At 76.1% G+C, this 55,690-nt stretch carries 55 protein-coding genes and 1 pseudogene (1 of these 56 cut by a window edge); 22 read left to right on the top strand and 34 right to left on the bottom strand.

The window, feature by feature from the left end:
- A protein-coding gene (locus tag ACRYR8_RS03980; protein WP_432482778.1) for a uracil-DNA glycosylase crosses the window boundary here: on the bottom strand, positions 1 to 179 show its 5' portion. Its footprint begins 529 nt before the window's first position; the window shows 179 of its 708 coding nt (coding positions 1-179); it begins with the start codon at positions 177 to 179; its stop codon lies beyond the left edge, outside the window.
- Between the two features lie 115 nt (positions 180 to 294).
- Here ACRYR8_RS03980 and ACRYR8_RS03975 point away from each other — a divergent pair, with 115 nt between their 5' ends.
- Together ACRYR8_RS03975 and ACRYR8_RS03970 are read left to right on the top strand one after the other, a co-directional pair.
- A complete protein-coding gene (locus tag ACRYR8_RS03975) occupies positions 295 to 600 on the top strand; it encodes a nucleoid-associated protein NapA (RefSeq protein ID WP_432482825.1) in 306 nt (101 codons plus the stop codon).
- Between the two features lie 424 nt (positions 601 to 1,024).
- Positions 1,025 to 1,228, top strand: a complete 204-nt coding sequence (locus tag ACRYR8_RS03970; protein ID WP_432482777.1) for a cold-shock protein — start codon at positions 1,025 to 1,027, stop codon at positions 1,226 to 1,228.
- A 26-nt stretch (positions 1,229 to 1,254) separates the two neighbouring features.
- Here ACRYR8_RS03970 and ACRYR8_RS03965 read toward each other — a convergent pair whose 3' ends face one another.
- Positions 1,255 to 1,845, bottom strand: coding sequence for a YceI family protein (locus ACRYR8_RS03965; protein ID WP_432482776.1), 591 nt, complete (start codon positions 1,843 to 1,845; stop codon positions 1,255 to 1,257).
- A 367-nt stretch (positions 1,846 to 2,212) separates the two neighbouring features.
- Here ACRYR8_RS03965 and groL point away from each other — a divergent pair, with 367 nt between their 5' ends.
- Both groL and ACRYR8_RS03955 read left to right on the top strand, forming a co-directional pair.
- Positions 2,213 to 3,841 (top strand): chaperonin GroEL, encoded by a 1,629-nt coding sequence (groL, locus tag ACRYR8_RS03960; protein ID WP_432482775.1) that lies wholly within the window; start codon positions 2,213 to 2,215, stop codon positions 3,839 to 3,841.
- Positions 3,842 to 3,949: 108 nt separating this feature from the next.
- On the top strand, positions 3,950 to 5,239 hold the full coding sequence (locus ACRYR8_RS03955; protein ID WP_432482774.1) for a D-arabinono-1,4-lactone oxidase: 1,290 nt from the start codon (positions 3,950 to 3,952) through the stop codon (positions 5,237 to 5,239).
- 4 nt (positions 5,240 to 5,243) lie between these two features.
- On the opposite strand, the gene ACRYR8_RS03950 is transcribed toward ACRYR8_RS03955, so the two are convergent.
- From ACRYR8_RS03950 to cofC, 3 genes and pseudogenes are all read right to left on the bottom strand, one after another.
- Positions 5,244 to 5,855 carry a suppressor of fused domain protein gene (locus tag ACRYR8_RS03950; protein ID WP_432482773.1) on the bottom strand — a complete coding sequence of 204 codons (612 nt, stop codon included), beginning with the start codon at positions 5,853 to 5,855 and terminating at the stop codon, positions 5,244 to 5,246.
- Positions 5,856 to 5,866: 11 nt separating this feature from the next.
- Positions 5,867 to 7,147 (bottom strand): annotated as a pseudogene (cofG, locus tag ACRYR8_RS03945) (7,8-didemethyl-8-hydroxy-5-deazariboflavin synthase CofG); the annotation flags it as partial.
- Between the two features lie 38 nt (positions 7,148 to 7,185).
- Positions 7,186 to 7,821: a 2-phospho-L-lactate guanylyltransferase gene (cofC, locus tag ACRYR8_RS03940; protein ID WP_432482772.1), complete on the bottom strand. Its 636-nt coding sequence runs from the start codon at positions 7,819 to 7,821 to the stop codon at positions 7,186 to 7,188.
- A 62-nt stretch (positions 7,822 to 7,883) separates the two neighbouring features.
- Between cofC and ACRYR8_RS03935 the strand changes: the two genes are divergently transcribed.
- The 3 genes from ACRYR8_RS03935 to ACRYR8_RS03925 are packed head-to-tail and all read left to right on the top strand — an operon-like array spanning position 7,884 to position 10,956.
- Positions 7,884 to 8,345, top strand: a complete 462-nt coding sequence (locus ACRYR8_RS03935) for a molybdenum cofactor biosynthesis protein MoaE (RefSeq protein ID WP_432482771.1) — start codon at positions 7,884 to 7,886, stop codon at positions 8,343 to 8,345.
- Between the two features lie 44 nt (positions 8,346 to 8,389).
- Positions 8,390 to 9,472: an FO synthase gene (locus tag ACRYR8_RS03930; protein ID WP_432482770.1), complete on the top strand. Its 1,083-nt coding sequence runs from the start codon at positions 8,390 to 8,392 to the stop codon at positions 9,470 to 9,472.
- Positions 9,469 to 10,956 carry a flavin-containing monooxygenase gene (locus ACRYR8_RS03925; protein ID WP_432482769.1) on the top strand — a complete coding sequence of 496 codons (1,488 nt, stop codon included), beginning with the start codon at positions 9,469 to 9,471 and terminating at the stop codon, positions 10,954 to 10,956. Before ACRYR8_RS03930 ends, ACRYR8_RS03925 begins: the two co-directional genes overlap by 4 nt.
- A gap of 48 nt (positions 10,957 to 11,004) precedes the next feature.
- Here ACRYR8_RS03925 and ACRYR8_RS03920 read toward each other — a convergent pair whose 3' ends face one another.
- The gene (locus ACRYR8_RS03920; protein ID WP_432482768.1) at positions 11,005 to 11,274 is read right to left on the bottom strand and encodes a MoaD/ThiS family protein; all 270 of its coding nucleotides are present in this window, start codon (positions 11,272 to 11,274) and stop codon (positions 11,005 to 11,007) included.
- 3 nt (positions 11,275 to 11,277) lie between these two features.
- Complete coding sequence (gene moaA, locus ACRYR8_RS03915) at positions 11,278 to 12,381, bottom strand: GTP 3',8-cyclase MoaA (protein ID WP_432482767.1); 1,104 nt, start codon at positions 12,379 to 12,381, stop codon at positions 11,278 to 11,280.
- Between the two features lie 191 nt (positions 12,382 to 12,572).
- Between moaA and ACRYR8_RS03910 the strand changes: the two genes are divergently transcribed.
- A complete protein-coding gene (locus ACRYR8_RS03910; protein WP_432482766.1) occupies positions 12,573 to 12,728 on the top strand; it encodes a hypothetical protein in 156 nt (51 codons plus the stop codon).
- An 82-nt stretch (positions 12,729 to 12,810) separates the two neighbouring features.
- Here ACRYR8_RS03910 and ACRYR8_RS03905 read toward each other — a convergent pair whose 3' ends face one another.
- Complete coding sequence (locus tag ACRYR8_RS03905) at positions 12,811 to 13,101, bottom strand: WXG100 family type VII secretion target (RefSeq protein ID WP_432482765.1); 291 nt, start codon at positions 13,099 to 13,101, stop codon at positions 12,811 to 12,813.
- Positions 13,102 to 13,255: 154 nt separating this feature from the next.
- Between ACRYR8_RS03905 and ACRYR8_RS03900 the strand changes: the two genes are divergently transcribed.
- Complete coding sequence (locus tag ACRYR8_RS03900) at positions 13,256 to 13,903, top strand: DUF4031 domain-containing protein (RefSeq protein WP_432482764.1); 648 nt, start codon at positions 13,256 to 13,258, stop codon at positions 13,901 to 13,903.
- A gap of 65 nt (positions 13,904 to 13,968) precedes the next feature.
- Here ACRYR8_RS03900 and ACRYR8_RS03895 read toward each other — a convergent pair whose 3' ends face one another.
- The 3 genes from ACRYR8_RS03895 to ACRYR8_RS03885 form a co-directional block, all read right to left on the bottom strand.
- Positions 13,969 to 15,450, bottom strand: a complete 1,482-nt coding sequence (locus ACRYR8_RS03895; protein ID WP_432482763.1) for a S1C family serine protease — start codon at positions 15,448 to 15,450, stop codon at positions 13,969 to 13,971.
- A gap of 106 nt (positions 15,451 to 15,556) precedes the next feature.
- Positions 15,557 to 17,185 carry a sensor histidine kinase gene (locus tag ACRYR8_RS03890; protein ID WP_432482762.1) on the bottom strand — a complete coding sequence of 543 codons (1,629 nt, stop codon included), beginning with the start codon at positions 17,183 to 17,185 and terminating at the stop codon, positions 15,557 to 15,559.
- On the bottom strand, positions 17,182 to 17,901 hold the full coding sequence (locus ACRYR8_RS03885; RefSeq protein WP_432482761.1) for a response regulator transcription factor: 720 nt from the start codon (positions 17,899 to 17,901) through the stop codon (positions 17,182 to 17,184). The genes ACRYR8_RS03890 and ACRYR8_RS03885 overlap by 4 nt, the downstream gene beginning before the upstream one ends.
- 78 nt (positions 17,902 to 17,979) lie before the next feature.
- Between ACRYR8_RS03885 and ACRYR8_RS03880 the strand changes: the two genes are divergently transcribed.
- Positions 17,980 to 18,765, top strand: coding sequence for a HipA family kinase (locus tag ACRYR8_RS03880; protein WP_432482760.1), 786 nt, complete (start codon positions 17,980 to 17,982; stop codon positions 18,763 to 18,765).
- A complete protein-coding gene (locus ACRYR8_RS03875; RefSeq protein WP_432482759.1) occupies positions 18,758 to 19,150 on the top strand; it encodes a DUF3037 domain-containing protein in 393 nt (130 codons plus the stop codon). The genes ACRYR8_RS03880 and ACRYR8_RS03875 overlap by 8 nt, the downstream gene beginning before the upstream one ends.
- A gap of 81 nt (positions 19,151 to 19,231) precedes the next feature.
- On the opposite strand, the gene ACRYR8_RS03870 is transcribed toward ACRYR8_RS03875, so the two are convergent.
- A complete protein-coding gene (locus ACRYR8_RS03870; protein WP_432482824.1) occupies positions 19,232 to 21,187 on the bottom strand; it encodes a PhoX family protein in 1,956 nt (651 codons plus the stop codon).
- A 281-nt stretch (positions 21,188 to 21,468) separates the two neighbouring features.
- On the opposite strand from ACRYR8_RS03870, the gene ACRYR8_RS03865 reads away from it, so the two are divergent.
- Together ACRYR8_RS03865 and ACRYR8_RS03860 are read left to right on the top strand one after the other, a co-directional pair.
- Positions 21,469 to 23,538, top strand: a complete 2,070-nt coding sequence (locus ACRYR8_RS03865; protein WP_432482758.1) for a M3 family metallopeptidase — start codon at positions 21,469 to 21,471, stop codon at positions 23,536 to 23,538.
- Between the two features lie 101 nt (positions 23,539 to 23,639).
- A complete protein-coding gene (locus ACRYR8_RS03860; protein ID WP_432482757.1) occupies positions 23,640 to 24,590 on the top strand; it encodes a glycerophosphodiester phosphodiesterase in 951 nt (316 codons plus the stop codon).
- Between the two features lie 57 nt (positions 24,591 to 24,647).
- Here the strand turns inward: ACRYR8_RS03860 and ACRYR8_RS03855 are convergent, their stop codons facing one another.
- From ACRYR8_RS03855 to ACRYR8_RS03815, 9 genes are all read right to left on the bottom strand, one after another.
- Positions 24,648 to 26,120: an NADH-quinone oxidoreductase subunit N gene (locus ACRYR8_RS03855; RefSeq protein WP_432482756.1), complete on the bottom strand. Its 1,473-nt coding sequence runs from the start codon at positions 26,118 to 26,120 to the stop codon at positions 24,648 to 24,650.
- 9 nt (positions 26,121 to 26,129) lie between these two features.
- Entirely contained in the window at positions 26,130 to 27,620 is a 1,491-nt protein-coding gene (locus ACRYR8_RS03850; RefSeq protein ID WP_432482755.1) for a complex I subunit 4 family protein, read from the bottom strand.
- Positions 27,621 to 27,622: 2 nt separating this feature from the next.
- The gene (locus ACRYR8_RS03845; RefSeq protein WP_432482754.1) at positions 27,623 to 29,479 is read right to left on the bottom strand and encodes a proton-conducting transporter transmembrane domain-containing protein; all 1,857 of its coding nucleotides are present in this window, start codon (positions 29,477 to 29,479) and stop codon (positions 27,623 to 27,625) included.
- Entirely contained in the window at positions 29,476 to 29,778 is a 303-nt protein-coding gene (nuoK, locus tag ACRYR8_RS03840; RefSeq protein ID WP_432482753.1) for an NADH-quinone oxidoreductase subunit NuoK, read from the bottom strand. Before nuoK ends, ACRYR8_RS03845 begins: the two co-directional genes overlap by 4 nt.
- Positions 29,775 to 30,338, bottom strand: a complete 564-nt coding sequence (locus ACRYR8_RS03835; protein ID WP_432482823.1) for an NADH-quinone oxidoreductase subunit J — start codon at positions 30,336 to 30,338, stop codon at positions 29,775 to 29,777. The genes nuoK and ACRYR8_RS03835 overlap by 4 nt, the downstream gene beginning before the upstream one ends.
- A 14-nt stretch (positions 30,339 to 30,352) precedes the next feature.
- A complete protein-coding gene (locus ACRYR8_RS03830) occupies positions 30,353 to 31,285 on the bottom strand; it encodes an NADH-quinone oxidoreductase subunit H (protein WP_432482752.1) in 933 nt (310 codons plus the stop codon).
- Entirely contained in the window at positions 31,278 to 32,414 is a 1,137-nt protein-coding gene (locus ACRYR8_RS03825; RefSeq protein ID WP_432482751.1) for a hypothetical protein, read from the bottom strand. The genes ACRYR8_RS03830 and ACRYR8_RS03825 overlap by 8 nt, the downstream gene beginning before the upstream one ends.
- Positions 32,405 to 32,755 (bottom strand): NADH-quinone oxidoreductase subunit A, encoded by a 351-nt coding sequence (locus tag ACRYR8_RS03820; protein WP_432482750.1) that lies wholly within the window; start codon positions 32,753 to 32,755, stop codon positions 32,405 to 32,407. Before ACRYR8_RS03820 ends, ACRYR8_RS03825 begins: the two co-directional genes overlap by 10 nt.
- Before the next feature lie 79 nt (positions 32,756 to 32,834).
- Positions 32,835 to 33,242 (bottom strand): four-helix bundle copper-binding protein, encoded by a 408-nt coding sequence (locus ACRYR8_RS03815; protein ID WP_432482749.1) that lies wholly within the window; start codon positions 33,240 to 33,242, stop codon positions 32,835 to 32,837.
- Positions 33,243 to 33,346: 104 nt separating this feature from the next.
- Here ACRYR8_RS03815 and ACRYR8_RS03810 point away from each other — a divergent pair, with 104 nt between their 5' ends.
- Positions 33,347 to 33,751, top strand: a complete 405-nt coding sequence (locus tag ACRYR8_RS03810) for an ArsR/SmtB family transcription factor (protein ID WP_432482748.1) — start codon at positions 33,347 to 33,349, stop codon at positions 33,749 to 33,751.
- On the opposite strand, the gene ACRYR8_RS03805 is transcribed toward ACRYR8_RS03810, so the two are convergent.
- Positions 33,748 to 34,200, bottom strand: coding sequence for an arsenate-mycothiol transferase ArsC (locus ACRYR8_RS03805; protein ID WP_432482747.1), 453 nt, complete (start codon positions 34,198 to 34,200; stop codon positions 33,748 to 33,750). The genes ACRYR8_RS03810 and ACRYR8_RS03805 overlap by 4 nt on opposite strands.
- A gap of 191 nt (positions 34,201 to 34,391) precedes the next feature.
- Here ACRYR8_RS03805 and ACRYR8_RS03800 point away from each other — a divergent pair, with 191 nt between their 5' ends.
- Entirely contained in the window at positions 34,392 to 35,735 is a 1,344-nt protein-coding gene (locus tag ACRYR8_RS03800) for an FAD-dependent oxidoreductase (protein ID WP_432482746.1), read from the top strand.
- A gap of 56 nt (positions 35,736 to 35,791) precedes the next feature.
- Here the strand turns inward: ACRYR8_RS03800 and ACRYR8_RS03795 are convergent, their stop codons facing one another.
- The 4 genes from ACRYR8_RS03795 to ACRYR8_RS03780 form a co-directional block, all read right to left on the bottom strand.
- On the bottom strand, positions 35,792 to 37,468 hold the full coding sequence (locus ACRYR8_RS03795; RefSeq protein ID WP_432482745.1) for a DNA repair helicase XPB: 1,677 nt from the start codon (positions 37,466 to 37,468) through the stop codon (positions 35,792 to 35,794).
- Positions 37,469 to 37,535: 67 nt separating this feature from the next.
- Positions 37,536 to 38,282, bottom strand: coding sequence for a hypothetical protein (locus ACRYR8_RS03790; RefSeq protein ID WP_432482744.1), 747 nt, complete (start codon positions 38,280 to 38,282; stop codon positions 37,536 to 37,538).
- 89 nt (positions 38,283 to 38,371) lie between these two features.
- A complete protein-coding gene (locus ACRYR8_RS03785; protein ID WP_432482743.1) occupies positions 38,372 to 40,750 on the bottom strand; it encodes a helicase-associated domain-containing protein in 2,379 nt (792 codons plus the stop codon).
- Between the two features lie 35 nt (positions 40,751 to 40,785).
- The gene (locus ACRYR8_RS03780) at positions 40,786 to 41,859 is read right to left on the bottom strand and encodes a sigma-70 family RNA polymerase sigma factor (protein ID WP_432482742.1); all 1,074 of its coding nucleotides are present in this window, start codon (positions 41,857 to 41,859) and stop codon (positions 40,786 to 40,788) included.
- A 172-nt stretch (positions 41,860 to 42,031) separates the two neighbouring features.
- On the opposite strand from ACRYR8_RS03780, the gene ACRYR8_RS03775 reads away from it, so the two are divergent.
- Both ACRYR8_RS03775 and ACRYR8_RS03770 read left to right on the top strand, forming a co-directional pair.
- Positions 42,032 to 43,318, top strand: coding sequence for an MFS transporter (locus ACRYR8_RS03775; RefSeq protein WP_432482741.1), 1,287 nt, complete (start codon positions 42,032 to 42,034; stop codon positions 43,316 to 43,318).
- A 26-nt stretch (positions 43,319 to 43,344) separates the two neighbouring features.
- On the top strand, positions 43,345 to 43,950 hold the full coding sequence (locus ACRYR8_RS03770; protein ID WP_432482740.1) for a TetR/AcrR family transcriptional regulator: 606 nt from the start codon (positions 43,345 to 43,347) through the stop codon (positions 43,948 to 43,950).
- 19 nt (positions 43,951 to 43,969) lie between these two features.
- On the opposite strand, the gene ACRYR8_RS03765 is transcribed toward ACRYR8_RS03770, so the two are convergent.
- From ACRYR8_RS03765 to ACRYR8_RS03750, 4 genes are all read right to left on the bottom strand, one after another.
- Positions 43,970 to 46,273 (bottom strand): HelD family protein, encoded by a 2,304-nt coding sequence (locus ACRYR8_RS03765; protein WP_432482739.1) that lies wholly within the window; start codon positions 46,271 to 46,273, stop codon positions 43,970 to 43,972.
- A gap of 102 nt (positions 46,274 to 46,375) precedes the next feature.
- Complete coding sequence (locus tag ACRYR8_RS03760) at positions 46,376 to 46,882, bottom strand: mycothiol transferase (protein WP_432482738.1); 507 nt, start codon at positions 46,880 to 46,882, stop codon at positions 46,376 to 46,378.
- The gene (locus ACRYR8_RS03755; RefSeq protein WP_432482737.1) at positions 46,792 to 47,142 is read right to left on the bottom strand and encodes a hypothetical protein; all 351 of its coding nucleotides are present in this window, start codon (positions 47,140 to 47,142) and stop codon (positions 46,792 to 46,794) included. Before ACRYR8_RS03755 ends, ACRYR8_RS03760 begins: the two co-directional genes overlap by 91 nt.
- Positions 47,143 to 47,151: 9 nt before the next feature.
- Complete coding sequence (locus tag ACRYR8_RS03750; protein ID WP_432482736.1) at positions 47,152 to 47,556, bottom strand: CHAD domain-containing protein; 405 nt, start codon at positions 47,554 to 47,556, stop codon at positions 47,152 to 47,154.
- Between the two features lie 144 nt (positions 47,557 to 47,700).
- Here ACRYR8_RS03750 and ACRYR8_RS03745 point away from each other — a divergent pair, with 144 nt between their 5' ends.
- On the top strand, positions 47,701 to 47,949 hold the full coding sequence (locus ACRYR8_RS03745; protein WP_432482735.1) for a hypothetical protein: 249 nt from the start codon (positions 47,701 to 47,703) through the stop codon (positions 47,947 to 47,949).
- A 29-nt stretch (positions 47,950 to 47,978) separates the two neighbouring features.
- Here ACRYR8_RS03745 and ACRYR8_RS03740 read toward each other — a convergent pair whose 3' ends face one another.
- From ACRYR8_RS03740 to ACRYR8_RS03725, 4 genes are all read right to left on the bottom strand, one after another.
- Positions 47,979 to 48,971, bottom strand: a complete 993-nt coding sequence (locus ACRYR8_RS03740; protein WP_432482734.1) for a potassium channel family protein — start codon at positions 48,969 to 48,971, stop codon at positions 47,979 to 47,981.
- 58 nt (positions 48,972 to 49,029) lie between these two features.
- Positions 49,030 to 51,417, bottom strand: coding sequence for a putative bifunctional diguanylate cyclase/phosphodiesterase (locus tag ACRYR8_RS03735; protein WP_432482733.1), 2,388 nt, complete (start codon positions 51,415 to 51,417; stop codon positions 49,030 to 49,032).
- 141 nt (positions 51,418 to 51,558) lie between these two features.
- Entirely contained in the window at positions 51,559 to 52,233 is a 675-nt protein-coding gene (gene pdxH, locus ACRYR8_RS03730; protein WP_432482732.1) for a pyridoxamine 5'-phosphate oxidase, read from the bottom strand.
- A gap of 5 nt (positions 52,234 to 52,238) precedes the next feature.
- Complete coding sequence (locus ACRYR8_RS03725) at positions 52,239 to 52,802, bottom strand: hypothetical protein (RefSeq protein WP_432482731.1); 564 nt, start codon at positions 52,800 to 52,802, stop codon at positions 52,239 to 52,241.
- Between the two features lie 73 nt (positions 52,803 to 52,875).
- Between ACRYR8_RS03725 and ACRYR8_RS03720 the strand changes: the two genes are divergently transcribed.
- The 4 genes from ACRYR8_RS03720 (at position 52,876) to ACRYR8_RS03705 (ending at position 55,548) form a co-directional block, all read left to right on the top strand.
- The gene (locus ACRYR8_RS03720) at positions 52,876 to 53,463 is read left to right on the top strand and encodes a TetR/AcrR family transcriptional regulator (RefSeq protein ID WP_432482730.1); all 588 of its coding nucleotides are present in this window, start codon (positions 52,876 to 52,878) and stop codon (positions 53,461 to 53,463) included.
- Positions 53,464 to 53,559: 96 nt separating this feature from the next.
- The gene (locus tag ACRYR8_RS03715) at positions 53,560 to 54,174 is read left to right on the top strand and encodes a hypothetical protein (RefSeq protein ID WP_432482729.1); all 615 of its coding nucleotides are present in this window, start codon (positions 53,560 to 53,562) and stop codon (positions 54,172 to 54,174) included.
- A complete protein-coding gene (locus ACRYR8_RS03710) occupies positions 54,174 to 55,343 on the top strand; it encodes a zinc-dependent alcohol dehydrogenase (RefSeq protein WP_432482728.1) in 1,170 nt (389 codons plus the stop codon). Before ACRYR8_RS03715 ends, ACRYR8_RS03710 begins: the two co-directional genes overlap by 1 nt.
- Before the next feature lie 52 nt (positions 55,344 to 55,395).
- Positions 55,396 to 55,548: a hypothetical protein gene (locus ACRYR8_RS03705; protein ID WP_432482727.1), complete on the top strand. Its 153-nt coding sequence runs from the start codon at positions 55,396 to 55,398 to the stop codon at positions 55,546 to 55,548.
- Positions 55,549 to 55,690 lie beyond the last annotated feature (142 nt).

Below are 55,690 nucleotides of genomic sequence, written 5' to 3'. Positions count from 1 at the left end.
CGCAGCACGTGCCCGGGGCTCGGCAGCCAGGGGCCGGGCTCGTCGGCCAGGCGCTGCGAGAGCTCGGACAGGTGCGCGCGCACCGGCGCCAGAGCGCGGGCCCAGCCGGGGTCGAGGTCGTCGATCCCCAGGCCCGCCGGGTCGGGCAGGGGCTCGTCCTGCGCGGGGTCCCGGGGCACGCCGGGACGTTAGCGCGCCCCGCCGCGCCCCGCGCGCCGCGACCGGCGGGTGTCGGAGGCGCCTCCTACAGTGGGCGTCGTCTGGAGAGAGGGGCAGGTCGTGGACGGGTCGCAGGTGCAGGTCGGCGCGACGGCGCGCGAGGAGGGCGCCGGGCAGCCCGGGCGGGGGAGCGGGCTGAGCCGCCGGGACGCCGAGCTCCTGGCCTTCGAGCGGCAGTGGTGGAAGTACGCCGGCGCCAAGGAGCAGGCGGTGCGCGAGCTGTTCGACCTCTCGCCCACGCGCTACTACCAGGTGCTCAACGCCCTCATCGACACCCCCGAGGCGCTGGAGCACGACCCCATGCTCGTCAAGCGCCTGCGCCGGATGCGCTCCAGCCGCCAGCGCGCTCGCTCGGCGCGCCGTCTGGGCGTGCAGCCCTGAGCCGCGCGGCCCAGCGGCGCCCGCGCCAGCTGGCGGCCCGCCGGGGGGCGCACCGCACCCGCCGCGGACCGGCCGGGGTGCTCCTGCTGGTGCTGGCCTGGGCGGCGCTGACGCTGCTGGTGGTCGCGGGGGCGGTGCTCGCGGTGCGCCGCCTGGCCGACGGGCTGCTCGGCGGCGCGGCGGGGTTGCTGTGAGCCGCTCCGGTGCGAGCGCTCCGGCGCGGCGAACCGGCCCGGCCGAACCCTGCCCCGACGGCCCCTCCCCGCACTAGCCTGGGCAGTGGTCGATCAGTTCGATGAGCACGTCCTGCACGGGGCCGGCACGTCGGGCGTCGCCCACGGCCTCACCGCCGCGGGCAGCGTGAGACCCGCCCCCGGGCCGATGCCGGGGACGTCCCGCTCGCTGCACCACCCAGGAGAACGCAATGGCTCAGGGCACCGTGAAGTGGTTCAACGCCGAGAAGGGGTACGGCTTCATCACCGTCGACGACGGCGGCGCCGACGTCTTCGTGCACTACTCGTCGATCGTCGCCGACGGCTACCGCTCCCTCGAGGAGGGGCAGCGCGTCGAGTTCGAGATCGGCCAGGGCCAGAAGGGCCCGCAGGCCGAGAGCGTCCGCGGCGTCTGAGGCGTCCGCCGCCGGCGGCCGCGCCCTCAGCCCGCGGTCGCCGGCACGGCGGAGATCTCGAACTCCAGCACGACGGTCTCCGAGATCAGCACGCCGCCGGTCTCCAGCGGGGCGTTCCACTCCACGCCCCAGTCGCGGCGGTTGATCCTCGTGGAGCCCTCGAAGCCCAGGCGCGTGGTGCCGAAGGGGTCCCTGGCGGCGCCGGTGTACTCGAAGTCCACCGACACGGGCAGCGTCACCGCCTTGATCGTCAGGTCCCCGGTGACGCGGTGGTCCGCGCCGCCGAGCGGGTGGACGTGCGTGGAGCGGAACGCGAGGTGCGGGTGCGCCGGGGCGTCGAAGAAGTCGTTGGTGCGCAGGTGCTCGTCGCGGTGCGGGTCCCGGGTGTCGATGCTCGCCACCTCGATGACGACCTCCACGCCGGAGGCGGCCGGCCGGGCGAAGTCCAGGTGGGCGCGGCCCTCGAAGCGGGTGAACTGCCCCCGCACCCTGGTCACCATGGCGTGCCGGGTGACGAAGCCGATGCGGCTGTGGGTGGGGTCCAGCACGTAGTCGCCCGACAGGTCGTCGGTGCGGCGCGTCTTCAGCGCCTGGATCCGCAGCGGCAGCTCGGACACGTCTCTCCTCGGATCGGTCCCGCCGGGGGCGGGACGGTCCTTCGAGGGTCGCAGCGGTTCGCTCGGGCCACCAGGCGCTGTTCGGGTGAGCTGTCAACCACTCGGGGTGACCCCCTCCCCGGCGTGCTCCGCGCCGGGGCCCCCGCCGGTGGGGGTTTGCACTCGAGGGGGGAGAGTGCCAACATTGGCGTTGGCACTCTCGAGTCGAGAGTGACAGCACCAGCAGCACCTCGACCCGGGAGCGAAAGCTCCGGGCCGGACCCGGTGAGGCCGCCGGCGCGGGGGACGTGACCCCGCCGCCGCCGGTCGTCCGTCGCGGGCACCGCTCCGGCCACCCACCGCCCGTCTTCTGGGAGGAACACCAGGCATGAGCAAGATCATCGCCTTCGACGAAGAGGCCCGTCGCGGTCTCGAGCGCGGGATGAACCAGCTCGCCGACGCTGTCAAGGTGACGCTCGGCCCCAAGGGCCGCAACGTCGTCCTGGAGAAGAAGTGGGGCGCCCCCACGATCACCAACGACGGTGTGAGCATCGCCAAGGAGATCGAGCTCGAGGACCCGTACGAGAAGATCGGGGCCGAGCTCGTCAAGGAGGTCGCGAAGAAGACGGACGACGTCGCCGGTGACGGCACGACGACCGCGACCGTCCTGGCCCAGGCGCTCGTGCGCGAGGGCCTGCGCAACGTGGCCGCGGGTGCGAACCCGATGGGCCTCAAGCGCGGCATCGAGAAGGCCGTCGAGGCCGTGACCGAGCAGCTCGTGGCCGCCGCCAAGGAGGTCACCACCAAGGAGCAGATCGCCGCGACCGCCGGCATCTCCGCCGGTGACGCCTCCATCGGTGAGCTCATCGCCGAGGCCCTCGACAAGGTGGGCAAGGAAGGCGTCATCACCGTCGAGGAGAGCAACACCTTCGGCCTGGAGCTCGAGCTCACCGAGGGCATGCGCTTCGACAAGGGGTACATCTCCCCCTACTTCGTCACCGACGCGGAGCGTCAGGAGACGGAGCTCGAGGACCCCTACATCCTCATCCTCAACTCCAAGATCTCCACGGTGAAGGACCTCCTCCCGCTGCTGGAGAAGGTCATGCAGTCCGGCAAGCCGCTGGTGATCGTGGCCGAGGACGTCGAGGGCGAGGCCCTGGCGACCCTGGTCGTCAACAAGATCCGCGGCACCTTCAAGTCCGTCGCCGTCAAGGCCCCGGGCTTCGGCGACCGCCGCAAGGCCATGCTCGGCGACATCGCCATCCTCACCGGTGGCCAGGTCATCTCCGAGGAGGTCGGCCTCAAGCTCGACACCGCGGACCTCGACCTGCTGGGCCGCGCCCGCAAGGTCGTCGTCACCAAGGACGAGACCACGATCGTCGAGGGTGCCGGCGACGCCGACGCCATCGCCGGCCGCGTGAGCCAGATCCGCGCCGAGATCGAGCGCAGCGACTCCGACTACGACCGCGAGAAGCTGCAGGAGCGCCTCGCCAAGCTCGCCGGCGGCGTGGCCGTCATCAAGGCGGGCGCGGCCACCGAGGTCGAGCTCAAGGAGCGCAAGCACCGCATCGAGGACGCCGTGCGCAACGCGAAGGCGGCCGTCGAGGAGGGCATCGTCGCCGGCGGTGGCGTGGCCCTCATCCAGGCCGGCGCCGTGGCGTTCGACAAGCTCGAGCTGACCGGTGACGAGGCTACGGGCGCGAACATCGTCAAGGTCGCCGTCGAGGCCCCGCTGAAGCAGATCGCCATCAACGCCGGCCTCGAGGGCGGCGTCGTGGCGGAGAAGGTCCGCAACCTGCCCACCGGTCACGGCCTGAACGCCGCCACCGGCGAGTACGTGGACCTGCTCGAGGCGGGCATCAACGACCCGGTCAAGGTGACGCGCTCCGCGCTGCAGAACGCCGCGTCCATCGCGGGCCTGTTCCTCACCACCGAGGCCGTCATCGCCGACAAGCCGGAGAAGGCGGCCCCGGCCGCTGCCGGCGGCGACGGCGGCATGGGCGGCATGGACTTCTGAGTCCCGCCGCACCACCAGCACCACCCGCGAGGGCGGTCCTCCACCAGGGGGGGGCCGCCCTCGCGGCGTTCCCGCCCGCACCGCCGGGCCGTGGGTTAGCGTGCGCGCGTGGACAGCCCGACGACGACGTCGCCCACCGGCACCGCGGCACCCGGCACGAACTGGGCCCGCAACCACCGCTACGCCGCCGCCCGCCTGCACCGGCCCCGCAGCATCGCGGAGCTGCAGGAGCTCGTCGTGCGCACCGGGCGGCTGCGCGCCCTGGGCACCCGGCACTGCTTCAACGACGTCGCCGACTCCCCGGGCGAGCTCGTCACCCTGGAGTCCCTGCCCCCGCAGGCCGAGGTCGACACCGCCCGCGGGGTCGTGCGCGTGAGCGCCGGCACCAGCTACGGCACGCTCGCCGAACGGCTGCACACGGCGGGGGCGGCACTGCGGGCCATGGCCTCCCTGCCGCACATCAGCGTCGCCGGTGCCGTCGCCACCGCCACCCACGGCTCCGGCGACCGCGCGCAGAACCTCGCCGCCGACGTGCGGGCGCTCGAGCTCGTCGGTGCCGACGGCGAGCTGCGCCGCCTCGAGCGCGGTGACGAGGAGTTCGACGGCAGCGTCGTGGCGCTCGGCGCCCTGGGGGTCGTCACCTCCCTGGAGCTCGACGTCGTGCCCACCTACCAGGTGCGGCAGGACGTCTACTCCGGGTTGTCGTTCGCGGCCTTCACGCGGAACTTCGACGCGGTCACCTCCGCCGCCCACAGCGTCAGCGTCTACACCACCTGGGTCGGGGAGGACACCGCGCAGGTGTGGCTGAAGACCCGCCTGAACGACTCCGCGGACGCGCCCGCGGAACTGTTCGGCGCGCGCCCCGCCGCCGAGCCGCTGCACCCGCTGCCGGAGGTGGACGTGCGCAACGCCACCGAGCAGCTCGGTGTGCCCGGCCCGTGGCACGAACGGCTGCCGCACTTCCGGTTCAGCTTCCGGCCCAGCAACGGCGAGGAGCTGCAGGCCGAGTACCTGGTGGGCCGCGAGCACGCCCTCACCGCGATCACCGAGCTGCGCCGCCTGGGCCCCTCGATCGCGCCGCTGCTGCACATGTGCGAGGTGCGCACCGTCGCCGCCGACGGCCTGTGGCTGTCGTCGTCGTACGAGCGCGACGCGGTGGCGTTCCACTTCACCTTCAGGCAGCGCCAGCCGGAGGTGCTGGCAGCGCTGGCGCGGGTGGAGGACGCCCTGCTGCCGCTGGGTGCCCGCCCGCACTGGGGAAAGCTGTTCACCGCCGGTGCGGCGACCTTGGCCGGGCTGTACCCGCGCTTCGCCGACGCCCGCGCGCTGGTGGCCCGCCATGACCCCGGTGGGAGGTTCGCCAACGCCTTCACCGACCGGATCGGCCTGACGGGCTGACCCCTCAGCTCAGCTGAACGGGTGGGCGGGCCGGGTCGGCGACGGCGATCTCCGCGGCGGCGAACCGGTCCTCCAGCGCGTCCAGGCCGTGGCTGTCCAGGAACTCCCGCTCCACCTCGTGGATCGGCACCGCCTGAAGCCAGCGGACCTGCACCGCCTCGTCGAGCCGGTAGCGCGCCAGCCGCGGGAACAGGCCCGGAGCGGTCAGCAGCAGGTGCTGCGCACCGGCGCCGAACAGCTCCCCGGCGACCCCCGGGAACACCGCGCCGGCGCGCAGCGGCCACGCCTCGGCCACCGCCGTGAACGCACAGGCCACCAGCAGCGCAGCCGCGTCGGCCGGTTCCACCCCGGCCAGCACGGTGACCAGCTCCACGCGCTCGTCGTGCCGCTCGGCACCGGAACCGACGAGGTTCACCCACCGGTGCAGCGACAGCGTCGAGACCGAGGTGAACCCCGGGCGCGGTGCCTCGTGCACCGTCAGCACGTCCAGCCACCGCCGCCCGGAGCTGTCGGAGAACTCGGAGAACTCCGGCGTCGCGTCCCGGCCGAGCTGCCGCGCGGCGAAGCGCGCCATGCGGACCTCGGCGTCCGTCGGGGGAGCGGGTTCGGTGCTCACGGGGCCACCCGCTGCCCCACGGGGCGGGCCGACTCCACCGCCAGGCCCGTCGCCGGGTCCGCCAGCGAGGCCAGCGGAGCGTGCAGCCCGGCGTCGATCCACTCGTCGCTGCCGCCCAGGGCGTCCAGGACGAAGCGCGGGTGGGCGGTGAGGCGCTCGGCGAGGTGGAAGCCCGCGCCGCGCGTGGTGGCCGCCAGGTCGTCCAGCTGCGGCCAGGGCCGCTCGGGGTTCACGTGGTCCGGCGTCAGCGGCGAGACCCCGCCCCAGTCGTCGACGCCCGCGGCGAGCAACTGCTCGCGCTGGCCGGGGTCCGACAGGTTCGGCGGGGCCTGCAGCGAGACCGACGGGCCCAGCAGCAACCGCGCCACCGCGATCGCGGCCAGGTACTCCTCGTGGCCCAGGTCGTCCGCGCCGCGCATGGCCGTGTCGTCCTTGGCGCGGAAGTTCTGGACGATGACCTCCTGCACACCACCGTGCTCGGCGGCCACGTCGCGGATCGCGAGCAGCGAGTCCACCCGCTCCGCCGGCGTCTCGCCGATCCCGACGAGGACCCCCGTGGTGAACGGCACCCGCGCCCGGCCGGCGTCGTGCAGCACGCGCAGGCGCAGGGCGGGGTCCTTGTCGGGGGAGCCGTAGTGGACCTGGCCAGGCTCGCTCCACAGCCGTGTCGCGGTGGTCTCCAGCATCATCCCCATCGAGGGCGCCACCGCCCGCGAGGAACGCAGCGCCTCGAACGTCATGACGCCGGGGTTCAGGTGCGGCAGCAGGCCCGTCTCGTCGAGCACCAGCCGCGCCAGGTGCTGCACGTACTGCAGCGTGGTGGCGAAACCCCGCTCGTCCAGCCAGCGGCGCGCCGCACCCCAGCGGTCCTCCGGGGCGTCGCCCAGCGTGAACAGCGCCTCCTTGCACCCGGCGGCCGCGCCGGAGCGGGCGGTGGCCAGCACCTGCTCCGGTTCCAGGTACGCCGCCGGCACGCGGCCCGGCACGGTCGCGAAGGTGCAGTAGTGGCAGCGGTCGCGGCACAGCCGCGTCACCGGCACGAACACCTTCCTGGAGTACGTCACCACCCCGGCCCGCCCGGCGCGGGCCATCGCCTCGTCGCGCACGGGCCCGGCGAGCGCGCACAGGGCCGCCAGGTCCGCGCCGCGCGCGTGCAGCAGCACCTCCGCCGCCGCGGCGTCCAGCTCCCCGGCGCGGGCGGCTCCCAGCGCGGCACGCACCCGCGCCGGTTCCGGGGCGGGGGAGGGGACGGGCGCGCGGTGGCGCGGTGCGGGCAGCGACGTGCTGGTCATCGGGTCCTCCGCGGGGTCGAGGGGCCGGGGACGGGCGTTCACGGGGTGCACGGCGAGGTGAGCACCATCTCGCCCAGGGCCGCCGCCGTGCGCGGGCCCACGCCCAGGGCCGTGGCCTCGCGCAGGGCGTCCAGGGTGTCCACGTCGCGGCGCAGGGAGGGCAGGGCCCCGGTCAGCTCCCGCGCCCCGGCGGTGCGGTGCGCGGCGGCCGAGGCCCGGCCGAAGCGGTGCGGCGGCACCCCGTCGCGGTCGGCGACCAGCACGCTGCCGTCACCGTCGGCGTCGGGCACCAGGACCGGCCCGGGGCGCGCGGCAGCGGCGGCCAGGGCCGCGCCCAGGTCCTCCGGGCGCAGCGCGGGCAGGTCCGCCACGAGCACGGCGGTGGGGCCGGGCGGCAGGGCCGCCAGCCCGGCGTCCACCGCGCGCGCCAGGCCGGGACCGCCCGCGGGCACCGCCCGGGCACCCAGCCCGGCGGCGGCGGTGCGCACCCGCTCGTCGTCGCTGACGCACACGACCTGCTCGACCGCGCCGCAGCGCAGCACGGCCTCCAGGCAGTCCAGCGCCATCGCGGTGGCCAGGGCGAGGCGCGGCCCCGGGGGCAGCGCCAGCCGCGTCTTGGCGTCACCACCGCCCTTGACGGGGACGACGACCCGCCAGGTCCCGGACTCCACCACGCAGGGAGTCTCCCCCACGGCGCACCGCACCGCGCCCGGGCCCCCGCCCCTACGCTGGCCCCGTGGCGACCGCACCCGACACCTCCCGCCTCGACGCGCCCGCCCGGCGGGTGGCCCGCGCGGCGGTCACCGAGGACGTCCTGGACGTCGCCGAGCACGCGGCCCTGGTGACGGCCGCCGCCGCCGGGGCCGTGGTGACGTTCGCGGGGGTCGTGCGCGACCACGACGGCGGCCGCGGGGTGGGGGACCTGCGCTACGTGGGCCACCCCAGCGCCGGCGCCGTGCTCGCCCGGGTGGTCGCCGAGGTGGCGGCCGGCGCCGACGTGGACGCCGTGGCCGTCAGCCACCGCCTGGGGGACCTGGCCGTCGGCGAGGTCGCGCTCGCGGTCGCGGTCTCGGCCGCGCACCGCGCCGAGGCGTTCACCGCCTGCGCGCGCCTCGTGGACGAGGTGAAGGCGCAGCTGCCGGTCTGGAAGCACCAGCGCTTCACCGACGGCACCTCCGAGTGGGTCGACTGCCCCTGACGGCCCGCGGCGCCCGCGCGCGCCCGCCGGGTTAGCCTCGCCGCGTGCCCACCGCCGACCTGCGCGCCGCGCTGCGCACCGCCGCCTCCGATCCCGCGCGCCTGACCGACGCGCACGCCGAGGCGCTGCTGGGTGCCGACGGCGACGCCTTGCGGGAGCTGTGCTCGATCGCCGACGCCGTGCGGGCGCAGCGCGCCGGTGACGCGGTCACGTTCGTCGTCAACCGCAACCTCGACACCGGGCGGGTGGGGGCCGGCACCCCGCAGGCCCGCGCGCGGGTGCGGGAGCTGGCCGCCGAGGCGCAGCGCCTGGGCGCCACCGAGGTGTGCGTGCAGGGCCCGCTGCCGCCTGGTGCCCCCGCCGACGGCTACCTGGACCTGGTGCGAGACGTGGCCGCCGGGGCGCCGGGGATCCACCTGCACGCCTTCCGGCCCGCGGAGGTGGCCGACGCCGCCGAGCGTCGCGGCAGCTCGCCGCGCGAGTTCCTGCTCGCCGCCCGGGAGGCCGGGCTGGGGTCGGTGCCGGGCACGGCCGCGCGGATCCTGGACGACGGCGTGCGCGAGCGCCTGGCCGGGGGACCCGACCTCCCCGTGGCCCGGTGGGTGGAGCTGATCAGCACCGCCCACGAGGTGGGCCTGACGTCCACGGCGACGATGGTCCACGGGCACGTGGAGACCCCCGCGCAGCAGGTGGCGCACCTGCGGCTGCTGGCCTCGATCGCGGAGCGCACCGGCGGGTTCACCGAGTTCATCCCCATGCCGTTCGTGCCGCCGCCGGGTGCGGCGCTGCCGGCGGGCTGCCGGCCCGGGCCGGACGCGCGGGAGGTGCGCGCCGTGACGGCGGTGGCGCGGCTGCTGCTGGCCGGGCGGATCGACCACGTGCAGGCGCCCTGGCCGAAGCTGCCCGAGGCGCTGGTGCTGCAGCTGCTGGCCGGGGGCGCCGACGACCTGGGCGGGCTGCTGCTGGACGGCGACCTGGACCCGGCCGCCGGGCAGGAGCAGGGGCTGACGATGACCCGCGCGGACGTGGAGCGCCTCGCCGCGGTGCTGGGGCGCGGGGTGCGCCGGCGCACCACCCGCTACGGCGACCCGGCCGGCCCGCCGGAGCCGTCGACCGTCCCGGCGTGAGCGGCGGCGTGGAGGCCGGCGTGAGCGGTGCGCGGGTGGGCGGCGCGCAGGAGGTCGACGTCGTCGTGGTGGGCGCGGGGTTCGCCGGCATCGGCGCCGCCGTGCAGCTGGCGCGGCGCGGCCGGGAGTCGTTCGTGGTCCTGGAGCGCGCCGGCGACGTGGGCGGCACCTGGCGCGACAACACCTACCCCGGCGTGGCGTGCGACGTGCCCGCCCACCTGTACTCCTTCTCCTTCGCCCTCAACCCGTCCTGGTCGCGGGTGTTCGCCCCCGGTGCGGAGATCCACGCCTACCTCCGCTCCGTCGCCGCCGAGGTCGCCGACAGGGTGCGGCTGGACACGCCGGTGCGCTCGGCCCGCTGGGACGCCGCGGCGCAGCGCTGGGACGTGGGCACCGCGGGCGGGCGGTTCCGCGCCCGCGTGCTGGTCCTGGCCGCCGGGCGCCTCACCGAGCCGCGCCTGCCCGAGGTGGCGGGGCTGGGCTCCTTCGACGGGCCGGTGGTGCACTCCGCGCGCTGGCGCGAGGACGCCGGCTGGGACGGCGCGCGCGTGGGCGTGGTCGGTGCCGGCGCCAGCGCGGTCCAGGTGGTGCCCGAGCTGGCTCGCCGGGCGGCGCGGCTGACGGTGTTCGCGCGCAGCGCCCCGTGGGTGGTGCCGCGCGGGGACCGGGCGTACTCGCCCGCCGAGCGGGCCGCCTTCGCCGCCGACCCGGGTGCGGTGCGTCGCCTGCGCGAGGAGGTGTTCGCGCGGATGGAGACGGGCATCGCGGCCCGGCACCGCGAACCGGGGGAGCTGGCGCGGCTGCGCGGGCGGGCGCTGGAGCACCTGGCGGCCCAGGTGGCCGACCCCGCGCTGCGCGCGGCGCTGACGCCGGACTACGAGGTGGGCTGCAAGCGGGTGCTGCTGTCCGACGATTTCTACCCGGCGCTGCAGCGGCCCGGGGTGCGCTGGGTGCCCTCGGCGCTGCGGCGCCTGGAGGGACGCACGGCGGTGGCCGCCGACGGCACCCGCGCGGAGCTGGACGCCCTGGTGCTGGCGACGGGTTTCGCCACCGCGGCCCAGCCGTACGCCGAGCTCGTCACCGGCCGGTGCGGGACCCTGGCCGCCGCGTGGTCGGCGGGGATGGTCTCGCACGCCTCCACCGTGGTGCACGGCTTCCCCAACATGTTCGTGCTGGACGGCCCGAACGCCACGCTCGGGCACAACTCCGCCGTCCACGTCATCGAGAGCCAGCTGGGCTACCTGCTGGGGGCGCTGGACCACCTGGCCGGCGCGCCCGGGCCGCTGGAGGTCACCGCCGAGGCGCAGCGGCGCTACACGCGCCGGCTGGACGAGGCGGCGGCCGGCACGGTGTGGCTGCGCGGGGGCTGCTCCAACTGGTACGTGGACCCGCGCAGCGGCCGGCTCACGCTGCTGTGGCCGGACACCGCCACGGCCTTCCGCGAGCGCAACGGCACCTTCGACCCGGCACCGTTCGCGGCCTGAACCGCCCGCCGCGCCGCCTCGGGCGGGGTGGGTGGCCGCGGCCGCCGCTCAGCCGCCGGCGAAGGGCGGCAGGACGTCGACGACGGCGCCTGCCGGCAGCGGGTCGGTGCGCTCGGCGGTCACGCCGTCGAGCAGGAAGCTGCACGCGGTCAGCACGCGGGTCAGGTCGGCGCCGCGGGCGCCGCCCACGGCGGCGGCGAGGTCGGCGACGGTGGCACCGGGGGGCAGCTCGACGCTCTCCTCCTCCACACCGGCCGCTGCCGCGGCACCGGCGAAGTAGCGCACGCCGACGGTGGTGCTGGTCGTCCGCTGGGTCAACGCTCAGCCTCCGATCGAGCTCATGGGGCGGGTGGGGTGCAGGAACGCGGGGTCGTCGACGTCGTGGCCGGGGAGCTTGCCCCACATCGCCGCGCGCCAGGTCGCGGCCAGCTCGCCGTCGCTCGCCCCGGCGCGCATCGCGTCGCGCAGGTCGGTCTCGGTGGTGGAGAACAGGCAGGTGCGCACCTGGCCGTCGGCGGTGAGGCGGGTGCGGTCGCAGTCGCCGCAGAACGGGCGGGTCACCGAGGCGATGACCCCGACGTCGCCGGTGCGGCCGTCGGCGTCGGTGACGTCCCACGTCTCGGCGGGGGCGGACCCGCGGGCGGAGCCCGGGCGGGGGGTCAGCTCGAACCCGGCGCGCAGCGCGGTGAGGATCTCGTCGGCGGTGACCATGTCGCTGCGCTGCCAGGTGCCGTGCGGGTCCAGCGGCATCTGCTCGATGAACCGCAGCCGGTAGCCCTCGCGCAGCGCCCAGCGCAGGAGGGGCACGGCCTCGTCGTCGTTGGTGCCGCGCAGGAGCACCGCGTTGACCTTGACGGGAGCCAGGCCGGCGTCGGCGGCCGCCCGGGCGCCGGCGAGCACGTCGGCGTGGCGGTCGCGGCGGGTGATGGCGGCGAAGCGCTCCGGGCGCAGGGTGTCCAGGGAGACGTTGACGCGGTCCAGGCCGGCGGCGGCCAGCCCGGCCGCGCGGCGGGCCAGCCCGACGCCGTTCGTGGTCAGGGAGGTGCGCACGCGCTCGCCCGCGGGGGTGCGCAGCGCTGCGGTGGCGGCCACGACGTCCTCCAGGCCGCGGCGCAGCAGGGGCTCGCCGCCGGTGAAGCGGACCTCGTGCACGCCGAGCTCACGCACGGCCAGGGTGACCAGCCGGACGACCTCGGCGTCCTCGAGCACCGCGGGCCGCTCCAGCCACGGCAGGCCCTCGGGAGGCATGCAGTAGTGGCAGCGCAGGTTGCAGCGGTCGGTCAGCGAGACGCGCAGGTCGCGCGCGGTGCGCCCGTGCCGGTCGCGCAGGGGGCCGCTGCGGAAGCGCTCGTCCGCGGCGTCGACGGCTCCCCGCTCCCGCTCCGCGGGCCGCACGGCGGGGAGACCAAGGTCGACGCTCGTCACGGCCTCACCCTAAGCGCCGGGCCCGCACGGGCTCGGCACCTCCGGTTTCGCGCTGAGGGCCCGCGCGATGACTGCCGGTAACGAGAGCATCACGATTCGTTGATCGGCGCGATCCTGACTCGTTTCTGACTGGATTTTGGCCGATGGAGGGCGTAGGTTCAGGTGAACGCAAGATGAACGGGAGGTGCCACATGAACGACATCCAGGCCAAGAAGGTGGGAGCTTCCCGCGGCCCGCAGGCCCAGTGGGTGACCGTGCGCGACGCGAAGGGGCGTCCGCACCTGGAGATGCGGTGGATCACGTCGAGCGCGGCGTCGCGCCCGGCCCCGCTGCAGCGCGCCGCCTGATGATCACCCAGGAGGGGCCGGACCGCCAGCTGAGCGGCGACCGGCCCCTCCTGCCGTCTCCGGCGAGCGCACGGGCGGCCGCTCAGCCCGCGAACATCCGCGCGTTGGCCGCCTCCACGTCGGCGTACTGACGGCCCGCCTGGGCCAGCGCCCGCTGGATCTCCTCCAGCGAGGCGCGGACCCGGTCCTGGGTGCCTCGCCACTGGGCGCTCAGCGCCTGGAAGCCCGCGGCCGCCTGCCCCTTCCAGCACGACTCCAGGTCCAGCAGGTGCCGCATCATGCCGTCCACCTCGCCGGCCAGGTTCGCCGCCGAGGCGGAGACCGCCGCGCTCGCCTGCTCCACGCGCGCGCTGTCGACCTCGAACCTGCTCATGGGATCCTCCTCCGCGCGGGACGTCCCGCGCCGCGTGGGGGAGAGCCGTCCCTCCCCGCCGGACACCGACGCTAGGCGGCGCGAGGAGCCCGGTGCCCACGTCGTCCACACCCGGGTGCGCACCCCGGTGCCGCGGGCGCCGGTGGATCCCGCGGTGACCGTCCTCGTCGACGCCGCCCGCTACCCCGCCCACGGCCGGTGGTGGGCCCACCTGGCCAGCGACCGCTCCCTGGCGGAGTTGCACGCCTTCGCCGCCGGCCTCGGCGTACCGCGCGGCGCCTTCGAGGGCGACCACTACGACGTGCCGGCCGAGCTCGTCGAGCGCGCCGTCGCGCAGGGCGCCGAGCCCGTCGGCACCCGCGAGCTCCTGCGCCGCGTGCGCGCGGCCGGCCTGCGCACCCCCAAGCGGCGCGGGGAGAAGGTCCTGGCCACCACCGACGTCGCCGGCACGCGCGTCGACGTCGTGCGCGCCCCCCGGGTACCCGCCCCGCACGGCACCGGCCACCTGCTGTCGGTCACCGCCGCCGGGGTGCTGCTGACCGCCGCCGGCCGGCTGCCGCTCGCACCGCCCGGTGAGCCGGGTGGTGCGCCGCGCCCCGTCCTCGGCTTCCGCCGCACCTGGCGGCGCGGGGCCGACGGCACCGCGGTGCTGCACGACCCCGTGCTGCTGTCCGCCCCCGGTGAGGCACCCGGCGCCGGTCCCGGCGCGCGCACCGCGCCGCTGGGCGACCCCGCCGTCACCGGCGCCTGGTGGTGGCCGCTGGCCCGCGAGCACCTGGTGCACGAGTCCCCGGTGCGCTGACGGCCCCGCAGGCACCGGGGCCCGGCCGCGGGTGCGGCCGGGCCCCGGTGCGGGACGGCGGGTGCTCAGCTCTCCGGGCGCGCGGTGAGCGTCGCGGTCAGCGTCTCCTCGCGGCCGTCGCGCACGACCGTCAGCTCGACCTCGCTGCCGACCGCCTTCTCGCGGATCGCCGCCGTCAGGGCCTCGTAGCCGGCGGTGTACGAGCCGTCCACGGCGGTGATGACGTCGCCGACCTGCACCCCCGCCTCCGCGGCCGGGGTGCCCTCGCTCACCGCGGCGACCTGGGTGCCGGTGCGGGTCTGCCCGCCCGCGGTGACCGTCGGGTCCTCCTGCGTCAGGCTCACGCCCAGCCAGGCGTGCTCGGCGGTGCCGTCCTCCACGAGCTGGTCGGCGATCATCGCCACCTCGTTGGAGGGGATCGCGAAGCCCAGCCCGATGCTGCCGGACTGCGAGGACGCCGACGAGCTCAGCGACGCGATCGACGAGTTCACCCCGATGACGCGGCCGCTGGAGTCCAGCAGCGCGCCGCCGGAGTTGCCCGGGTTGATCGCCGCGTCGGTCTGGATGGCGTTCGTCGCGACCGTCTCGGAGGTCTGCTGGCCGTACGGGCTGCCGAAGGGGCTCTGCTGGCTCTCGGTCTCCGCGGTGGTCAGCACCGGCCGGTCCACGGCCGAGACGATGCCCGTGGTGGCGCTGCCGGCCAGGCCCAGCGGGTTGCCCAGCGCCATGACCGCCTGGCCCGGCACGACCTCGTCGGAGTCGGCGAACGTCGCCGGGCGCAGGTCCGCGGGCGGGTCCTGCAGCTGCAGGACGGCCAGGTCGGTCGCCGGGTCCGTGCCCACGACCGTCGCCTGGTACTGGCGCCCGTCGCTGAGGGTGACCACGATCTGCGCGTTCGACCCCGCGCCGCTGACGACGTGGTTGTTGGTCACGACGTGGCCCTGCGCGTCGTAGACGATGCCTGAGCCCACGCCCGAGGCCGTCGAGGAGGAGACGGACACGGCGACCACGCTCGGGGAGACCGAGTCCACCACGGCCTGCCAGTTGACGGTCGTCTCGCTGACGCCCTGGATCGTGGCGCCGGAGGCGGAGGCCGCCGAGGAGCCCGTGCTGCTCGCGTCCTGCCCGAAGGCGCCGAGCAGGCCGGCGGTCAGCGCGCTGGCGGCCACCGCGCCGGCGATCGCCACGCCCGCCACGCCCGCCCAGCCGGGCCGGCGCCGCGGACCGCGACCGCCGCCCCCGCCCCCGCCCCCGGAGCCGTCGCCGCCGGGCGGCGTGGGTCCACCGGGCGTCGCCCAGGGGTCGTGCTGCGGCGCGGCGTACCCGCCGTGCTGGTCGTGGCCGCCGTGCAGCGGCTGGGTCGGGTACCCGCCCTGGTACCCGCCCCGGTAGGCGGCCGGGTGGCTGTCCGGGTGGTCCCCGGTGGGCTGATCGCCCTGGCCGGCGCCGTGCCAGCGGGACGTGACCGCGGTGCCGGTGCCCGTGGGGCCGCCGGACGACGCGTAGCTGCCGTCGGTGGTGCTGAGCTGGTCGTCGGGGCGGTTCATCCTCGTTCACCTCTGGTGTGCGGGGGGCGGGGGCGGGGGCGCTGCGCCCCTCGTCCCCCCCATTGACGGCCCCGCACCTGCAGGACCTCCCGGAACCGGCTGGACGTCAGCTGTGAATCCGCGACGCCCGGGGCGGTCCGGCCGGCCCCCGGCCGCCCGTGCCGCCGTCCACGTCGTCGTCCACGTCGTCGCCCGGGTCGTCGACGGCGTCCCCCGGGGTGCCGGGCAGCGGTGCCGGGGCAGCCCGGAACCGCACCCGGAAGGTCGCACCGCCGCCCGGGGTGGGCGTCACCGCCACCGTGCCGTCGTGGCCCTGCACGATGCTCGCCACGATCGCCAGCCCCAGCCCCGAGCCGCCCCCGGTGCCGCGCCGGCGGGAGGCGTCGACCCGGTAGAACCGCTCGAACACCTTCTCGGCCTGCTCCGGTTCCAGGCCGGGGCCGTGGTCGCGCACCTCCAGCACCGACTCCGGTCCCGACGGGCCCGCCACCCGGCCGACCGCGACCTCCACGGGCGCGCCGGCGGGTGTGTGGTGCAGCGCGTTGGCCAGGAGGTTCGTCACCACCTGCCGCAGTCCCGCCTCGTCGGCCAGCACGACCGCCGACGACGGCCCGGCGTCCTCCCGCAGCCCCACCAGCCGCACCGGGCGCTGCGGGTCCAGCGCCCGCGCGTCGTGCACCGCGTCGGAGGCCACCACGACCAGGTCCACCGGCTCGCGCTGCTGCGCGCGCCGACGCTGCGCCTCGTCCAGGCGGGCCAGCGCCAGCAGGTCCTCCACCAGCCGCCCCAGGCGGGTCGACTCGCCCTCGATGCGGCCCATGACGTGCGCCACGTCCTGCGGTTCGCGCACGGCGCCCTGCCGGTACAGCTCGGCGAACCCGCGGATCGCCGCCAGCGGGGTGCGCAGCTCGTGGCTGGCGTCGGCGACGAACCGGCGCATCTGCTCCTCGGAGCGCTGCTGGGCGCGGAAGGACTCCTCGATCCGCGCGAGCATCGCGTTCAGCGCCGCGGCCAGCCGTCCGATCTCCGTGGTCGGCGGGGCGCTGCGCACGCGCCTGGACAGGTCGCCGGCCGCGATGGCCGAGGCGGTGCGCTCGATGCCGTCCAGCGGCCGGAAGGAGCGGCGGATCACCACCGCGGCCAGGCCGGTGCCCAGCAGCAGCACCGACGTGCCCGCCAGCAGGGCGACCGTGCGGTAGCGCGCGAGCGTCTCCTGCACGCCGGCCAGCGGCAGCGCCACGGCCGCGTTGACGGGCACGGTGTCGAAGGTGAGGAGCAGCACCCGCCACTGACCACCGCCGTCCTCGCCGCCGACGGTGAAGGCGGTGCCCGCCCGCTCGGCGACCACCTCGCTCGTCAGCTCCGGCAGGTCCGGGCGCGCCGTGCAGCCGCGCGAACCGTCCGCGGGCGGGCACAGCTCGGTCAGGGTGCCGCCGTCCACGTCGGTCAGGAGCACGTAGAAGGAGGAGAAGGGCACCGCGTCGCTGGGGTAGCCCTGGGCCAGGTGCGACAGGGACACCTCCACCGCGACGCGCCCCCGGTCGTTCAGCTCCTCGTCCACCTGCCGCAGCAGGTTCGAGCGCAGCAGCGTCAGCGACACGCCGCCGAAGACGGTCATCGCCACCAGCAGAAGCGCCACGGCGATGACCAGCAGGCGCGTCTGCAGCGGCACCCGCTCCTCGGCGCCGCGCACCCGCCCGCGCCAGCGGCCCGGCGCCGCCCAGGCCCGACTCACCCGGCGTCCGAGGGCACGCGCAGCACGTAGCCGACGCCGCGCTTGGTGTGGATCAGCGGCACCAGGCCCTCGGTGTCCAGCTTGCGGCGCAGGTAGGAGATGTAGGACTCCACGATGCCCGCCTCGCCGTTGAAGTCGTAGTCCCACACGTGGTCCAGGATCTGCGCCTTGGACAGGACCCGGTTCGGGTTCAGCATGAGGTAGCGCAGCAGCTTGAACTCGGTGGGCGACAGGTCCACGGGCCGGCCGGCGCGCCGCACCTCGTGGGAGTCCTCGTCCAGCTCCAGGTCGTGGAAGACCACCCGGCCGGAGTCGGTGCCGCTGGGACCGCCGGTGCGGCGCAGCACCGCGCGGATGCGCGCCACGACCTCCTCCAGGCTGAACGGCTTGGTCACGTAGTCGTCGCCGCCGACGGTGAGGCCGTTCACCTTGTCCGCGGTGTCGTCCCGGGCGGTCAGGAACAGCACCGGCACCGGACGGCCCCGCTCGCGCAGCTTGCGCGTCACGGTGAACCCGTCCAGGTCCGGCAGCATGACGTCCAGCACCACCAGGTCCGGGCGCACCTTCTCGGCCAGCTCCAGCGCCTGGGCGCCGTCGGCGGCCGAGGTCACCTCGAAGCCCGCGAAGCGCAGGCTGGTGGCGAGCAGCTCACGGATGCTGGGCTCGTCGTCGACGACCAGCAGCCGGGCCTCCGGCGGGGTGTTCGTGCTCCTCACACCCCGATCCTGCCCCCGCCACCTGGGAAGCACCTGGGGACGCGCTGGGGCGGGCGGCACCCTGGCAGACTCGCCCCCGTGCTGCGTCCCGTCACCGCCACCCGGTACGTGCTGCCGCTGCGCGAGGGCGGCAGCATGCCGGGGCTGTGCGAGGCCGACGACCTGGGCACGTACGTCGTGAAGTTCTCCGGCGCCGGGCAGGGCCGGCGGGTCCTGGTCGCCGAGGTGCTCGCCGCCCGCCTGGCCGCGGCCCTCGAGCTGGAGGTGCCGGAGCTGGTGACGGTCGAGGTGGACCCCGTCATCGGCCGCGGCGAGCCGGACGAGGAGGTGCAGGACCTGCTGCTGCGCTCGCCGGGGGTCAACCTGGGCATGGACTTCCTGCCCGGGGCGCTCTCCTTCGACCCGGCCGTGGACCCGGTGGAGCCGGCGTGGGCGTCGCGGGTGCTGTGGTTCGACGCCTTCGTGCTCAACGTGGACCGTTCCTGGCGCAACCCCAACGCGCTGTGGTGGGGCGAGCGCCCGTGGCTGATCGACCACGGTGCAGCGCTGTACTTCCACCACGACTGGGCGCGCGCCGCAGCGAGCGCGGCCCGGCCGCTGCGGCACGCCGAGGACCACCTGCTGCTGCGGGCCGCGGCCGACGTGGCGGACGTGGACGCCGCCTGCGCGGCGGCGCTGACGCCGGACGTGCTGCGCGCCGCCGTGGACGACGTGCCGGACGTGTGGCTGGAGGCCGAACCGGGGTTCGGTTCCGTGGACGAGGTGCGCGCGGCCTACCTGGAGTGGTTCGCCGCCCGGCTCGCCCCGCCGCGGCCCTGGGTGGGCGAGCTGGCCGCCGTGCAGCGGGAGGCGCGTCGTGGCTGAGGGCCTGGACGTCTACGAGTACGCCGTCGTGCGGGTCGTCCCGCGGGTGGAGCGCGCGGAGTTCCTCAACGCCGGCGTGGTGCTGTGGTGCCGCGCGCGCGAGCACCTGGCCGCCCGCACGGCGCTGGACGCCGCCCGCCTGCGGGCGCTGGCGCCGGACGTGGACGCCGCCGCGGTCGCCCGGCACCTGGGAGCGCTGGAACGGGTGTGCGCCGACGACCACGCCGCCGGGGCCGCTGCGGCCGAGCCGCGCGGGGCCCGCTTCCGCTGGCTGACGGCCCCGCGCAGCACCGTGGTCCAGACCTCGCCGGTGCACTGCGGGCTCACCGCCGACCCGGCCGCGGAGCTGGACCGGCTGCTGCGCGCCCTCGTCACCGGCACCTGACGCCCCGGGCCCCTGGAACGCCCGAGGGCGGCCGGGGGAGCCGAAGCCCCACCCGACCGCCCCCGGGCGGTCCCGCCTCGATCAGGCGCGGTAGATCTGGCAGACCGACGGGCGCGGCTGGCCGGTGCCGTCGTAGGGGAAGGTGGACGCCGGCGCGTCGATGGTCGCGGTATCGATCTCACCGGGGTGCTGCACCGCCAGGAACACGGTGCGGCCGTCCTCGGCGATGACCGGGCCGCAGGCCTCCGCGCCGACCGGCACGGACGCGAACTGCCGCACCTGGCCGCGGTTCGGGCCGTCGACGACGACCTCGAACAGGCCGTCGTTGGTGCCCAGCGTGCTGCCGTCCGTGGAGATCCACAGGTTGCCCGTGCTGTCGAACGCCACGTTGTCGGGGCAGGAGATCGGCGAGACCTGCGCGGGGTCGAAACCGCCGAAGTAGGTGCTCTGGTCCTCCGGGTCGCCGCAGACGAGCACGAGGTTCCAGAAGAACTCCGTCGCCGCGGCGTCGTCGCGGGCCTCGACGATCTCGATGACGTGCCCGTCCTTGTTGATGGGGCGGGGGTTCGCCTCGTCGACGGCGGGCTTGTACAGGGTGCCGCGCTGGGTGTTGTTCGTGCACGCCAGGTACACGCGGCCGTTGACGGGGTTGCGCTCGACGTCCTCGGGGCGGTCCATCTTCGTGGCGCCCACGGCGTCACCGGCGGCGCGCGCGTTGATCAGCACCTCGTCGACCGACATGCCCGGCACGAGGGAGCGGCCGTCGCGGGTCAGCTGCACCCAGCGGCCGCGGCCGTCGTAGCGCTCGTCCTCGATGCCGTCGCCCTCGAAGACGGCCACGTACAGGTCGCCGTCCTCCAGCAGGCGCATGTTGTGCTTGCGGTCGCCCTCGCGGTACTTGCGCTTGGAGATGAACTTGTACAGGTACTCGAAGCGCTCGTCGTCGCCCATGTAGGACACCGCGCGCCCGTCGGCGGCGATGGAGATGGTGGCGCCCTCGTGCTTCATGCGCCCCATCGCGGTGTGCTTGCGGGGCGTGGAGGTCGGGTCGTGCGGGTCCACCTCGACGACCCAGCCGAACCGGTTGGGCTCGTTGGGCTCGGCCACGGAGCCGAACCGCTCCTCGATGCGCTCCCAGCCGCGGCCGCTGCTGCCGACCACGCCGTAGCGGTCGCTCTCGCCGGGGCCCTCGCCGCCGGGCTCCTCGGCGGAGAAGAAGTAGCCGTTGAAGTTCTCCTCGCCGGACAGGACCGTGCCCCACGGCGTGGTGCCGCCGGCGCAGTTGCCGAAGGTGCCGATCGGCTTGCGGCCGGACGGGTCGGAGTTGGTGCGCAGCGCCTTCGCGCCGGCGGCCGGGCCGGTGAACTCGAACTGGGTCATCGGCGTGATACGGCGGTTGAACTCCGAGTCGCGCACGTACGCCCACGGGGAGTTCTCGTCGGCGCGACGCAGCTCCACGACCGACATGCCGTGCGCGGCCAGCGAGATGAGCAGCTGCTCGTCCGTGGCGTTCTCCGCGCCGGTCCAGTCGCGGAACATCAGTTCCTCGTTGGTGTACTCGTTGTTGCACACCAGCAGGGCCCGGTTCGGGTCCTGCATCGGGACGATGGTCGTGTAGTCGTTGTTGTAGCCGAACTGGCCCAGCTGGGCCTCGGCGGTCTGGTTCTCGAAGTCGAAGTCCGGTGCGCCGGGCAGGATCGGGTCGCCCCAGGAGATCAGCGGCGCCCAGGTCCAGCCGGCCGGCACGTCGAAGGAGTCCACGTCCGCCGGGACGGGTGCGATGACGTCGAAGTCCACGGCGTGGCCCGGGTCGAACGGGTCGGCCAGCAGGTTCACGTCGCCGGAGGTGCCGAAGGCGCTGGCGCTGGCCTGCGGGGCCTGCGCCACGGCGGCACCGGCGACGCCCAGGCCCACGAGCCCGGCGAGGACACCGCGCCGCGAGACGGCCGAGCGGACGACGTCGCCGAAGTAGGCGTTCTCGGTGCGGTTGGGGACGGGCTTCGCGCACGAGGTCGCGCAGCGGTAGTGGCAGGTCATCGAGCTGCGGCGACCGGCGGGGGCGTAGGGCAGCAGTTCCAGCGTCGGGCGGCAGGCGTCCGTCGTCACGGGGGGATCTCCTCGGGCGGGGCGTCCAGCCGGGGCGGCACCCGGCCGTCGACCGCTCGGATGGCGGTCGTGCGCGGTGGACGCTAGGGATGCTGGACGGCGGAAGAGGTCACCGGGAGGTGGCGGCCGGGTGAACCGTCGATGACCACTCGCGAGCATGGTTTGCCTCACCTTCCTCGATGCGCTACGGGCGGTTGCGGCAGGATCACGCCATGGATCCACGCGCCGGCCTGCCCGCGGACAACCCCTTCGCCGCACCCAGCGACCTGCCGTTCGGGCTGCCGCCCTTCGACCGGGTGCGCACCGGGCACTTCGCGCCCGCCTTCGACGCGGGGATGGCCGCCCACCGCGCCGAGCTGGACGAGCTGCTGGCCGCCGAGCTGCCCGCCGCGGCGTTCCTGGACGCGCTGGAGTCCAGCGGGCGGCTCCTGGCGCGCGCCGAGGCCGTCTTCTGGAACCTCACCGGCACCGACGCCGACGACGCCCTGCGCGCGGTGCAGGAGGAGTACGCCCCGGAGCTGGCCGCCCACCACGACGCCGTGCGACTGGACCCGCGCGTGGTGGCGCGGGTGCGTGCGCTGCACGAGGACCCGCCCGCCGACCTCGACGCCGAGGCCCGGCGGCTGCTGGAGCGGCTGCACTCCGACGCCGCCCGCTCCGGCGCCCTGCTCGACGAGGCCGGTGCCCGGCGGCTGCGGGAGCTGAACGCCGAGCTGTCCGCGCTGACGACCCGCTTCGACGTGGAGCTGCTGGCCGACACCAACGACCTCGCCGTGCACTTCGAGCGCGCCGAGGAGCTCGAGGGGCTCGCGCCGGCCGACCTGGCCCGCGCCGCCGAGGCCGCCCGGGCCCGCGGCCGGGACGGGTACGTCATCGCCCTGGTGCTCCCCACCGGCCAGCCCGTCCTGGAGGCGCTGCGCCGCCGCACCTCCCGCGAGCGCGTGCACCGCGCCTCGATCGCGCGCGGCGGCCGCGGCGGGGAGCACGACACGCGCGCCCTGCTGCAGCGCATCGCCGCGCTGCGCGCCGAGCGGGCGCGGCTGCTCGGCTTCGCCGACCACGCCTCCTGGGTCGTGGCCGACGAGACCGCCGGCGACGTGGAGGCCGTGGTGGGGATGCTGCGCCGGCTGGCGCCGGCCGCCGTCGCCAACGCCCGCTCCGAGGAGGCGGAGCTGACCGAGCTGCTCGTGACCGACGGCGAGGCGCCGCCGCTGCGCGCGTGGGACTGGTCGTACTGCGCGGGCCGGCTGCTGCGCGAGCGGTTCGCGGTGGACACCGAGGCGCTGCGCCCCTGGTTCGAGCTGGAGCGGGTCCTGGTGGACGGGGTGTTCGCCACCGCGTCGGCGCTGTACGGGCTGAGCTTCACCGAGCGCGCCGACCTGCCGGTGTACGCCGACGGGGTCCGCGTGTTCGAGGTCGCCGGCCCCGGCGGCCCGTTCGGGCTGTACCTGTTCGACCCGTACGCCCGCGAGTCCAAGCGGGGCGGTGCGTGGATGAGCTCCTTCAGCGACCGGTCGGGCCTGCTGGGCACGGCACCGGTGGTCGTGAACTGCCTCAACGTCGCCCGGCCGGCCCCGGGCGAGGCGACGCTGCTGACCGTGGACGAGGTGGAGACCCTCTTCCACGAGTTCGGCCACACCCTGCACGGGCTGCTGTCCGACGTGCACTACCCGCGCTTCTCCGGCACGAACGTGCCGCGCGACTTCGTGGAGTTCCCCTCCCAGGTCAACGAGTTCTGGGGCTTCGAGCCCGAGGTCCTGCAGCGCTACGCCCGCCACCACGTCACCGGTGAGCCGCTGCCCGACGGCGCCGCGCAGGGCCTGCGCGCCGCCCGCGCGCACGGGCAGGGCTTCGCCACCCTGGAGTACCTGGCCGCCGCGCTGCTGGACCTGGCCTGGCACCGGCTGCCCGCCGGTGCGCTGGACGGCGCCCGGCCCGAGGACGTGGAGCGGTTCGAGGCCGAGGCGCTGGCGGAGGCGGGGGTGGCGCTGGAGGCGGTGCCCCCGCGCTACCGAAGCACCTACTTCCACCACGTGTTCGGCGGCGGGTACGCCGCGGCCTACTACTCCTACGTGTGGAGCGAGGTGCTGGACGCCGACGCCGTGGAGTGGTTCGCCGAGAACGGCGGGCTGCGCCGCGAGAACGGCGAGCACTTCCGCCGGACCCTCCTCTCGCGCGGCGGCAGCGTCGACCCGCTGCAGGCGTACCGCGACTTCCGCGGCCGGGACGCGGCGATCGAGCCGCTGCTGCGCCGGCGGGGGCTGCAGGGCGCCGGCGCCTGACCCGCGGCGCACACCCGGCTCCAGGGGACGGCGCGCCGTGCCGAAGAACCCTGCGGTACGCGCCGGCGGCACCCGCCGGCGCCCGGGGCGGGGGAGACGCGGTGGGCAACGGCAAGGGACTCGTCACGCACTCTCCGCCCGGCGGCCACCTGCCGGACGCGGTGGACCGGCAGGGTGGGGGCGTGGTCAGCGCCCACCCGCTCGCCCCGCCCCTCGTCATCGCGCACCGCGGCTACTCCGCGGTCGCGCCCGAGAACACCCTCGCCGCGTTCGAGGCCGCGCTGCGCTGCGGCGCGGACCTCGTGGAGACCGACGCCCACCCCGCCGCCGACGGCTCGGCCGTCCTCATCCACGACGCCGACGTCGACGCCACCACCGGCGGTCGCGGGCGCGTGGCGGACCTCGGTGCCGCCGACCTCGCGCGCCTGGACGCCGGTTCGTGGTTCTCCCCCGCCTACCGCGGGCAGCGGGTGCCGCTGCTGGCGGACCTGCTGGACCTGCTCACCGACCACCCCGGCGCCCAGCTGCTGCTGGAGCTGAAGGGGGAGTGGAGCACCGAGCACGTCACCTCCGCCCTCGCCGACGTCCGCGGCGCCGGTGCCGTCGACCAGGTCGTCGTGCAGAGCTTCGAGACGGGCACCCTGGCGCGGGTGCAGGAGGTCGCCCCCGAGGTGCGCCGCGCCGTGCTGGTGGAGGAGCCCGCCGCCGACGCCCTCGCCCAGGGCCGCGCCCTGCGCCGCGACCTCGGTGTCGTCGCCTGCAACCCCGGCGTCGCCTCCCTCGTCGCCCGGCCCGGCGCCGTCGCCGAGCTGCACGCCGCCGGCCTGGCCGTGTGGCCGTGGACGGTCGACGAGCCCGTCCTGTGGCGGGCCCTGACCGACGCCGGCGTCGACGGCGTCATCACCAACCGCCCCGACGGGCTGCGCGGCTGGCTGGAGGCGCGCGCCGACGTGCGCCCGGACCCGGCCGAGCTGCTGGTGGCCGCCCTGGGGCAGCGCGGGCGGGCCGTGCCGGCCACCGAGGCGCAGCTGAGCCGGCGCGTGGTCGGCTGAGGACCGTCGGGCGTCGTTCCCGGGGGCGCCGGACCGCCGTGGCGGCCGGCGCGCCCCTCACCGGGCCAGGACCCCGTCGAACCAGCCGCCGAGGGGGCCGGCGCCCAGACCCGCCAGCAGGACCAGGACCGCGGCGCCGACGGCCGCAAGCGTGGCGCGGGGGCGCCGCGCGGACGGGTCCCCCGCCTGCCGGCCGGTTCCGCGCCCCTCGCCGTCCCGGCCGCCGGAGGCGGGGTCCTCGCGGAAGACGGGCGCGAGCCAGCGGAGGTAGTAGAAGAGGCTGGCGACGGTGTTGAGCGCGGCCACGACGACCAGCCACGCCGCCCCGCCGTCCCAGGCGGCGGTGAAGGTGGTCAGCTTGCCGACGAAGACGGCCGTGGGCGGGGTGCCGACCAGGCTGAGCAGGCAGACGAGCAGGGCCGCCGCCAGCGCGGGGCGCTCGCGGGCCAGGCCGCGGTAGGAGGCCAGGGTGCGCCGCTGCGGCAGCGCAGCGACCACGGCGAAGGCGCCGAGGTTGGTGACGGCGTACCCGGCGAGGTAGAGCAGCAGCGACGGCAGGGCCAGGTCGCTGCGGCCGGCGACCGCCACGGGCAGCAGCAGGTAACCGACCTGGCTCACGGTGGAGAAGCCCAGCAGTCGCCGCGGGTCGTCCTGCCGGTAGGCGGCGAGGTTGCCCAGCGTCATGCTCAGCACCGCCAGGACCGCCACGAGCAGGGGCCAGTCCACACCGCCGGACCCGGCGCCGGGCAGCGCGTCGAGGAAGCGGTGGGCGGCCACGAGGGCGCCGACCTTCGGCACGGTGGTCGAGAACGCCGCCGCGGTGGCCGAGGAGCCCTGCGCGGCGTCGGGCACCCAGAAGTGGGCCGGGACCCCGCCGGCCTTGAACAGCAGTCCGGCCAGCACGCCCGTCACCCCCAGGGCGAGGACCGCCGTCGGCGCCCCGGCCAGGCGCGTGGCCAGCTCGGCGTACGTCGTGGCCGCGCTCACCGCGTGCAGCAGCGCCACCCCCACCAGCAGGAGGACGTTCGTCAGCGCACCGATCAGGTAGGCCTTCACCACCGCCTCGGCCGCTGCGCCGGTGCGTGCCAGGCCGATCAAGCCGTACAGGGGCACCGAGGCCAGCAGGAACGCCACGGCCAGCACGAGCAGGTCGCTGGCCCCGGCCACGACGACGGCACCGAGAGCCGACAGCAGCAGCAGGGCGTACGTCTCGCTCTCGCGCTGGTGGCCGGCGAGCTCGTCCACCCCCAGGCAGACGACCAGCAGGGTCGCCGCCACCACGATCAGCCGTGCGGCCCCGCCGGCGGTGTCCACCGCGTACGTGTGCGCGTAGACCGTGTGCGCGGGACCGGTCAGGGCGACGACGCTCGCCGCGGCGCTGCCCAGCAGTGCGGTCACGGCGACGAGGCGGGCGATCCACTGCCGCTGCCGCGGCAGGAACGAACCGGAGAGCAGGACGGCCAGGGCGCCGACGAGCAGGCAGATCTCCGGCAGCAGGGCGAGGGGCTCCTTGTCCAGCGCGGTTCCCACGACGCAGCGTCACCTCCCCACGAGGTCGACGAGTTCGGCGGCGGCCGGCTCGACGACCTCCAGCAGCGGCGCCGGGAACACCCCGATCAGCAGGGAGAGCACCAGCAGCGGCCCCACCGACCACACCTCGGCGGTGCGCACGTCCCGGAAACCCCTGGAGCTCTCGCCCGCCTCGCCGGTGAGCAGTCGCTGGATCGCCCGCAGGAACAGGGCGGCGGTGACGAGGATGCCGAGCAGGGCGATCGCCGCGACGGGAGCGGTGGCGATGCTGCCGGTGAACACCTGGAACTCGGCGATGAACCCGCTGAAACCGGGCAGGCCCAGGGAGGCGAACGCCGCGACGGCGAACAGGGCCGCGTACCGGGGTGCCGGGCGGGCCAGCCCGCCGAAGGAGCCCATGTCGTAGGTGCCGGCACGGTCGTGCAGCACCCCGGCGAGCAGGAACAGCGCGGCGGTGATCAGGCCGTGGCTGACCATCTGCGTCACCGCGCCGACGACCGCCACCTGCCGCGCCTGTTCGGTGGAGTCGGCGAGGATCCCGGCGGCGCCGACGGCGAGGACGACGTACCCCATGTGGTTGACGGAGGTGTACGCGACCATGCGCTTGAGGTCGGTCTGCGCCAGCGCGACGAGCGCGCCGTGCAGGACCGAGACGATGCCCACCGCGAGGACCACCCACGCCCAGGCGCGCCAGGCGTCCGGCAGGACCGGCATCGCGATGCGCACGAAACCGTACGTGCCCATCTTCAGCAGCACGCCCGCCAGGACCGCCGAGCCGACCGAGGGTGCGTCGGTGTGCGCCGGCGGGAGCCAGGTGTGGAAGGGGAACGTCGGCGTCTTCACCGCCAGGCCCAGCAGGATCGCACCCAGGACGAGGTTCCCCGCCCACCCCTGCCCCTGCAGGGGAGCGGCGCGGGTCAGTTCGACGATGTCGAAGGTGTGCGGCTCGGCGGCCAGGTACAGGCCGATGAAACCCACCAGAAGGGCCAGCGACCCCAGGAAGGTGTAGAGGAAGAACTTCAGCGCCGAGCGTGCCGCGTCCCCGTGACCCCAGCCGGCGATGACGAAGTACATGCCGACGATGGACAGGTCGAAGAAGACGAAGAACAGGATGAGGTCCTGCGCGGCGAACAGGCCCAGGCACGTGGTCTGCAGGAAGCAGAACAGCGCGGCCTGCTGGCGGGGACGGCGCTGCTCACCCAGGGAGTGCACGGAGCAGGCGGCGAAGACCACCACCGTCAGGGCCAGCAGCGGCCAGGACAACCCGTCCAGGCCCACGTGGTAGCTGCTGCCCACCGTCGGGAGCCAGCGGACGCGCTCCTCGAACTGCAACCCGCCGGCAGCGGGCTCGGGACCGCGCAGCCACATGGCGGCGACGAGGACGATCTCCACGACGCTGAGCGCCAGCCACGTCCAGCGGGCGACGGCGTCGGGCAGACCGCGCGCCAGGGCCAGCACCACGGCCACGACCAGCGGCAGGAAGACCACGAGACTGAGCACGATCACCTCACCAGCACGAGCAGGAGGACACCGGCGGCGAGGACCGCGACGGTCTGGACGTAGTAGTGGTGCACCTGGCCGGTGTGCGGGCGCCGCGCCAGGCCCCCCAGCCGGCGGGCACCGGTGGCGACCCCCTCGACGGCGGCGTCGACGCCGGCGCGGTCGAGGTGCGCGGCGGAGCGGGCCACGCGCGACGTCGCCGCCGCGGTCCCCTCCACGACGCGGTCCAGGACCGCGTCGTCGAAGCGCGCCAGCAGGTGCGCGAGGCGTTCGGTGGGCCGCACCACGCCCACCGACGCCAGCCGCGCCAACCCCAGCCAGTCCCTGGCCCACCGCGGTTCGGGAACCCCCCAGCGCCGCACGGCCAGCACGGTCAGCAGGGCCAGCACGGCGGAGACGACCGGTTCCACCGGCCCCGGCGCGGCAGGGCCCTGCTCCCCGAGCAGTCGCAGCAGGGCCGAGCGCACCGGCGGCAGGGCCACCACGCTCAGGGTGGCGGCGGGCACGGCCAGGACGAGCAGCGGGGTCACCTCCAGCCACCCGACGTGCCGGTCGCCGGCCTCCTCGGTGTCGAACCCGTCCTCCACCCCTCGCGCCGGGCGCCGCCGGATGAGCACCAGCACCTTGCCGGCGTAGGCGGCCGACAGCACGGCGGCGAGCAGCCCCGCGGCGTACAGCCACCCGGAGGTGCGCAGCGCGGCGGCGAGGACCTCGTCCTTGGTCGCCCACAGCGACAGCGGCGCGATCCCGGCCAGGGACAGCGCACCGACGGTGGCGGCCACGCCCACCGCGGGCCGGCGGCGGGCCACCCCGCGCAGGGCGTGCAGCTGCTTGGTCCCCAGGGCCGACAGCCACGCCCCGGCGGCCAGGAACAGCAGCGCCTTCGTCGCGGCGTGCGCCACGAGGTGGGCGCCACCTCCTGCGACGGAACCGACGCCCGCGGCCAGCACGACGAGACCGAGCTGGGCGGCGGTGGAGGCGGCCAGCAGCTGCTTCAGGTCGCGCTGCGCCACCGCCACCACCCCCAGCAGCACGGCGGTGCCCGCCCCGGTCCAGGCCGTGGCCGTCGCCGCCCAGCCGGTGGCCGTCAGCAGCGGTTCGACGCGCAGCAGCAGGTAGGCACCCATGGCGACCATCGCGGCGGAGTGCAGCAGGGCGCTGACCGGGCTGGGGCCCTCCATCGCGCGCGAGAGCCAGAACGAGAACGGCAGCTGCGCCGCCTTGCCGAGAGCCGCCACGAGGACGCCCGCGGCGACCGCGTCGCGCCAGCCCGGGCTCGCCGCCGGCAGGTCGGACAGCGCCAGGCCGCCCCCGCCGGCCAGGGCGGCGGCCACCGCCAGGTACAGGCCCAGGTCGGCCAGCCGCGTGGTCAGGAAGGCGGTGTCCCCGGCTGCCACCCGGTCCCGCTGCCACCAGGAGGACCCGATGAGGGCGTACGAGGTGGCGCCCATGACCTCCCACGCGAACAGCAGCGCCGGCAGCGTGGTCGCCGTGGCGGTGACCACGACCGCGGCGACGAACAGCAGCACGAGCCCGAAGAAGCGCCCCCGGGCGGTGTCCACGTCGCCGGCGGCGAAGACGAGCACGAGCAGGGCGACCGCGGCGACGGTGGGGACCACCAGGGCGGCCAGGCCGTCCACGCCCACGCCGAAGTCCGCGAACGGCAGGAACGACGCCGACACCACCGGCCGCTGCACCGCCACGAGCACCGCCAGGGCGCACTCCACGGCCAGCACCGCGATCGCGGTGACCGGCGCCCACCGCTGACGGCCGCCCGTCAGGACCCCGGCCGCGGTCAGCACGGCGCCGGCCACGGCGGGCAGCGCGACCAGGACCCACAACGCCCACCCGGCGCTCACCGGTTCAGGTCCGAGGCCGCGTCGGTCGTGTCGGAGCCGCGGGAGCGGTGCAGCAGCGTGGCGACGGCGAAACCCATCGCCATCTCCACGGTCATCGCCGCGATGACCACCAGCAGCAGCACGTGCCCGTCGGGGGAGGGCGCCAGGAACCACCACAGGCCCGCCGCAGCCAGGATCACCGCGTTGACCATCAGTTCCAGGCCCATCATCACCATGACGACGACCTGCTGGGAGATCGCCCCGTACAAACCCACCGCGAACAGGGCGGCGGCGACGACCAGGACCGCTTCGAGGTTCACCGCCCCACCCCTCCCGGCTGCGGGTCGTCGGCGGGCCCGCGGCGCAGGTCGTCGCCGAAGCGGTCGTAGCGGCTGCGCGGGTGGGCCAGCACCAGCGCGGAGACGATGGTGGCGAACAGCACCGGGCTGACGACCAGCATCACCAGCATCTTCGAGCCCATGGTCGCCTCGCCCAGGGATGCGACCAGGTCCGCGGCGGGTGCGCCGCGACGTTCCGGCCACGGCACCAGCAGCGCGCCACCGGCCAGGACGACGAAGGTCCCGACCGCCACGCCGATCGAGGTCCTGTGCGAGTGCACCATGCTCATCGGCATCAGCGCCGGGTTCATGCCCATGAACATGACCATGTAGACGCCCATCACGGCCATCTCCATGACCATCATCAGGACGGTCACCACGCCGACGTAGTCCAGGTGCAGCAGGAGGACCTGCGCGCCGACGGCGACGAACGAGACCGCCAGGGCGTACGTGGCCCGCGCCATGGAGCCGGTGCGGAACACCGCGATGCCGGCGGCCACGGCCACCGCTGCCAGGACCCAGAACAGGACGGCCTCGAACACGGTTCCCACTTCGATCACCTCACGACCACGACGACGGAGACCACGAGCAGCTGCAGCAGGGTCAGCGGCAGCAGGACGACCCAGCCCAGTTCCACCAGCCGGTCCGGGCGCAGCACCGGCAGCCGGCCGCGCACGGCGACCAGGACCGAGAGCAGCAGCAGGGTCTTCAGCGGCATCCAGAACCACTCCGGCAGCCAGGGCCCCGCACCGCCACCCAGGAACGCCGCCACGGCGAACGCCGAACCCGCCACCAGCAGCGCGTACCGCCCGGCCAGCAGCAGCAGGCGGTCCACCCCGGAGACCTCCGCGAGCACCCCGCCGGCGATGTCGCCACCGGCCGCGGCGGACAGCGGTCCCCACGCGGAGAACGCCACCACGCCGGCGCAGAAGACGACGAACGCCACCGGCATCCACACCGCGAACCACAGGTCCTGCTGCGCGGTGACGAGGTCTCCGACGCGCAGGCTGCCGGCGGCCACTGCGGGCGCGGTCAGCGCGAACATCAGCGGGAGCTCGTACGCCAGCGCCTGGGCGAGGAACCGGTACCCGCCCACCAGGGCGTGCGCGCTGTTCGGTCCCCACCCGGCCATCCACACCAGCGCCCACACCAGCACGTCCATCGCGTTGAACCACACGACGCCCACGCTCAGGTCCGCCAGTGTCCAGCGGCCCAGCGGCACGACCGCGACCATCAGGAGCGCCGCCACCAGCAGCCCGCCACCGCCCAGGCGCCACAGCAGCCGATCCGCCGCCACCAGGGTCCGGCGCCGTTGACGCAGCAGCCGCGCCACCTCGGCCACGGGGGCGGACCAGCCCCGAGCGGCAGCGCTGCCCGCCGACCGGGCTCGGAGCGCACCCTCCAGGCACCCCGCCCACAGCGCGGCCAGGACCACCAGCAGCGCGGCCACGGGCGCCCAGCCGGCGGAGACCTCCACCACCTCAAGCACCGGCCACCTCCGGGGCGCGAACCACGGCCACGTCCGCGCCGGCCACCACCAGGCGCACCGCCGCCAGGTCCAGCCCGGTCACCAGGTCCGGCAGCGCCTCGGGCGGGACCGGGCCGGCGTCCCGCCCGGTGCCCGTGCCCGCGTCCTCCGGTGCCCGGCCGGCGGCGCGGGCCTGCTCCAGCCAGCCGCGCAGCCGGTCCAGCAGCTCGACGCCCTCGTGGTCGTCCGGGCCCGTCGCGGTGCGCGAGCCCCGCAACGACCAGCGCAGGGAACGGGAGCGCGCGACCCGGCGCGCCAGGTGTTCCAGCGGTGCAGCGCACTCCGCCAGGGGCGCGCCGTCCAGGCAGCGGTCGCGCACGCGCCTGGCCTCGCCTGCGGCGGAGTCCCACCCCGCGACCGCCAGCAGGCGGGCCGCCGAGTCGCACCGGCTCACCAGGACGTCGCGGCGCGGGTCGCCGGTGCCCGGCCCGCCGGGGTCCTCGGCGGGGTCGAGCACCTCGGCGGTCGCCTCCACGACGACGTCGCCCTGCAGGGTGCAGGTCAGCACCAGGCCCGCCGGCCAGTGCGGCAGGACCGGCCCCAGCGGCACGTGCAGGACGTCCATCTCCAGCCCGTCCCGGTCCTCCCGGCCGCTCGCGGTGCCGATGCCCCCCGGCATCGGCATGTCCGTGTCGCCGTGGTCCGTGTCGCCGTGGTCCGTGTCGCCGTGGTCCGTGTCGCCGTGGTCCATGTCGCCGTGGTCCATGTCGCCGTGGTCCGTGTCGCCGTGGTCCTGGACGCCGGCGTCGGTGCGGGAGCGGGCGTCCTCGCGGTGGGGCGCGTCCTCCAGCAGGGCGGTGGCCGCGGCGTCCAGGGCGGCTTCCGCCCCTTCGGGCACCACCACGTCGACACGGGTGCGCGGCCCGGGCAGGTGGTCCCACAGCCGGGCGACGACCTCCTGCATCCCCGGGCCGGGACGGCCGCACACCGTCAGGACGTCGGCCTCGGCGGGGGACTGCGCCAGGACCCAGGAGCGCGCCGCCACCGCCCGCTCCACGGCGATCCGCTGGCCGGTGGCGCCGGGCACCTCGACCACCAGGACGTGGCAGCGCCGGACGGCCCACCGCGCGAGCGCCCGGCTCAGACCCACCGCAGGGCTCCTTCCCGCCAGGCCCAGGCGACACCGGCGAGCAGGACGCCGAGGAAGACGAACATCTCGACGACCGCACCGGCGCCCGACTGCGCGACCACGACGGCCCACGGGTACATGAAGAGCATCTCCACGTCGAAGGCCAGGAAGATCAGCGTCACCGGGTACCAGCGCACGTGGAAGCGCGACAGGGCGTGCTCGGTCGGGTCGTGCCCGGACAGGAACGGCAGGCTCTGCACGGGGTCGGGCGCCACCGCGGTCAGGCGGGCCAGCAGGTGCAGCGCGCCGATGCCCAGCAGCGCGGATCCCAGCACCGACAGCGCTCCGAGGTAGGACGACACGCTGCTCCCTCCTCCTGCTCCCGACGTCGTGGTGGTGGCGCCCGACCCCGGGCCCCGACTCCGCTCAGGCGGTGCCGGCTCAGCCCAGGGTGGCGAGAAGCTCCTCGCAGGCGCTTTCGCAGGCCCGGCACGCCTCGGCGCACACCCGGCAGTGCTCGTGCATGTCCGCGTGCTGCCCGCACTCGTCGCCGCAGGCCTTGCACGCGGCGGCGCAGGCCTGCAGCACCGCACGGGTGACGTTGGCGTCGTAGCCGGTGTGGCGCGAGAGCACCCGGCCGGTGGTGTCGCAGACGTCCGCGCAGTCGGCGTTGGTGCGGATGCACTTGGTGAGCTCGGCGACCGAGTCCTCGCTCAGGCAGGCGTCCGCGCACGCGGTGCACGCCTGCGCGCAGCGGAAGCACGCCTCGATGCAGGCGATGAGCTTGTCGCGGTCCACGCCGCCGAGGTCCTTCGGGTAGGTGCTGACCATGTCGCTGACGGTGCTCATGCGTACTCCTTCCCCGTCCCGGCGCGGGCCGGCCTCTCGCCGGCCGCGGCAACACCGGGGCACAGGAGCGCATACCCAGACGTCCGTACGGGTAACGCGACGACGTGGACGGGTTCACGGACCGAGCGGGGGCGGAGCAGGCGCACGAGCACCCGGTCGACCCCGGGCGGGTGGCCCGGGCGCGCTCCCGGTTGCCGTCGGCGGAGGCCACCGCCCAGCTGACCGCCGCGCTCAGCCTCATCGCCGACCCCACCCGCGCCCGGGTGCTGTACGCGCTGGACCTGGTGGAGGAGCTGTGCGTGGGGGACACGGCCCTGGCCCTGGGGGTCAGCGAGGACGTCGCCGGGTACGCGCTGCGGGTGCTGCGCACCGCCGGGATGGTCACCCGTCGCAAGGAGGGCCGCATCGCCTACTACCGGCTGGCCGACGGCTTCCCCGAGCCGCTGCTGGAGCACTGCCTGCGGCAGCTGGTCTCCCTCGGCGCCGCGCCCGGCGCGGAGCCCGGCTAGCCGGCGGACGCGGCGTCCCGGGGGCCGGGTGCTCCTTGGCCGGTGGCGCCCAGTCGCCGTGCGAGCTGCTCGACGCGGGCGGCGATGTCGTCGCGCACCAGGCGCATCCGCTCGGCGCCCTCGATGCCGCGCGTGGACGGCTCGTCGGTCTCCCACACCTCCACCGGCGTGTCGCCGACCGGCTCGACGTGCGCCTCGGAACCCAGGACGACCACGAGGTCGGCCTCGCGGACCGCCTCGTCGGTCAGCTGCCGGGGCTGCGCCCCGGAGATGTCGACGCCGACCTCGCGCAGGCTCTCGACCGACCGGGCGTTCAGGGCGCTGCCGGCGCGGGTGCCGGCGGAGTCGACCTGGACGGCGGCGCCCGCGGCCCGGCGCATCAGGCCTGCCGCCATCTGCGACTTGCCGCCGTTCTTGACGCAGACGAACAGCACGCGGGGGGTGGTCATGCGGGGGGCTCCTCGGGCGTGCGGGGGTGGCCGGGGGTGGTGGCCGCGTCGCCAGTGTGGCACCAGGCATTCACCGCTGTCGATATTGACAGTCGTGGATCCCGAGTGCAAGGGTCGGCGCCGAAGGACATCGACGGATGTCGATGGACGGGCCGGCGTCACCGTGCCCACCCGCTGAGGAGGAACCCGTCGTGACCACCCCCACCGACCGCCTGCCCGTCGCCGTCGTCGGCGCCGGGCCGATCGGCCTGGCCGCCGCCGCCCACCTGCTCGAGCGCGGTCTGGAACCCCTCGTGCTCGAAGCCGGCGACGAGGTCGGCGCCGCCGTCCGCGCCTGGCGGCACGTCCGGCTGTTCTCGCCCTGGCGCCACGACGTCGACGCCGCCGCCGCCCGCCTGCTGGCGCGCACCGGGTGGCGGCACCCGGAGCCCACCGGGCTGCCCACCGGCGACGACCTCGTCGAGCAGTACCTGGCGCCGCTGGCCGCCACCGAGCAGCTCGCGCCGAGGATCCGCACCGGTGCCCGCGTCGTCGCCGTCAGCCGGGTCGGCCTGGACAAGACCCGCAGCCCCCGCCGTGACGAGCAGCCCTTCCTGGTGCGCGTGCGGACCACGGACGAGCACGGCCGCCACGTCGTCGCCGACCACCACGCCCGCGCCGTGATCGACGCCTCCGGCACCTGGGAGCACCGCAACCCCCTCGGCGCCTCCGGCCTGCCGGCCCCGGGCGAGGCCGAGGCCGCCGCCTTCCTGGCCGGCCCCCTGCCCGACGTCCTGGGCGCGGAGCGCGAGCGCTTCGCCGGCCGCCGCGTCCTCGTCGTCGGCGCCGGGCACTCCGCGGCCAACACGCTGCTGCACCTGGTGGCCCTGGCCGAGGAGGACCCCGCCGACGGCCCCGCCACCCGCATCGTCTGGGCGGTGCGCGGCGCCTCGGTGCGGCGCGTCCTCGGCGGCGGCGACCTGGACGGCCTGCCGGCCCGCGGTGCCCTAGGCGCACGGCTGCGCCGAGCGGTGGAGTCCGGGCACGTCGAGCTGCACACCGAGGTCACCACCAGCGCCCTCGAGCCCTCCGCCGACGGCACGGAGGTCGTCGTGGTGGCCGAGACCCCGGCCGGGCAGCGGCGCCTGGCGGTGGACGTCATCGTCGCCGCGACCGGTTTCCGGCCCGACCTGGGGGTGCTGCGCGAGCTGCGCCTGGACCTGGACCCCGCCGTCGAGGCGCCCCGCCGGCTCGCTCCGATGATCGACCCGGAGCTCCACTCCTGCGGCACCGTGCCCCCGCACGGCGCCGACGTCCTCGCACACCCCGAGGCCGGTTTCTTCACCGCTGGGGCGAAGAGCTACGGCCGCGCCCCGACGTTCCTGCTGGCCACCGGCTACGAGCAGGTGCGCTCCATCGCCGCCCACCTGGCCGGTGACGACGGGGCCGCGGCCGACGTGCGGCTGACCCTTCCCGGGACGGGCGTGTGCTCGTCCTCCCCGCCCGCCGCGACCACCGGCGGCACGGACCCCGTGCAGCCCTCGGGCGGGTGCTGAGGCGCGGCCGGTCGTCGCCGACGGCGGCCGGCGCGTCCCCACGGCCCGGACCGGGCTCAGGTGCCCGGCAGCACCCCGTCGGCGTCCGGGACCCCGCCGTCGATGTCGTCGGCGTCCACGATCCGGTACGCGTACCCCTGCTCGGCGAGGAACCGCTGCCGGTGCGCGGCGAAGTCCTGGTCCTTGGTGTCGCGGGAGACCACCGTGTAGAAGCGGGCCGTGCCGTGGTCGCCCTTGGGGCGCAGCACCCGCCCCAGCCGCTGCGCCTCCTCCTGGCGGGAGCCGAACGACCCGGACACCTGGATGGCGACCTTCGCCTCCGGCAGGTCGATGGAGAAGTTCGCCACCTTGGACACCACCAGCGTGGTGACCTCGCCGTGGCGGAACGCCTCGAACAACCGCTGGCGCTCCTTCACGGACGTGTCGCCCTTGATGACGGGGGCGTCCAGGCGGGCGGCGAGGTCGTCGAGCTGGTCGATGTACTGGCCGATGACGAGCGTGGGCTCCCCGGCGTGCTGGGCCACCAGCTTCTCCACCACCCGCGACTTCGCCGGCGACGTCGAGCACAGCCGGTACCGCTCCTCGTCCTCGGCCGTCGCGTACGCCAGGCGCTCGCTCTCGGGCAGCGTGACGCGGACCTCCACGCAGTCGGCCGGGGCGATGTAGCCCTGCGCCTCGATGTCCTTCCACGGCGCGTCGTAGCGCTTGGGGCCGATGAGGGAGAACACGTCGCCCTCGCGGCCGTCCTCGCGCACCAGCGTCGCCGTCAGGCCGATGCGCCGGCGCGCCTGCAGGTCCGCGGTCATCCGGAAGATCGGCGCGGGCAGCAGGTGCACCTCGTCGTAGACGATCAGGCCCCAGTCGCGCGCGTCGAACAGCTCCAGGTGCGGGTAGACGCCCTTCCGCTTCGTCGTCACCACCTGGTAGGTGGCGATCGTCACCGGGCGGATCTCCTTGCGCGCGCCGGAGTACTCGCCGATCTCGTCCTCGGTGAGGGTGGTGCGCTTGAGCAGCTCGTCGCGCCACTGCCGCGCCGAGACGGTGTTCGTCACCAGGATCAGCGTGGTGGCCTTCGCCCGCGCCATCGCGCCGGCGCCCACCATCGTCTTGCCCGCCCCGCACGGCAGCACCACGACACCCGAACCGCCGTGCCAGAAGCCCTCCACGGCCTCGGACTGGTACGGCCGCAGCGACCAGCCGTCCTCGGTGAGGGCGATGGGGTGCGCCTCGCCGTCGACGTAGCCGGCGAGGTCCTCCGCCGGCCAGCCCAGCTTCAGCAGCACCTGCTTGAGGTTGCCCCGCTCGCTGGGGTGCACCACCACCGTGTCCGGTGCCAGGCGCTCGCCGAACAGGGGAGCGGCCTTCTTGGAGCGCAGCACCTCCTCCAGCACCGCCGCGTCCAGGGCGCGCAGCACCAGCCCGTGCGCGGGGTCGTTGACCAGCTGCAGCCGCCCGTACCGGGACATCGTCTCCGCGACGTCCACCAGCAGCGCGTGCGGGACGGGGTAGCGGGAGAACTCCAGCAGGGTGTCGACGACCTGCTCGGCGTCGTGCCCGGCAGCTCGGGCGTTCCACAGCCCGAGCGGGGTCAGGCGGTAGGTGTGCACGTGCTCGGGGGCGCGCTCGAGCTCCGCGAACGGGGCGATCGCCGCGCGGGCGGCACCCGAGCGCGGGTGGTCGACCTCCAGGAGCAGCGTCTTGTCGCTCTGGACGATGAGGGGGCCGTCGGTCACAGCGGGTCCAACCCCGGCGCGCGCCGCGTGCTTCCGCGACGCGCCGCGGAGGCGCCGGTGAACGGGCTCACAGCCGCACGGGCGTGCTGATGGAGTCGGTGTAGTCGTAGCCGTCGTAGTAGGCGGGACCCTGGCCGTTCAGCCAGGCGATGAACGCCACGAGACCGACGACGAACAGCAGCGACAGGGCGAGGGTCACCCAGGCGACGATCTTCCCGGCGAGCACGTGCCCCAGGCCGCGCCTGGCGCCCTGCGAGGCCAGGACGTCCCGCCGGGCCCCGGGTGCCAGCGCCAGCGCGACGATCGCCGCGATCCAGCCCAGTCCGCTGAACAGCAGCACCGCGCCGCCCACGGCCGTCCACAGGACGGCGTGCGCCGACCCCGCCACCGGCGGCTGGCCGTGGGGGTCCGCGGGCTGGCCGTGGACCTGGTTGTAGGGCTGCCCGTAGCTCTGCGCGTACGGCTGGCCGTAGCCCTGCGCGTGCGGCTGCTCCTGCGGCCGGCCGTCCACCGGGGGCTGCTGCCCGCCCGGGGTCGCCAGCGGCGGGTAGTCCGGCCAGGAGCCCGGCGCCGACCACGGCGACCCCGCGGTCGCGTCCCCCGCCGCGCCGGGACCGGCGTGCGGAACCGCGCGCGTGGCGTCCTGGTCGTGCCCGCGGTAGGGGGTGCCCCCGCGGTGCGGGTCGTCCCCGTGCCGCTGGTCCTGCGCGCGGTAGGGGTCGTGGGCGTCCGGCGCCGCCGCGTGCGAGCCGGGCCGGTCCGGACCCCCCTCCCACCAGGAGCGCCGCTCCTCGCCCCGCTCCGGCTCGCCCATCGCCCGTGCTCCCCTCGACCTCGTCCAGCCGCGCCACCCCGGCCGGGGCGGCGCTGTCCGGGCCACGACGCTAGCCGACGCCCGGGGGCTCACTCCTCCCGTGCGGCCACACCGGTGACGCGGTGCACCGAGAAGGTCCGCACCGACTGCTCGGCGCGTTCGAACGCGGTGATGCGACCGCCCTCGACGCCGATCGGTTCCACGAGGTGCCGTCGCGGCGTGCCGTCGGCGTCCACGTAGCCGATCCACACCGCCCGCCGCTCACCGGCGGCCTCGCGCAGGAGCACCAGCGACGTGGCCGGGTCCAGGTGGCTGAGCGCCGGGGCGTCGGCGTGCTCCGCGCGGCGGCGCTCCCCGGCCGCGGCGTCCTCGTCGCCGGCCCGCAGCGAGCGCACCGCCGCCGACAGCAGCGCCGGCGACGGCGGGGGCGGCTCGCCCGTGACCGGTCGCGGAAGCCCCCGCGCACCGCTGCGCAGCGCCACCGGGCGGCGCACCACCAGCTCCCCGTCGGGGCCCTCCGCCGCCGGTGCCAGGCCGGCCGCCCGCAGCGCCGCCAGCACCTCGTCGGGCTCGGCGGCCGCCGCCAGCACCGTGGGTGCCAGCGCGCGCAGACCCAGCTGCGCGCACCGGCGGTCCGAGAGCAGCTCCGCGAGCACGGCGGCGTCCTCGGCGCGCACGTAGCTGCCGGCCCGGCCCACCCGCACCCGCCCGTGCCGGCGCGCCACGTCCCGCACCAGGTACTCCAGCGGCTGCGGCACCCCGGTGGCGGACACGTCCGCGAGGAAGCGCAGCGCGTCGTCGGCGGTCAGGCCCTCGTCGAGGCCGCGGCGCACGGTGGCGGCGTCGAAGCGGTACACGGTGGCCCCGCCGCGGCTCTCCACCCGGGCCAGGGCCGCCAACCGCTGCGCCAGGTGGACCTCCAGCGGACCGGGCGCCACGGCCGTCAGGTCCGCCTGCAGCAGCACCTCGCCGACCGGCTCGGGCAGGGCCGCGGCCAGGGCGGCGGCGGCCGCCTCGTCGTCACCACCGGCCAGCGCCCGGCCCGCAGCGGACAGCGCCCCGGCGCCGAGCACGCCCAGCCACCCGGCGTCGCGCAGCGTCCAGCGCACCAGGTCCTCCTGCAGCCGGCCGGCGCGGCGGGGGGCTTCCCAGCGCAGCCGGGCGAGCAGGTCCTCCGCCTCCGCGGCCCCGTCCGCGCCGGCCGCCGCGAGCTGGGCCAGCACCGCGCGCCGCACCGGCAGGACCGGCCCGCGGTCCAGGTCCGGTCCCAGCGCGCTGCGCACCGCCCCCTTCGCGTCGCGCGTGCCCACCAGCGCCGGCACCCGGGTGGAGACCAGCCAGGCACGGGCCAGCGCCGTCCAGCGGGCCGGGACGTCCTGCTCGCACCAGGTGTCGAAGGCGGGCGTGGGCAGCCAGCGCGGCTCCACCTCGGCGTCGTCGGCGACCAGGCCCGCCAGGTGGGCGACCTCCGCGACCAGCGCCGCGGTGGCGTCGTCGACCTCCAGCGCGGCGGCGGTGCGGCGCAGCTCGCGCACGCCCACGCCGCCGGCGCGCAGCACCGGCGGGGGAGCGGCGCCCCACAGCCGGCCCAGCTCCTCCACCAGCCGGCACGCCTCCGCCGCTGCCTCCGCCGCCGCGGCGGCCACCACCTGCGGGCGGCGCGGCTGTACCCGGGGGGCGGGCGGCTCGCGGTCGGGCGCGCGGTGCACCCTCCCGCCGCGCAGGGCCAGGCCCACCTCGCGGGGCAGCACGACCGTGCCGGGCCCGGAGACCGCCAGCAGCCCGTGCGCCAGCAGCCAGTCCACCGGGCCGCTCGCACCGGCCACCCGCACCTGCCGGTCGGCGCGCTCCACCGACCCCGTCGGCGGACCCCAGGTGAGCCGGTCCAGCAGCGCCCGCACCCCCTCGGGGGCCTCGCGCAGCAGCGCCTCCAGGGTGGCGGGCTCGCCCAGGTGCGCCGCCAGCCGCGGCAGCGCCACCTCCGGGTCGTGGCTCACCGGCAGGCCCAGGTCCTCCAGCAGCTCCGCGAGGCGCTGCGGGGAGCGGCGGCCCAGGGCGTCGGCCAGCGGGGGGCCCAGGCCGGCCGGGTGCGGGCCCAGCAGCTCCCGCACGGCGTGCACGAGGTGCAGGCGGCGGTCCGGGCCCCACACCAGTGCCCGGCGCCGCAGGTGGGACAGGACGTCGTTCGCGCGCGCGCCCCACGCTCGCGAGACCGCGGTGGCGCCGGTGGGGTCCGGCAGGACGGCCAGCACCTCCGCCACCTGCAGCGCCGGGGTGTCCAGCCCGTCCAGCGCGCGCTGCACGCTGGCGCGGGTGGTGGCGCGGGTGGCCAGCGCCGTGGTGGACGTGGGCAGCGGGGTGGCCAGGTCGGGGCGGGCGGTGAACAGGGCCTCGAGGTCCTCGTCGCCGCGCGCGCGCAGGTCCTCGGCGAGGGTGCGGGGGGCGCTGCTGCGGGCGGCCGGGGGCATCCGCCGGAGTCTAGGTGCGCGGACCCGGGGCCGCCTCAGTGCGCCGGCGCCTCCAGCGGGACCCCGAAGTGCTCGAACAGGCGGGTGTCCAGGAACGAGGTGATGCGGTGGATGCGACCTGCGCGCAGCTCCAGCGACTGGAAGGCGAACGGCACGGAGGAGCCGTCCGGGCCGGGCTTGTACTGCGCGAACGCCGGGGAGCCGTTGAGGTCGACGCGCCGAAGCCGTGAGCCGCGGCAGCCGTGGCCGGGCCCCACCATCCACGCCACGACGTCCTGCGGCCCGGCCAGCCACATCTCGAACGGCGGCATGTTCTGCGTGACGTCCTCGGCCAGCAGCGCCACGAAGGCGTCCATGTCGTAGGACTCGAAGGCGCGCACGTACCGCTCCAGCAGGTCGCGGTGCTCGGCGTCCAGGTCGGTGCCGCGGGCACCGGTGGCCGCGTCGAGGTCGACGTCGGGGCGGGTCGCCAGGGTGGCGCGAGCGCGCTGCAGGGCGCTGTTCACCGACGCGGTGGACGTCTCGAGCAGCCCGGCGACCTCCTCCGCCCGCCAGCGCAGCACGTCGCGCAGGATCAGCACGGCGCGCTGGCGCGGCGGCAGGTGCTGCAGGGCGGCGACGAACGCCAGGCGGATGGACTCGCGCGCCACGGCCACGTCGGCGGGGTCGCCCTGCTCGGGCAGCACCCGGGTGTCGACCATCGGCTCCAGCCAGGTGTCCTCCGGCTGCCGGGCCGCGAGGGAGGCCTGCACCGGCTCCCACGCCGCGGCGGACAGGTCCATGGGGCGGGCCCGGCGGCCGCGGGTCTCGATGGCCGTCAGGCACACGTTGGTGGCGATGCGGTACAGCCACGAGCGCAGCGAGGAGCGGCCCTGGAAGCCGTCCAGGGACTTCCACGCGCGCAGCATCGTCTCCTGCACGGCGTCCTCGGCGTCGAAGGCGGAGCCGAGCATCCGGTAGCAGTAGCCGGTGAGCTCGCGGCGGTGCTCGGCGAGCCGTGGCTCGAGGTCGGCGGTCGGGTCGGTGCCGGGAGCGGTGGTGGGTTCGTCGGGGCGGTCGACGGCGTGCTCGACCGCGCGGTCCGGGGTGGCGGGGGCGGGGATCGTCACGCGGCACACACAAGCACGCAGGACCGACAGAGCGGGAGGGGTGCTGTGAGATCGGTCACGACCGGCCCGCGCGAGGGCGTCCCCACAGGAACGACCTCTACCTTCTGCTCACCGACCGAGCACTCGGTCGGCCGGGTGACGCAGCCGTCGCCCGTGAGCTCGAGGAGGCGCTGTGGCCCTGTCGAACGCACCCCGCACCCCGGTCCCCGCCGGGGTGCCGATCCCGCCCGGCGACGGGCCGAAGGCGTCGCGCACGTTCGTGGTGACGCTGACCCTGGCCCAGTTCGGGCTGTTCCTGGCCCTGCTGGCGCCCGTCATGGTGACCATGCAGCTCAAGGCGTCCCAGCTGGACCCGGTCAACCCGGCGTCCGTCATCGGTGCGGTCCTGCCGTGGGGAGCCCTCGGCGCGTTCATCGCCAACCCGCTGTTCGGGATGCTCAGCGACCGCACCCGCAGCCGCTTCGGCCGCCGCCGCCCCTGGATCCTCGGCGGCGTCCTCGTCTTCACCGCGGCCCTGGTCTGGGTGGCCGGCGCCCCCAGCGTCCTGCAGCTGGGCATCGCCTGGTTCGTCGCGCAGGTCTCCGCCAACGCGGTGCTCGCCTGCCTCATCGCCGCCGTCGCCGACCAGGTGCCCGAGGACCGGCGCGGCACCGTCTCCTCGTGGGTGGGCATCGCGCAGAACGCCAGCGTCCTGCTGGCGTTCGTCGTCGCCGTGGAGTTCACCTTCAGCACGTGGCCGCTGTTCCTGGTGCCGGCCGCGATCGGCCTGGTCACGGTGCTCGTGTTCGTCGCCCGCCTGGAGGACGTCCCGCACCCCCAACCCCGTGAGCCGTTCGACCTGAAGGCCTTCGCCCGCACCTTCTACACGAGCCCGCGCGAGAACCCCGACTTCGCGCTCGCCTGGTGGTCGCGCTTCTTCATCATCTTCGGCTCCTTCATGTTCACCACCGTGCGCGTCCTCTACCTGCAGCACTCCTTCGCGCTGGACGCCGGCGGCGCCACCCTCGTCGCGCTGATCGGCGTCGCCGTCTACACCGTCGCGCTCGTCGTGGCCGCCCGCCTCGCGGGGTGGGCCTCCGACCGCCTCGGGCGGCGCAAGGTGTTCGTGGCCCTGTCGACCGTGCTGTTCGCCGTGGGCCTGGTGATGCTCGCCCACGTGGAGACCGTCGGCGGCTTCTACCTCGCCGAGGTCGTCATGGGCCTGGCCTACGGCGTGTACCTGGCCGTCGACACCGCCCTGGTCATCGACGTGCTGCCCTCGCCCGAGGAGGCCGGCAAGGACCTCGGCGTGCTCAACATGGCCAACGCCCTGCCGCAGAGCCTGGCGCCGGCCGCGACCGCCGCCCTGCTCGCCGTCGGCAGCGCCACGAGCGAGAACTACGGCCTGATGCTGTGGGTCGCGGGTGTCGTCACCGTCCTGGGCGCCGTGGCGATCATGTTCGTCCGCAAGGTCCGGTGAGCCCGGTGGCGGTGCAGACTGCTGCCGTGAGCACCGCCCCCACGGCCTCCGCCGCCGCCCGCGAGCGCGTCCTGGACGTCGCTCTGGAGCTCTTCGGGGCCCGCGGCTACCGCGGGACCTCCATCGCCCTGGTGGCCCAGCGGGCCGGGCTGAGCCAGTCCGGCCTGCTGCACCACTTCCCGACCAAGGCGGCCCTGCTGACCGCGGCCCTCGCGCACCGCGACGCCCGCACCACCCCGGTCGTCGTCGGGCGGGGGGAGCCTGTCGGGTGGACGGCGTTCGAGGGGTTGGAGCGCCTCGTGGCCGCCAACGCCCACGACCGCGAGTGGGTGGAGCTGTTCGTGACGATCTCCGCGGAGGCCGTGGACCCCTCGCACCCCGCGCACCGGTGGGCGCGCGAGCACTACGCCGGGATCAGCTCGTGGATCGCCGCGGCCCTGCGCGCCGGGGTGGACGCCGGGGAGGTCTCGCCCGAGGCGGACGTGGACGCGCTGACGGCCGCGACCGTCGCCGTCCTGGACGGTCTGCAGCTGCAGTGGCTGCACTCCGGCGAACCGGAGGGCAGCGCGATGGTCGCGGGTTTCCGCGCCTTCTCGGAGTCGCTGCGGGCCCGCTGGGGCACCACCGGCTGAGCGGTCGGCCGCGCTCGCGTCAGCTCCCGGCGGCCGGCGCCACCGAGGCCATCGACGCGGGCAGGTCCTCGGCGTGCAGCACCAGCAGCCGCTGCGTGGCGCGGGTCAGCGCCACGTACAGGTCGTTGGCGCCGCGCGGGCGGCGCAGCACCGCCGCCGGCTCCACGACCACCACGACGTCGAACTCCAGGCCCTTGGCGCGCTGCACGTCCAGCACGCTCACCCGCGCGTCCAGGTCGTCGGGGGAGGAGGCCACCGACCCCGGTGGCAGGGCCCGCGAGACCGCCGCACGCAGCGCGTCCGAGCCCAGCGGCCCGTCCTCGCCGGCGGTCAGGACCGCCACCCGGCCCTCGTCGAGCTCACCCGCCGCCGCCCGCACGGCCGCCACGACGCCCGCGGCGTCGTCCGGGCCGGCCAGGCGCACCGCCGCCGGGTCCACCTCGCCCTCGCGCACCGGCGTCGGCGGCTTCGCGTCGATGCCCGCGGCGAGCAGCACGTCCGCCGCGACCCGTGCGATCCGGGCGGGGGTGCGGTAGTTGACGGTCAGCTCCTCCAGCCGCCAGCGGTCGTCCACGACCGGCTTCAGCGCCTCGGCCCAGCTGTGCGCCCCGGCCGGGTTCGACGTCTGCGCGACGTCGCCCACCAGGGTCATCGAGCGCGCCGGGCAGCGCCGCTCCACCAGCCGCCACGCCATCGCCGACAGCTCCTGCGCCTCGTCGACCACGACGTGGCCGTACGCCCACGTGCGGTCCACGGCGGCGCGCTCGGCCACCGTGCCCGACGGCCCGCCCGCGGTGAAGCGGTCGGCCAGCAGCTCGGGGGTCACCAGCGTGTCGCCCACCCCCGAGGCCTCGAAGTCCTCCAGCACCTTGCGGGCGTGCGCCAGCTGCTCCTCGCGCTCGGCGTCGCGCGCCTCGGCGGCGCGGTTCTCCTCCAGCGGCCCCAGCAGCTCGGCCAGCTCGTCCAGCAGCGGCACGTCCGCCTCGCTCCACGCCTCCGGCTGTGCGCGGTGCAGCGCCTCGCGGTCCGCCCGCGACAGCTGCGGCGCCGCCCGCCGCAGCTGCTCGGGGTCCCGGTACAGCCCCGCCAGCACCTTCTGCGGCGTCAGGGGCATCCAGCACAGGTTCACCTCGCGGCGCACGTCGACCGACTCGCGCAGCTCGGTGAGCAGGTCGTCGCGCTCCTCGCCCAGGTCCACGCCGCGCCCGCGCGCCAGCTGCTGCACGAGCCCGTTCAGCACCTCGCGCACGAAGGTCACGCGGGCGGCGTTGTGCGGCTTGCGGCTGCGGCGGGCGCGGGTGCGGGCGGAGACCACGGCCTCCGGGCGCAGCACCACCGGCGTGCCGTCCAGGTCGAAGCGGATCGCCCGCTCCGGCACCCGCTGGCGCGCCGCGACGGCCGCGGCGAGCACGTCCACCATGACCGGCGAGCCCTTCACCCGCGCCGCGCGCGGGGAGTCGTGCCCCCGCGCCACCACGCCGGGGAACAGCTCGCCCAGAGTCATCGTCACCACGCCCGTCTCGCCCAGCGCCGGCAGCACCTGCTCCACGTAGCGCAGGAACACCGGGCTGGGCCCCAGCAGCAGCACGCCGCTGCGGGCCAGCCGGTCGCGGTGCGTGTAGAGCAGGTAGGCGGTGCGGTGCAGCGCCACGGCCGTCTTGCCGGTGCCCGGGCCGCCCTGCACGACGAGGACGCCGCGCTCGGAGGCGCGGATCACGCGGTCCTGCTCGGCCTGGATGGTGGCGACGATGTCGCCCATGCGCCCGGTGCGCGGGGCGCTGACGGCGGCCAGCAGGGCCGCGTCACCGGTGGTGCGCTCGCCGTCGGCGGCCACCAGCACCTCGTCGTCGACCGCCGTGACGTGCCGGCCCTTGGTCAGCAGGTGCCGGCGGCGCACCACGTCGCGCGGCGCGGCGGCGGTGGCCTGGTAGAAGTCCTGCGCCGCGGGCGCCCGCCAGTCCACCAGCAGCTGCTCGCCGTGCTCGTCGGCCAGGCCCAGGCGGCCCACGTAGCGCCGCGGGTCCTCCGTCCCCTCGCGCAGGTCGAGGCGGCCGAAGCACAGCCGGTTCTCCACCGACCACAGCTGCGAGAGGCGGTCCTCGTACAGGGTGGCGAACGCGTCGCGCTCGAAGCGGCTCTGGTGGGTGCCGGTGGCCAGGGTGCGGCGCACCCCGGCCAGCTGGGCGGCGGTCTGCTCGCGCAGCTCGTCCAGGCGCGCGTACAGCCGCCCGACGTGGGCGTCCTCGTGCGCGACCTCCTCGGCGGCGCGCTCCTCGGCGGCGCTCGTCCCGTGCCCGGCGGGGTGCTCGGTGGGCTGGCTCACTCGGCGGGATCTCCTGACGCGCGTGCCTGGTGCGGGGACCCCGGAAGCCTAGGCCCGCCCGCCCGCGGTCCGGCACGCCGGTCACCCGCCCGCCCGCCGGGCTCAGCGCCGGCCGAGCACCCCGGTCACGAACGCGGCCTGCCCCGCGTGCTCCAGGTCGTCGTCCAGCACGCTCACCAGCCGCACCCCCAGCGTCACCGGCGGGTCGTGGGAGTCGTCCACGACGCGGTCCAGGTCGGCGTCGGTGAGGGTTCGCAGGTACCGCTCGGTGCGCTCGCACACCGCGTCGGCGTACCCGCGCAGCAGCTCGGCGCTGGCCCGGACCAGTCCCACCTGCTCGGCGTCGAAGCCGTAGCCGATCTCGTCGTCGCCGAAGGGCAGGCCGAAGCGCTGCGACCACCCGTCCGCCGTCCAGACCTGCTCGTGGCCGGCGACCTCGGCGACCTGGGCGTCCTGCCCGCGCGCCAGGTGCCACACGAGCCACGCGACCGTGTTCGCGCCCGGGTCCAGCCGGGCCGTCAGGGCCTCGTCGTCGCAACCGTCGAGGACGGCGTGCACGGCGGGCGGGATGCGGCCGAAGCCGTCGAGCAGGAGGTCCTTGGCGTCCACACCCCCTGCCTAGCGCCCCGGCAGGCCGCCCGCACCCCCTGGCCCCGGTGCAGCCAGCGCCGCAGCTCCGTCGCGGAGGCCGCCTCCCGGGCGGCGCCGACGGCCTCGCGGCCGGCGGCGGCGCGCCCGACCTCGGCGGCGAACAGCCGTCCGCAGGTGAAGGCCAGGGCCCCCGGGTCCCGGCCGTCGAGGCGGTGCAGGACCTCGCGCACGACGACGGAGTCCTGGTGCTCGCCCAGCACCTCCTGCAGGCCCTCCACCGCCTTCGCCTACGCCTTCGCCTCCTCGCCCCACAGCGGCGCCAGCGACTCCCCGGCGCAGCGGGCCTCCTCGGCGCGCTCGCGGGCGCCGTGGAACAGCTCGTCGGCCGCGGCGGCGGGCACCGACGGGTCGGCGTCGGCGGCGTGGGCGGCCTCCACGCGCTCGCGCAGCTCGCGGTCGGTGGCCCGCACCAGCCCCGGCAGGACGTCCCTGGCCCGCTCCCTCGCCAGGGGCGACCACGGCGGGCCCTCCAGCGGTGCGTCGACCAGCTCCTCGAGCCGGCTCAGCAGCGCGCCGCACCGATCGCCGTCCAGCGCCCGCAGCAGCTCGTCGTGGGCCGCGCGGTAGTCCGCCTCCAGCACCTCGCGCCGCGCCGTCGCGGTGGTGGTGGCGTCCCGCTGGTCTCCAGGCACCCGCCCGATCCGACCGGAGGCGGCGCCGGTGCGCACCCGGGACGCCCCGGTGCCGCCGCGCCGGCCCGACCGGTCCGCCCGCGCGGTTGGGCCGGTCGGGGGACACCCCGTTTCACCGCGCACCGCCGCCGCGATGAGCACCACGTGAACCAGACCGCAGCCCTCGAGCAGTGGTGGGCGTCCCTCGACGAGGGCCGCCGCCGCGAAGCGCTCGACATCGAACCCGGTGACTTCCTCTCCGAGGTCGTCGCCCTGGACCTCATGCTGTTCGGCGTGCACGTGCCCGACGTGGCCGTGGCGTGGGACGTGGACGGCGTGCTCGCGCGCATCACCGTGCACGTGCAGCCGGCGCTGCTCACGGAGTTCCTCGCCGGGGTGCGCGCCCTGCGCTGACCCGCGCCCCACCCGGGGACCGCGGCGCCCTACCCGGAGACGACGTAGAGCAGCCGGTCACCGGCGCGCAGTTCCCCCACCTCCGGGTCGCCGTAGCGGTGCGGGTGCCCGTCCCGCACGACGGCCAGCACCGGCACGTCGACGGACTCCGGCGAGCGGCCCACCTCGGCGGCCGTCACCCGCCGCTCGGCCAGGTCCAGCCCGGTGCCGAAGGAGACGAGGTCCTCGACGACGTCCACCGCGGCGGGGCTGTCGGTGGCCAGGCCCAGCAGCCGCCCGGCCGTCTCCGAGGAGACCACCACGGAGCTCGCCCCGCTCTCGCGCAGCAGCTCGGCGTGCTCGCCCTCGCGGGCCGCGGCGATCACGGCGACCTCGGGGTTCAGGCGGCGCACCGCCAGGGTGGCCAGGATCGCGGTGTCGTCGCGGTCCAGGGCCACCACGACCCGGGCGGCGCGGTCGATGAGCGCGGCCCGGAAGGTCGCCGAGCGGGTCGCGTCGCCGGTGATCGAGACGTACCCCTCCTCTGCAGCGTCCGCGGTGGCGCGCGGGTCGCTGTCGACGATCACCACCCGGCTGGCCGGGTGGCCGTGCAGCCGCAGCTGCCGCACGGCGCTGCGGCCCTTGGTGCCGTAGCCGAGGACGACGACGTGCTCACGCATGCGGGCCCTCCAGCGGGCGAGGCGGATCTCGGTGCGGGAGCGCTCGGTGAGCGCCTGGATGGTGGTGCCGACCAGGACGATGACGAAGAGGATCCGCATGGGCGTCACCACGACGGTGTTCAGCAGCCGCGCCCGTTCCGTGACCGGGACGATGTCCCCGTAGCCGGTCGTGGTGAGGGTGACGGTGGTGTAGTAGAGCGCGTCGAGGAGGGAGACCTCGCCGTCGAGGCTGTCGGAGTAGTCGCCGCGCTCGATCACGACCATGCCCCAGGCGACGAGCACGAGCACCAGCGCGATGCCGAGACGGCGGGCGATGGCGCGCAGCGGCGACGTCGGCCCCTTCCGGGACGACCCGAGCCTCACGTCCGGTCGGTGCACACCCCCTGCCTACCGCGGCGCGGGCCGCGGCGCTCGCCGGGGATCAGCGCCGGGCGTCCACCGCCGGCGTGCCGTGCGCCCAGCCGGCGGGGTCCAGGTCCTGCGGCGGTGCGGGGCGGCCGAACAGGTACCCCTGGGCGACGTCGCAGCCCATGGTGCGCAGCGCGTCGCGCTGGTGCGGGTGCTCCACGCCCTCGGCGACGACCGTCAGCCCCAGGGCGTGCGCCATGGAGACGATGGCGGCGAGGACGCGGGCGCCCCCGCGGGCGTCGTCGCGGGCGCTGCCGGCGGTGCCCCCGCGGGCCGGGACGAGGCGGCTCACGAACGAGCGGTCGACCTTCACCACGTCCACGGGCAGCGTCTGCAGGAGCGACAGGCTGGAGTAGCCGGTGCCGAAGTCGTCCAGGGCGATGCGCACCCCGGCGTCGCGCAGCCGCTGCAGGGTGTGGCGGGCGGTCGCGAGGTCCCGGACGACCGAGCTCTCGGTGATCTCCAGGCCGAGGGCGGTGCCGGGCAGGCCCTGGGCGGCCAGGGTCCCGGTGACGAGGTCGACGAACCCCCGCTCGGCGAGCTGGTGGGCGGAGACGTTGACCCACGCGGTGACGTGCCGGGCGGCGGGGTGCAGCGCGCGCCAGGCGGCGAGCTGCCGGCAGGCCCGGGTGAGCGCCAGGCGGCCCAGCTCCACGACGAGGCCGCCGGCCTCGGCGGCGGGGATGAAGCGCGCGGGCGGCACCGGGCCCGTGCCCGGGCGGGTCCAGCGCGCCAGCGCCTCCAGGCCCACGGTGCGGCCGGTGAGCAGGTCCACCTCCGGCTGGTAGTGCAGGTGCAGCTGGTCGGTGCGCATGGCCTCGCCCAGGGCCAGGGTGAGCTCCAGGTGGGCGGCGGCCCGCTCCTGCATGGCCGGCTCGAAGGTGCGCGCCCGCGCCCGCCCGTCCTGCTTGGCGGCGTGCATCGCCATGTCGGCGTCGCGCAGCAGGACGTCCAGGACGGCGCCGCTGAGGGCGGTGCTGGTGGCCCCGGTGCTGGCGGACAGGCGGATCAGGTTCCCGGGCAGGGCGACGGGCGCGGCGAAGCAGGCGCCCACCTCCTCGGCCACCGCCGGCAGCTGCGCGGGGTCCCGGTCGGGGAGCAGGAGGGTGAAGGCGTCGCCGGCGAAGCGGCACGCCAGGTCGCCGGGGCGCAGGACCGCCCGCAGCGCCTGCGCGGCGCCGCGCAGGTAGGCGTCGCCCGCGGCGTGCCCGAGGGAGTCGTTGACCGCTTTGAAGCGGTCCACGTCGCACAGCAGGGCGACGTGGGTGCGGCCCGGTCGCGGCGGGCGCAGCAGCGCCCCGGCCGCCGCGGTGAGGAAGGCGGTCCGGTTGAGCAGGCCGGTGACGGGGTCGCGGGTGGCCAGGCGGGTCAGCTCGCGCCGGGCGCGGTCGCGCTCGATCGCCACGCGGGTCAGGTGCCGGAAGGCCGCGATGGTGGCGTCCTCGGGGAGGCGCAGGTCCCCGGGGGTGCGCTGGTACAGCGCGAAGGTGCCCAGCACGGTCCCGTCCGCGTCCAGCACGGGCAGGGACGTGCACGCGGCCAGGCCGTGGGCGGCGGCCAGCTCGCGGTACGAGGCCCACAGGGGGTCGGTGGTGGTGTCGGTGACGGCGACCACCTCGCGGCGGTGCACCGCGGTGCCGCAGGAGCCGACCCCCTCGCCGGCCCGCAGGCCGTCGATGGCGGCCCGGTACGCCGCCGGCAGGCTCGGGCCCGCGCCGTCCCGCAGCGTGACCCCGTCGTCGTCGAGCAGCAGGACCGAGCACATCACGTGGGGGGCCAGCAGCTCCTCCACGCGCCGGGCCAGGAGGTCGAGGACCTGCCGCAGGGGCCGGCCGGAGGCGGTGGCCTCCAGGACCTCGTGCTGGGCGCGCTGCTCCAGGTCGCGCTGGCGCTGGGTCAGCAGTGCGCTGCCCTGCTCGGCGACGTCGGCGAGCACCTCCGCGGTGCGCGCGGGGGCGGCGCCGACCGGGACGCCCGTGACGCAGACGGCGCCGACGACGGCGCCGGTGGGGGAGCGCAGGGGCGCCCCGGCGTAGGAGACGGGGCCGCCGCGCCGGGCCAGCGGGTTGCCCGCGAAGCGGGGGTCGGTGGTGCAGTCGGCCACCACGAGGGCCTGCCCGCCGGCGACGACGTGCGCGCACGGCACGAACTCCTCGGGCAGCTCGACCTCCTCGGGGAGCTCGACCTGCGGGGCCGGGTCACCGCTGCTGCCGGCGAGCCGCAGCCTGCCGGGGGCCACCAGCGTCACGTGCCCCGTCGCCGCACCGGTGGCCGCGGCCGCCAGCCGGGCGAGGCGGTCGAAGTCGTCCGCGAGCGCCGGCAGCCGCTGCTCCACGTGCGCCAACGCCGCCAGGCGCTCGGGCGCGGCGACGGCGCGGCGCACGTCGTCGTCCTGCAGCACCCGTCCCCCTCCGCTCACCCGGGCCCCGGGCCCCGGCACCCACTATGACCGCAAGGCGCCCACGGCGTCCTGTCCGGCACGGGGCGCCAGCGCCCGGTCGGGGGACCCGCCGGGTCGGGGGGCTGGGTCAGTGGGGCGGGGTCAGGGCTGGCGGCGCTCGACGCGCCAGGCCGCCGCGTCGTCCAGGGCGGCGGGCGAGCCGTCGCGGCTGAGCAGGACGAGGCGGTCGTGCAGGCGGGAGGTGCGCCCCTGCCAGAACTCCACCTCCAGCGCCCGCACGAGGTACCCGCCCCAGTGCGGCGGGGCGGGCACGTCGGCGGGGGAGCCGGTGTCGGGGAAGCGCCGCCGCAGCTCGGCCTCGCGCTCGTGCAGCTCGCCGGCCGAGGCGATCGGGCGGGACTGCTCGCTGGCCCAGGCGCCGATGCGCGAGCCGTAGGGGCGGGAGGCGAAGTACGCCTCGGTCTCGGCGCGGGGCACGGTCTCGGCGGTGCCCCGCACGGCGACCTGCCGGTGGGTGCCGTGCCAGGCGAGCAGCAGCGCCACGCGCGGGTCGTGCGCGATCGCCAGCGCCTTGCGCGAGCGCTGGTTGGTGTAGAAGACGAACCCCCGGGCGTCGACGCCCTTGAGCAGCACCGTGCGGGAGGACACCCCCTCGGGCCCGGCCGTCGACAGGGTCATGGCGTTGGGCTCGGCCTCGCCGGCCTCCACGGCCGCGGAGTACCAGTCCTGGAACTGCGCCAGGGGGTGGGCGGCCAGGTCGGTCGCGTCGAACGAGCGCTCTCCGTAGTCGACGCGGCGCTGGGCGGGGTCCTCCACGCGGATCACCCTAGGGCGGCGGGGCTCCCGCGGTCCGGCGCGCCGGCGCGCTCGCGCTTCGGCCAGACGGTGTAGCTGACCGCCCACAGCAGGTCGACGGCGCAGACCACCCCCAGCACCGGGAGCACGTCGAGCAGGGCCCGGGTGCGCTCGGGGGCCCCGACGAGGGCGACCAGGCCGAGGACGATCCCGGCGGCGACCGCCGCCGCGAGCGCGGTGCGGGCGGCGTCGGCCCAGCAGGCCCGCGCGTACGCCCACCCGGTGGCTCTCACGGGGGCGGGGCCGCCGGCGAAGCGGTGCGCGAAGCGCACGTCGGCCCAGTGCACGAGCCGGTGCCCGTAGGCGAGGGAGACGCCGACGTAGGCGGCGGCCAGCCCGTGGTGCCAGGTGGCGACGGCGCCGCCGCGCAGGTGCACCGCGGTGGCGGCGAGCAGGACGAGGTCGAGCACGGGCGCCACGGCCAGCAGGGCCAGGCCGGCGCGCGGGGCGCGCAGCAGGTAGCGGGCGGTGAGGCCGGCGAGGACGGCGACCCAGAAACCCACCTCGCAGGCGGCGATGAGGGCGAGCACGGGAACCTCCGGAGCTTTTTGTTGACACGATCGTGCTAGCAAGCAAGTTAGCACGGGTGTGTACGATCCGGGAGTGCCGAAGCTCATCGACCACGCCGCCCGCGAGGTGCAGATCGCCGAGGCCGCCTGGCGCGTGGCCGTGCGCGACGGCGTGCGCGCCGTGTCCGTGCGCGCCGTGGCCGCCGAGGCCGGGCTGGCCACCGCGTCCCTGCGGCGCGCGTTCCCCACCCAGAACGCCCTGCTGGCCTACTGCCTGGAACTCGCCGGCCGGCGTGTCCGCGACCGCACCGCCGCGACCGCGGCGGGCCTGGCCCCGCGCGAGGGCGCCCGGGCCGTGCTGCGCCAGCTCCTGCCGCTGGACGCCGAGCGCCGCCTCGAGATGGAGGTGTTCCTGCTCATCGGCACCCTGGCGCTCACCGACGCCGACCTGCGCCCGGGCTACGACGCGGCCCACGCCGAGCTCGCCACCGGCTGCCGCCTCGTCCTGGCCGCCCTCGGTGAGGTGGGGGAGGTGCGCGCCGGGCTGGAGCCCGACCTGGAGGCGTCCCGCCTGCACGCCCTCGTCGACGGCCTCGCCCTGCACCTGCTGCGCCGGCCCGTCGGTGAGGACACCGCCTGGGCCGAGCGCGTCCTGGACGCCCACCTGGACTCCCTGCGCTGACGGCCCGGCCCACCCGCCCCGCCCTCCCGCCGGCCCCTCCGCCGGCCCCCTCCGCCGAGGTGCCGCCCGGGGGAGGGCGCCGTAGCGTGGCCGACCGTGGACGTGACGCAGAAGGCACGTGAGGTCGTCGCCTCGGCCGTGGGCGCCGCCGCGAAGGTCCTGCCGGGTTCGCGGCCCGGGGCCGAGCCGGCCCGGCAGACACTGACGATCGCCCGCCCCGCTGAGGAGGTGCTGGACGCCTGGCGCGACCCGCACGTGGTCTCCCGGCTGCTGGGCGACCTCGGTCGCGCAGAGGTCGACGGCGCCGGCCGCTGGACGTTCTCGCTGACGGTCGGCGCGGGCGCGGGCACGGGTGTGGCGGCGCGGCTCGCCGGCGGTGGGGGCGCGCTGGAGTTCCGCCGCGCCGGTGACGACGGTCCCGGTGACGACGGCGGTCCCGTCGGCACCGGTGCAGCCGTCGAGGACGCCGAGGACGACACCGAGAGCGGCCGCACGGGTGAGCGGCCCGGCGGCGCGCCCCTGCTGCGGGTGAGCACCCGCACGGCCCCGCGCGACCTCGGCACCGAGGTGACCTGCGAGGTCGCCCCGGAGCTCAGCGCGGGCGTCGGCGCCGTGCCGTTCACCCTGCTGTACCGGTTGCGGGCCCTGCTGTTGACGGGGGAGATCCCCACCCTGGGTCCCCAGCCCGCCGCCCGTGAGGAGGAACGCTGATGCGCGCGCTGGTGTGGAACGGCGTGAACGACCTGGCCGTGCAGGACGTCCGCGAGCCGGAGGTCCTCAACCCGCACGACGTCCTGCTCGACGTGACCCTGACCGTCACGTGCGGTTCGGACCTGCACTTCATCGACGGTTACCTGCCGGGCATGCGCGCCGGCGACGTGTTCGGCCACGAGTTCATGGGCGAGGTCGTCGCCGTGGGCCCGGAGGTGCGGCGGGTGCGCGTGGGCGACCGCGTCGTGGTGCCCTCGTTCATCGGCTGCGGCGAGTGCTTCTACTGCCGCCGCGACATGTGGTCGCTGTGCGACACCACGAACCCGAACGCTCCGCTGCAGCAGCCGGTCCTGGGCTACCCCAGCGGGGGCATCTACGGGTACACCCACCCCTTCGGCGGGTACGCCGGCTCGCACGCGGAGTTCATCCGGGTGCCGTTCGGCGACGTGAACTGCTTCACGGTGCCCGAGGGCGTCTCCGACGTGCAGGCGCTGTTCGCCTCCGACGCCGCCCCCACCGGCTTCATGGGGGCGGACTTCTGCGACATCACACCCGGGGACACCGTCGCGGTGTTCGGCGCCGGGGCCGTCGGGCTCATGGCCGCCGCCGGCGCGAAGCTCATGGGTGCCGAGCGGGTGATCGTCGTGGACCGGCTGCCCGAGCGGCTGGAGCTGGCGCGCACGCACCTGGGCGCGGAGACGATCGACTACTCCGACAGCGACAGCGTCCAGGAGGCGCTGCGCGAGAGCACCGGCGGGCGCGGCCCGGACGCCGTGGTCGAGGCCGTCGGGATGGAGGGGCACGGCACCGGCGTGCAGGAGGTCTACGACCGCGCCAAGCAGGCCCTGCGGATGGAGACCGACCGGGCCACCCCGCTGCGGGAGGCGATCCTGGCCTGCCGCAAGGGCGGGGTGCTCTCCGTCCTGGGCGTCTACGGCCTCACGGACAAGTTCCCCACGGGGCTCGTCCTGAACAAGGGCCTGACGATCCGCTCGGCGCAGCAGCACGGGCAGCGGTACGTGCCGCGCCTGCTGCAGCACATCGCCGACGGTGAGCTGGACACGGGTTTCCTGGCCACGCACGAGATGCCGCTGGAGGACGCCGTGCGCGGCTACGAGATGTTCAAGCACAAGCAGGACGGCTGCCTGCGGGCGGTCTTCCGCCCCTGAGCGTCCCCGGGACCCGAGGACCCGAGAACCCGAGAACCCGAAGAGGAGCACCATGAGCACCCAGCCCAGCCAGGAGCCCGGCAGCGCCGAGGCGGCCGAGTCCCCCACCGAGCCCGGCTACGGAAACGACACGGGGTTCGCCGAGGAGGCCGAGCAGGCCGACGAGACCAGCGGGCAGCAGCCCGGCGAGCACAGCGGGTCCTGAGCCCTGCCGCGGACCACGCACCGGCGGCCCCCGCCCCCCCCACCCGGGGCGGGGGGGCCCGGGGGGTCGGGGCCCGGGGCCCCCCGGGCCCTTACCCCCGGGGGGGGGCTGTTGGCATCAAGGCGGAAAAAGCCAAAAAAAC

It is taken from the genome of Kineococcus esterisolvens (assembly GCF_050871405.1).
GTDB lineage: Bacteria > Actinomycetota > Actinomycetes > Actinomycetales > Kineococcaceae > Kineococcus.
The sequence above is the reverse complement of the archived record's forward strand: the minus strand, read 5'-3'. Positions and strand labels throughout refer to the sequence as shown.

What these genes read in the sequence shown, in the direction of transcription:
- ACRYR8_RS03865 (WP_432482758.1), top strand. Translation starts at nt 21,469, where the DNA reads ATGGATCCACGCGCCGGCCTGCCCGCGGACAACCCCTTCGCCGCACCC.
- ACRYR8_RS03910 (WP_432482766.1), top strand. Translation starts at nt 12,573, where the DNA reads ATGAACGACATCCAGGCCAAGAAGGTGGGAGCTTCCCGCGGCCCGCAG.
- ACRYR8_RS03790 (WP_432482744.1), bottom strand. Translation starts at nt 38,282, where the DNA reads ATGGGCGAGCCGGAGCGGGGCGAGGAGCGGCGCTCCTGGTGGGAGGGG.
- ACRYR8_RS03785 (WP_432482743.1), bottom strand. Translation starts at nt 40,750, where the DNA reads ATGCCCCCGGCCGCCCGCAGCAGCGCCCCCCGCACCCTCGCCGAGGAC.
- ACRYR8_RS03870 (WP_432482824.1), bottom strand. Translation starts at nt 21,187, where the DNA reads ATGACCTGCCACTACCGCTGCGCGACCTCGTGCGCGAAGCCCGTCCCC.
- groL (WP_432482775.1), top strand. Translation starts at nt 2,213, where the DNA reads ATGAGCAAGATCATCGCCTTCGACGAAGAGGCCCGTCGCGGTCTCGAG.
- ACRYR8_RS03705 (WP_432482727.1), top strand. Translation starts at nt 55,396, where the DNA reads ATGAGCACCCAGCCCAGCCAGGAGCCCGGCAGCGCCGAGGCGGCCGAG.
- ACRYR8_RS03710 (WP_432482728.1), top strand. Translation starts at nt 54,174, where the DNA reads ATGCGCGCGCTGGTGTGGAACGGCGTGAACGACCTGGCCGTGCAGGAC.
- ACRYR8_RS03895 (WP_432482763.1), bottom strand. Translation starts at nt 15,450, where the DNA reads ATGAACCGCCCCGACGACCAGCTCAGCACCACCGACGGCAGCTACGCG.
- ACRYR8_RS03905 (WP_432482765.1), bottom strand. Translation starts at nt 13,101, where the DNA reads ATGAGCAGGTTCGAGGTCGACAGCGCGCGCGTGGAGCAGGCGAGCGCG.
- ACRYR8_RS03815 (WP_432482749.1), bottom strand. Translation starts at nt 33,242, where the DNA reads ATGAGCACCGTCAGCGACATGGTCAGCACCTACCCGAAGGACCTCGGC.
- ACRYR8_RS03970 (WP_432482777.1), top strand. Translation starts at nt 1,025, where the DNA reads ATGGCTCAGGGCACCGTGAAGTGGTTCAACGCCGAGAAGGGGTACGGC.
- ACRYR8_RS03805 (WP_432482747.1), bottom strand. Translation starts at nt 34,200, where the DNA reads ATGACCACCCCCCGCGTGCTGTTCGTCTGCGTCAAGAACGGCGGCAAG.